We start from the raw sequence: 55,365 nt of genomic DNA, 5'->3' as shown, positions 1-55,365 counted from the left end.
GGCTTCGAGCGCTTGGCGGTCAGCGGGTAGAGCCGGCTCCCCTGGCCCCCGGCGAGGATCATCCCCAGTACGCGCAAACGTTTGGCAGGCGGCATAGGCGCTCCTTTGCGTTTTCCCCAGCATACCCGCAGCCACCGGGGCGTACGCCACAGCGGAGCATACAATGAACCCGTGCGGATCACGAGCGCGCGTAACCCGAAGGTCAAAGCCTGGTCGGAGCTCAAGACCCGGCGGGGCCGGCTCGAGCAGGACCGCTTCCTGGTGGAGGGCGCACGCGAGGCGGCACGGGCGCTGGCGGCGGGGATCCGGCCGTGCGCCTGGCTCGTCTGGCCCGAGCGGGCGGGCGCGGAGGAAGCGGCGCGGCTCGCCGGGGCGCCGGTCTACGAGCTCTCGGAAGCGGCGATGCGGCGCGTCAGCTACCGCGAGAACCCGCCGGCGCTGATCGGCGTCTTCGAGCGTCCCGCCCGGCGGCTGGCCGACCTGCCGCCGGACCCGCGGCGGGTGCTGGTGGCGGTGGAGATCGAAAAACCCGGCAACCTGGGGGCGATGCTGCGCAGCGCCGACGCCAGCGGCGCGGACGCGGTGCTCGTCGTGGGGGACGCGGTGGATCCGGAGAACCCCAACGTGATCCGGGCCAGCACCGGGGCGGTCTTCGCGCTGCCGCTGGCGGTGGTGGACCACGCGGCCGCGCGCGCCTGGCTGCAAGAGCGCGGCCTGCAGCTCGTCGCCGCCGCGCCTGCGGCCGGGCGGGTCTACTGGGAGGCCGATCTTTCGGGCCCCACGGCCTTCGCGGTGGGGGCCGAGGACCGGGGGCTGCCCCCCGACTGGCTCGAGGCCGCGGACCTCGCCGTGCGCATCCCCATGGAAGGCACGGTCGACAGCCTGAACGCCTCGGTCAGCGCGGCGCTGCTGCTCTACGAGGGGCTGCGCCAGCAGCGGCGGGCTTGACATACACCCGCTCAACTTGCTTGTAAGGGGTCGCGTGTACGGGGTTGACAGCCCCCGCCGCGCCCCCCATAATGTGCGGTGGATTGACACTCTGGACCCCTAAGTGTCAAAGGGGCGAAGGGAGGCAATCATGGCATCGGAGGTCAAGGTAATGATCAAACCCCTAGCAGACCGGGTCGTGGTTGAACCCATCGAGGAAGAAGTGACCACCAAGGGCGGGATCGTGCTGCCCGACACCGCCAAGGAGAAGCCCCAGCGGGGTAAGGTGATCGCCGTGGGCAGCGGCAAGCTGCTCGAGAACGGCGAGCGCGTCCCCCTCGAGGTCAAGGAGGGCGACATCGTCGTCTTCGCCAAGTACGGCGGCACCGAGATCGAGATCGACGGCAACGAGTACATCATCCTGTCCGAGCGCGACCTGCTCGCGGTCGTCGAGAAGTAAGGGAGGTAGACCATGGCAAAGATCCTGGTTTTTGACGAAGAGGCCCGTCGTGCCCTCGAGCGCGGCGTGAACGCGGTGGCCAACGCCGTGCGCGTGACCCTCGGCCCCCGGGGCCGCAACGTGGTGCTGGAGAAGAAGTTCGGCTCGCCGACGATCACCAAGGACGGCGTCAGCGTAGCCAAGGAGATCGAGATCGAGGACCACCTCGAGAACATCGGCGCCCAGCTGCTCAAGGAGGTGGCCTCCAAGACCAACGACGTCGCCGGTGACGGCACCACCACGGCCACCGTGCTGGCCCAGGCGATCGTGCGCGAGGGCCTGAAGAACGTGGCCGCCGGCGCCAACCCCCTGAGCCTCAAGCGCGGCATCGACAAGGCCGTGGAGGCCGCGGTCGAGCAGATCCACAAGATGGCCCAGCCGGTCGAGGACCGCAAGGCCATCGAGGAGGTGGCCACCATCTCGGCCAACGACCCCGAGGTGGGCCAGCTGATCGCCGACGCGATGGACAAGGTCGGCAAGGAAGGCATCATCACCGTCGAGGAGTCGAAGGGCCTGGAGACCGAGCTCGAGGTCGTCGAGGGCTACCAGTTCGACAAGGGCTACCTGAGCCCCTACTTCGTCAACAACCCCGAGGCGATGGAGGTGCAGCTCGAGGACCCCTACATCCTCATCGTCGAGAAGAAGGTCTCGAACATCCGCGAGCTGCTGCCCGTGCTCGAGCAGGTCGCCCAGACCGGCAAGCCGCTGATGATCATCGCCGAGGACGTCGAGGGCGAGGCCCTGGCCACCCTGGTGGTCAACAAGCTGCGCGGCACCCTCAACGTCGCCGCGGTCAAGGCGCCGGGCTTCGGTGACCGCCGCAAGGAGATGCTCAAGGACATCGCCGCGGTGACCGGCGGCCAGGTGATCAGCGAGGAGCTGGGCCTCAAGCTCGAGAACGTGACCCTCTCCATGCTGGGCCAGGCCGAGCTGGTGCGCATCACCAAGGACGAGACCACGATCATCGGCGGCAAGGGCAAGAAGGACGACATCGAGGCCCGCATCAACCAGATCAAGGCCGAGCTCGAGACCACCGACAGCGAGTACGCCCGCGAGAAGCTGCAGGAGCGCCTCGCCAAGCTCTCGGGCGGCGTCGCCGTGATCCGCGTGGGCGCGGCCACCGAGACCGAGCTCAAGGAGCGCAAGCACCGCTTCGAGGACGCCCTCTCGGCCACCCGCGCGGCCGTGGAGGAAGGCATCGTTCCCGGCGGCGGCGTGACCCTGCTGCGCATCACCGAGGCGGTGGACAAGGTGCTGGCTAAGCTCGAGGGCGACGAGGCCACCGGCGCCAAGATCGTGCGCCGCAGCCTGGAGGAGCCCACCCGCCAGATCGCCGAGAACGCCGGCTTCGAGGGCTCGGTGATCGTCAACGAGATCCTGCAGAAGAAGGACGTCAACTACGGCTTCAACGCCCAGAGCGGCGAGTTCGGCGACATGCTCAAGTTCGGCATCGTCGACCCCGCCAAGGTGACCCGCAGCGCCCTGCAGAACGCCGCTTCGATCGGCTCGCTGGTGCTGACCACCGAGGCCGTGGTGGCCGAGAAGCCCGAGAAGAAGGAAGCGGCCCCCGCGGGCGGCGGCGGCATGCCCGACATGGACTTCTAGACCCCCTGAGCACACGTCACGCGGCCCCCGCCGGGGGCCGCGTGACGGTTATTACAAGGACATCGTCAGGCGTGGTCTTTGGCCCAGGTTTCGACCGCCTGCAGCAGCGGCTCCAGGGCTTCGGCCGCCGGGGTGAGGCGGTACTCCACCCGCGGCGGGACCTCGGCGAACTGCTCGCGGATGACCCAACCCATGGCATCCATTTCCTTTAGTCGCAGCGACAGGGTGCGGGGCAGCAGCCGCGTGACGCTTTGCAGCTCGCCGAAGCGCATGGGGCCGCCGAGCAGCGCGCGCAACACCCGGTACGTGCCCTGCCGGCCCAGCAAAGCCAGCGCCGCTTCGATGGGTTCGCTCGTCGAGACGTTCACCCGTCCAGTATACCGCAACGTGGGACTGTGCCAGTTTCACCTATTGTTCCAATATATCCCGCGTCGTTACTTTTCTTATTCGCGGTGATACGCCGACCCCCGCTTAATCGTATAAGCCCTGTAGACCTGCTCCAGAGCAACCAGCAGGGCCAGCTCGTGCTGCAGGGTGAGCGGCGAGAGGCTCCAGGTCCAGTCGGCCGCGGCGCGCACCTCCGGCGCCAGCCCCTCCGCCCCGCCCACGATCAGGGCCACCCGGCGCACGCCCTCGTCCTCCCAGCGGGTGATGCGGTCCGCGAACGCGCGCGAGCGCAGCGCCTCACCGCGTTCGTCGAGGACGACGCGCAGCCAGCCCTCGCTCGCCTTCAGCAGCGCTTCCGCCTCGCGGGGGCCCGCCCTGACGGGCCGGAGCTCCACCGGCGCCAGCGGCCGCAACAGCCGCAGGTAGAACGCCACCCCCAGCCGGGCGTACTCCAGCCGGGGCTTGCCCACGCTAACGATGCGCCAACGCACATTCGGCCCCCATGCGGGGTAGTTTATAATGGAACGCAAAGGGGTAGGGATGCCAAACCGCGAAAACGCTCTCGCGCTAGTGATTATCGGTACGCCGTGGCGGACCGCCCCCGGCCGTGGCCGGGTTTTTTTACGCCCCTGACCCAAGGAGGACGCTATGATCAAGGACACCCAACGTTTCGAGCCGTTCACCCGCGACCCGATCGCGTTGGTGAACGAACACGGTGAGTGGGTGGGGCCGTTCGACCTCGACCTCGACGAGGAGCAGCTGCGCGCCCTCTACCGCGACATGGTCGCCGCCCGCCTGCTCGACGAGCGACTACTCCTGCTGCAGCGCTCGGGCAAGACCAGCTTCGCCATGGAGGCCGCGGGCCACGAGGGCATCCAGATCGCCATCGCCCACACGGTGAAGCGAGGCTTCGACTGGCTCTTCCCCTACTACCGCGACCACGGGATGCTGCTGGCGCTGGGGGTGCCCGCGGTGGAGATCTTCGGCGAGACCCTGGCCACCCGCGCCGACCCCGCCAAGGGGCGGCAGATGCCCAACCACCCGGGTTCCAAGCCGCTCAACGCCTTTACCGTCGCCTCGCCCATCGCCTCGCACATCCCACCGGCCACCGGCGCGGCCATCAGCGCCAAGATCCAAAACACCGGCCAGGTCGTCGTCACCACCTTCGGCGACGGCGCCACCAGCGAGGGCGACTGGCACGCCGGCGTGAACTTCGCCTCGGCCCAGGGCGCGCCCGTCGTCTTCGTCGTCGAGAACAACCGCTACGCCATCAGCGTCGACCTGCAGAAGCAGACGGGTTCGGAGAACCTGGCCGTCAAGGCCAAGGCCTACGGCATGCCCGGCTACTACCTCGACGGCATGGACGTGCTGGCCAGCTACTATGTGATGCAGGAGGTCATCGAGCGTACCCGCGCGGGCGCGGGGCCAGCGCTCGTCGAGGCCGTGGTCTACCGCTACGGCCCCCACTCCTCGGCCGACGACGACCGCCTCTACCGCCCCAAAGAAGAGGTGGAGCACTGGAAGCAGCGCGACCCGCTCGAGCGCTTCCGCCGTTTCCTGGAACGCCAGGAGCTGTGGACCCCCGAGTGGGAGGCCGAGCTGCGCGAGGCCGCCGAGGCCGAGCTGGCGCGCGCGCTCGAAGAAGCCGAGGCCGCGGGCCCGGTGCCCGAGGCCTGGATGTTCGACGACGTCTACGCCGAGCCCCTCTGGCCCCAGATCGAACAGCGCCGGCTCCTCGAAGAAGAGCTGGGCGCCTGAACCGGGAGGTCCGACATGGCCACGATGACCCTCGTGCAGGCGATTGCACGCACGCTCGACGAAGAAATGGCCCGCGACGACGCGGTGGTGGTGCTGGGTGAGGACGTCGGCAAGCGCGGCGGCGTCTTCCTGGCCACCGAAGGCCTGCAGCAGAAGTACGGCCCCGACCGGGTGATCGACACCCCGCTCTCGGAGGCGGCGATCATCGGCGCGGCTGTGGGCATGGCCGCCCACGGGCTGCGTCCGGTGGCCGAGATCCAGTTCGCCGACTACGTCTTCCCCGGCTTCGACCAGCTCGTCAGCCAGGCGGCGAAGCTGCGCTACCGCTCGGGCGCGCAGTTCACCGCCCCCATGGTGGTGCGCATGCCCTCGGGCGGCGGCGTCAAGGGCGGCCACCACCACTCCCAGAGCCCCGAGGCCCACTTCGTGCACACCGCCGGCCTCAAGGTGGTGGCCGTCAGCACCCCCTACGACGCCAGGGGGCTGCTCAAGACCGCGATCCGCGACGACGACCCGGTCGTCTTCCTCGAGCCCAAGCGGCTCTACCGCGCGGTCAAGGAAGAGGTCCCCGACGAGGACTACACCATCCCCTTGGGCGAGGCCGTCACCCGCCGCCAGGGCGGCGACCTCACGATCGTCTACTACGGCCCCGTGGCCCCCGAGGTGCTGCAGGCCTCAGACGAGCTGGAAAAGGTGGGCGTCCACCCCGAGGTCCTCGACCTGCGCAGCCTGATGCCCTGGGACAAGGAGGCGGTGCTCGAGGCGGTGAGCAAGACCGGCCGCGTCATGATCGTCTCCGACGCCCCCCGCCACGCCAGCTTCGCCAGCGAGGTCGCGGCCACGATCGCCGAGGAGGTGCTCGACCAGCTCGAGGCCCCGCCGGCGCGCGTCACCGGCTTCGACACCCCATACCCCTACGCCCAGGACAAGCTCTACATGCCCACGGTGACGCGGATCCTCAACACCGCCAAGAAGCTGCTCGACTACTAGCGCCCGGGAGGTGCCATGCCCAAGGAAGTGCTCTTGCCCGAACTCGCCGAATCCGTGGTCGAAGGCGAGATCCTCAAGTGGCTGGTCAACGAAGGCGACGTCGTCGCCAAGGACCAGCCGCTGGTGGAGGTGATGACCGACAAGGTCACCGTCGAACTGCCCAGCCCCTTCGCGGGCGTGCTCGTGAAGAAGCTGGTGAACGAGGGGGACGTGGTCCCCGTCGAAACGCCGATCGCCCTGATCGACGAGAGCGCCGGGGCCGCGGCCGCCCCCGAGGCCGCCGCGGCGGCCGCTCAGTCCGCACCGCCGGAGGAGGCGGAGGACCGCGGCGAGCGGCTTTCTTTGTTCAAGCCCGACAAGACCGAGGCCGAGGTCAAGAACCCCTTCGCCGGCGGCGCCAAGAAGCCCGCCGGCCCGGCGGTGGCCGAGCGGCCCCGGGCGGGGACCAACAAGTACGGCCGGGTGCTGGCCGTGCCCGCCGCACGCCAGCTGGCCCGCGAGCTGGGCGTCGACATCGCCCAGGTGCCGGGGTCGGGTCCGAACGGCCGGGTGCGCGTCGAGGACGTGCGCGCCTACGCCGAGCAGGCCCCGGCGGCCGCGGCCACCGCGGCACCCGCCGGCTTCCCGCCGCCCGTGGCCTACCGCACCCCCGCGGGCTACGAAGAGCTGGAGGAACGCGTGCCGCTGCGGGGCATGCGGCGCATCATCGCCCAGCAGATGATGGCCAGCCACCTCTACACGGTGCGCACCCTCGTCGTCGACGAGGCCGACGTCACCGAGCTGGTCGCGCTGCGACGCCGGCTCAAGGAGCGCGCCGAGGAGGCGGGGGTGAAGCTCAGCTACGTGCCCTTCATCTTCAAGGCCGCGGTGGAGGCGCTGAAGAAGTTCCCCGTGGTCAACAGCAGCCTCGACGACGCCCGCGGCGAGGTGGTGCTCAAGAAGTACTACCACCTCGGCCTCTCGGTGGCCACCGACGCGGGGCTGGTGGTGCCGGTGATCCGCGACGTGGACCGGAAGACGATCCTCGAGCTGGCCGCCGAGATCGGCGACAAGGTGGCGCGCGCCCGCGCGGGCAAGCTGACCCCCGACGAGGTCACGGGCTCCAGCTTCTCGGTGACCAGCGTGGGCAACCTGGGCGGGCTCTTCTCCTTCCCTATCATCAACGTGCCCGACGCCGCCATCCTGGGCGTGCACACCATCCAGAAGCGCCCGGTGGTCAAAGACGACGCGATCGTCGCCCGCGAGATGCTCTACCTCTCGCTCAGCTTCGACCACCGCCTGGTCGACGGCGCCGAGGCCACCCTCTTCCTGCGCGAGGTCGTCGCGCGCCTCGAAGACCCCTACTGGCTGCTGCTCCACGCCGTCTAAGGAGAAACCATGTACGACCTGATCGTCATCGGCACCGGACCCGGCGGCTACCACGCCGCGATCCGCGCCGCCCAGCTCGGCCTCAAGGTGGCCGCGGTCGAGGCGGGCGCGGTGGGCGGCGTCTGCCTGAACGTCGGCTGCATTCCCACCAAGGCGCTGCTGCACGCCGCCGAGACCCTGGAACACGCCGCGAAGGCGGCCGAGTTCGGGCTGGTCTTCGCCGAGCCCGAGCGCGACCTGGCCAAGATGGGTAAGTGGCGCGACAAGATCGTTAAGAAGCTTACCGGCGGCGTGGCCAGCCTGCTGAAGGGCAACGGGGTGGAGCTCGTCAAGGGGTTCGCGAAGTTCACCGGCCCCCGCGAGCTGGAGGTGGACGGGAAGAAGCTCGAGGCGCGGAAGGTCATCGTCGCCACCGGCTCCAAGCCGGCGCGGCTGGCGGGCTTCGAGCCCGACGGTGAACGCGTGCTCACCTCCACCGAGATGCTGCGCGTCGAAAACGGGGTGCCCCCGCGCCTGCTCGTCATCGGCGGCGGGGTGATCGGGCTCGAGTTCGCCTCGATCTACGCCCGCCTGGGCGCGCAGGTGACCGTCGTCGAGTACACCGACCAGATCCTCCCCGGCAGCGACCCCGAACTCGTCAAGCTGCTGGCGCGCAGCCTCAAGAAGCAGGGCATCGCCGTCAGGACGGCCACAAAGGCCGTGGGCTACGAGGAAACCAAGAACGGGCTGCGGGTCACCGTCGAACCCGTCACGGGCGGAAAACCGGAGACGCTGGACGCCGACAAGATCCTGCTGGCCGTCGGCCGGGTGCCGGTCACCGAAGGCCTGAACCTGGAAGCCGCGGGCGTGCGCACCGACGAGCGCGGCTTCGTTCCCACCAACGAACACATGGAGACGAACGTACCCGGCGCCTACGCCATCGGCGATGTCGCCCGTCCGCCGATGCTGGCCCACAAGGCCATGAAGGAAGGCCTCGTCGCCGCCGAGCACGCCGCCGGCCGCGCCGCGGCCTTCGATCAGCAGATCCCCAGCGTTGTCTACACCCAGCCGGAGTTCGCCAGCGTCGGCATGACCGAGGCCGAGGCCGAAAAGCGCGGCCTCAAGGTGCGGGTGGGGCGCTTCCCCTTCTCGGCGTCGGGCCGCGCCCTCACGCTGCAGCAGACCGAAGGGGTCATCAAAGTGCTCGCCGACGCCGAAAACGACCTGCTGCTGGGCGTGCACATCCTGGGTCCGGGCGCTTCCGACCTGATCGCCGAGGCCACCCTGGCACTGGAGATGGCGGCAACGGCCGGCGACCTGGCGCTGACCGTGCACCCGCACCCCACGCTGGCCGAGAACCTGATGGAGGCCGCCGAGAACCTGCACGGCCGGGCCATCCACATCCTCAATCGCTGAAGCCGGTCCTACCTTAATACAACCTGCGGCAGACCCGGTTACCCCCACATGGGGGTAACCCTCTCTTCGGCTGCGCCGTAGGATTTAAAAGGAGGGGCCTTGTCAAAGAAAACTGCATTTACTCCAAACGGCTTCACACTTATTGAACTGTTGATCGTACTCGCCGTGCTGGCTACCCTCATGAGCATCGTGGCCGTCTCGTTCGGCAGCGCGCGGCAGCGGCTCGACCTGGAGGGGGTCGCGCACCGCGTCGCCCAGGACCTGCAGTCGTGCCGTACGCTGGCGGTCTCCAAGAGCGGCTTCTGCCGGCTCAGCTTCAACAGCCGCGGCTACGACCTCGAATTCTCCGCGGACGGTACGAACTGGGCCACCCGCCGCAGCTACACCGTGCCCGCGCGGGTGACCCCGGGTTGGTCGGCGGGCGAGGCGATCGTCTTCGACTCCCGGGGCTTCGGCAGCTTCCCGGCCAGCCCCGATCCCTACCGGATTACGCTTTCCAACGGAAGCAGCCAGGTGGACGTCGTGCCCTCGATGACGGGGGCGGCACGGGTGGTGAAGCGATGAGAACACGCAGGGGCTTCAGCCTTATCGAGGTGCTGATCGCGCTGGTGGTGGTGACGGTGGTGAGCTTCGCGGCCGTGACCACGATGGTCTCGAGCATGCGCCACAACGCCGACAACCGCGTCCGCTCCCAGGCGGTGGCCGCGACCGAGGCCTGGATGGACCGCTTCCGCAGCCGCAGCCTGCCGTTCAACTACTTTTCGACCCCCCGCAGCTACGACTACGGCTACGACTACACCAACGACTCGGTCTTCACGGCCTCGGGCGACCCCAACCTCGCGGAGATCGCCCAGGAGTGGGGACGGTTCAAGTTCGAGGTCAAGACGGAACCCTTCTCCACCAACCCCGTCATCTGGAGGGTCCTGGTGACGGGTTACTACAAGAAGCGGGGAGGTGAGGGCCGTGTCGAGCTCGTCTCGCTCGTACGCCAGTAGGCGCATGCGGCGGGGTTTCACCCTGATCGAGGCGCTGCTGGCCATCGGAATCCTGATCGTGCTGATCGGCATCGTGGCCGTCGCCCTGACCCGCGGCCTGCAGACGAAGCACAGCCAGAGCGTCTACGTGGAGCTGCAGCAGAACCTGCGCACCGCCATGCAGCAGATCACCCAGGACCTGCGCTCGGCTTCGCGGCTGGGGCTGTGGAACGACCCCGCCTCGGGGTGCAGCGCCGCGGGCGACCCCTGCTCGTCGCGCGACCGCCTGGCCATCCTGGTTTCCAAGGGGTACTACACCGCCGTGGCCGAACCTCCGGGGAGCAGCTACAACAACTCGGTGGAGACCGGCGTATGCGACGCCTCCGGCTTCGACGACGGCGACCTGGTGCTGATCTCCGACGGCACCAACAGCGACCTGGTAGAGATCACGCAGCGACAGCTGCTCAGGGATCCCACCCAACCTTGCAGCTCGCCCACCACCGCCTCGGGGGGCACGCCGCCCAACCGCGACCTGATCCAGCACAACAACGACCGCATCAGCGGGACCTGGCAGCCGAACACCTACGCCTTCAAGGTGCAGCTCGTCACCTACGAGCTGCGGCCGGACCCCGAGGACGCCGCGCGGACGGTGCTCTACCGCCGGACCGGTCTGGGGGCCACCGCCGGCAACTACAGCGGCATCGTCGCCTTCGACGTCGACACGCTGCGCCTCAGCTACGGCATCCCCCTCGACCCCAGCGCCGCCAGCTCCTCCATCCAGCAGCTGCGCTTCTACGACTCCCTGAGCGCCGCGGCCAGCGCTCTGGGCACGGCCTATACGGACGACCCCAGGGGCAGCGGCATCTTCGTCGGCAGCCTGGTTCGCGCCGTGCGGGTCTACCTGGCGGGCACCACGCCCGCGCCGCTCACCGCCGGCGGCGGCCCCGGACGCTACGAGATCACCGAAACCGTGGACTTGCGGTTGAACTAGGAGGCACGGCATGAGGAAGAAACAAGGCATCGCCCTCGTCACCGCACTGGTCCTGATGATGGTGCTCGTCGCCGTGATCGCGATCCTGTCGGTAGACACGCTGAGCGAGATCCGCCAGAACAAGAACAACCTGGTCAACAGCCGCGCCCGCAACGTCGCCGAAGCCGGCGCCACCTACGCCGGGTACGTGCTGGACACGCAGCTCTTCTCGGAGCTCAAGCCCATCATCGACAGCTACGCGACCAGCTTCGTCGTCGGCGGCAACGACCCCACCACCGACTACGTGATCCCCCAGGACGCCTGGGACTCGGTGGCCCTGCAGATCAAGGACGCGCTCAACGCCAACTTCAGCGCGCTGCCGTCCAGCCAGCTGGCCGGCGTGGGCGACGCGAGCCTTAGCTACGACATCCGCAACTTCCGTATCGCCTCGATGCCGACGGCCGGCGGCGGCGGCCAGTTCCAGACCTACACCGCGGAGTACCGGGTGGTCGCGACCGGCACCTCGGGCAACAACCAACGGCGCATTCAGGAGGAGGGCTTCCTGACGATCAAGGTCGGCCGGGCGAGCCTCTCCCAGTGGCTCTTCCTGGTGGAGGACGCGGGCGGCGACCGCGGCTTCTTCCCCACCGGCTCGGTCTTCGACGGTCCGGTGCACGCGAACAGCAACTGGGGCTTCTGGGGCACGCCGGTCTTCAAGGGCCGCATCACCGCCTCCGACGGCGGCGCCTGGTTCTGGGACATCTTCAACAGCTGCCACGACGGCCTGGGCGTCAAGGAGTTCCTCAACGCGGGATCGCGGCCGCCCTGCACCGAGCCCGTCTTCGAAAAGGGCTACGACTGGAACGCGCCGCGGGTGGAACTGCCCACGAACGCACTCTCGCAGGAGCGCGCCGCGCTAGGCCTCGACCCCACCGAAGACAACAACGGCGACGGCGTCCCCGACCCGATCACCAACGCCGACCGCTGCGCCGTCCTGGGCATCAGCCCCTGCGCCGGCTCGAACCCCATCCCCGACGGCGTCTACCTGATCAACGACGGCAGCCGGGTCACCGGCGGGATCTACATCCAGGGCGACGTGGACGAGCTGTACATCGCCGCGGGCGGGGACGGCACGCAAACCTACCGCATCACCCAGGCCGGGCGCACCTGGACGATCGTCGTGGACTACAACACCGACACCACCCAGGTCACCGACCCCCTGGGCAACGTCACCAACCTCCTGGGCGTGCCCAACGGTCCCGCGCCGCTGGGGACCGGAGGCCCCACGGGGCAGATCTACGTCAACGGCAACGTCGACGCCCTGCGCGCCCCCAGCCGCACCGGCCCCGTGCCCACGGACTCGCCCGACCACCCCCCGCCGGCCACGATTCCGCCTGCGCTCTCGCTGGAGACCCAGCTCAACGTCACCGCCGTGGGAGGCATCGGCCTCTTCACCGACCTGGTCTACGAGTGCGACCCCACCCAGATGACCAACAGCAGCTACCTCGCCACCCACCCCCGCTGCGCCTCGGCCAGCGGACCGCTGCGGACGGTGCTGGGGGTCTTCTCGGAGACCGACGACATCACCATCCGGGTCGGGGCGGTGGACGACATCTACCTCTGGGGCTCCTACCTGTCGGCCGCCACCGGCAAGGGGCTGGCGGTCGAGAACTACAACACCCGCGGCCCCCAGGGCAAGATGCGCCTCTTCGGCGGCCTGATTCAGTGGGAGGACCAGCTGCGCGGCGTCATCGGCTCCGGCGGCAGCGTGGCCAGCGGCTACCTGGAAACCTTCGAGTACGACCGCCGCTTCGAGAACAGCCGGCTGACCCCGCCCAACTTCCCCACCACACGGGTCTTCCAGCTGGCCGACGTCGGGGTGACCCGGCTGACCTACAAGGAATACTGACCCGGCGCGCCATCCCGGCGCGCCGGGGTACCGGTTTTTTTAATCCCCCCGTTTGAGGGTACCCGGTGCGGATACCTCCCCCTACGCTAGAAGCATGGGGAAAGGATCTAGACAAAAGGGCATCGCCCTCATCACCACGATCTTCGCGATGGTCATTGCTTTTATGATCGTGATGATCTTTACGGCCAGCACGGTCAATCAGATACGCAGCGTCAAGACCGTGAAATCCCACAGCGCGCTGGTCCAGGCGGCGGACGGCGTGTCGGAGCAGGCCCGGTTGAAGCTGATCAGCGATTTCAAGAACAACAACTATTCGGTACGCAACTACCTGCGGACCCTCGACACCACCCAGGTGCACACCGTCAACGTCATGGGCGGCATCACCGGCAAGTGGCGGGTGCTGCGCGTCTCGCCACCCTCCGACCCCTACGGCTGGGTGGAGGTCGCCGCCACCGCGTCCCAGGGCGGGGACAAGCAGACGGTGGTCCGGCGGGTCAGCTTTGGTCAGAGCCAGATCTTCAAGCTGGCCATGCTCTCGGAGACGACGAACTGCATCTACTGCCACCTGCGCGTGCGCGGCGACGTGGGCTCGCTCGAGTTCATGCGGCCCGGCTGGGGCACCGAGGGACGCAGCGGCATCGGCAGCGGCGCTCACGAGGGCGGGTCCACCGTCTACGGCAGCGTCTATGCTGCGCGCGACATCACCCACGACGACCTGGACCTCACGGGCTCACCCAAACGGATCAACGGGGCCGAGGTAACCGGCAGCGTCACCACCAATTACTCGGGCGACATGCTTCCCAGCGACACCGACGGCGACGGCGTGCCCGACTTCCCGCCCATCAACCGCGAGATCGCGCGGCAGAACGCCATGGGCAGCCTGAGCGGCGGCATCATCTACGGCGTACCGATCGGCGGACGCATCACCTCGCTGCCGACGGGTTCCAACGTCAGCCGCGTCAACCGGGTCTACAACGGCAACCTGGTCCTTATCGGCACCCCCAGCAACCCGATCGTGATCGACGAGGACATCTTCGTCGAGGGCGACGTGATCATCAAGGGCGTGGTGACCGGCAAGGGCGCGATCTACGCGGGACGCAACCTCTACACCGCGGGCAACGTCCAGGTGGCCGACCCGCCCGACCCGCCGGGGCGCGGCGTCTGCTCGGGCATCAGCGACGCCGACGAGTGCGCCCGCGCCAACATCGCCGCGGGCAAGGACGAGCTGCGCCTGGCCGCCCGCGGCAACATCGTCATCGGCGACTACACCGAGCGCGACTCGAGCGGCAACCTCCTCCCCACCGCCGAGCGCCAATCGGCCGACTACTACCGCTCGCAGTTCGGCTTCTACAGCGGCACCCGCTGCTTCGACAAGCGCAACGGCGACGAGCTGACGCAAAAGGGCAGCGGCTACGTTAACGTGGACGGCGAAGCGGTGTCGTCGGGCAACGTGGTCTGCCGCCGCGCCAACCGTTCCGCCTCGGTAAGCCGCGACGCCTACAGCTACGCCTTCCGGCCGGGTACGATCCGCTCCAACGGCAACTTCAAGCCCTGGATGGACGACGCCCTCTACAAGCAGCTGCTGGGCACCGAACGCATGGCCTACAACAGCTGGCGCGGCGGCTACTACGGGATGTTGCGCAGCGAGATCCGCCAGGACCTGATCGATTCCGGCCTTCCCACCCGCCTGGCGCGGCGGCTGGCGCGGCGGCTCGACAACCGCAACAGCGGCTACGGCAACTTCAACGAAGGCGGCCTGCGCGGCTTCTGGCGCATCGACGGTAAGACGCTGCGCATCATCATCGACAACGAGCGCAACTACGAGACCCAGGTTTCCACCGTGGACGCCTTCCTCTACGCCAACCAGCGGATCGCCGGCAAGACGAGCATGAAGCCGCTCGCCATCTCCGGCGGCCTGATCGGTAAGGAGCTGGGCATCCTGGCCCCGGGGCGCTACCAGGCCTGGTGGATGAAACGTCGGTACGTGGGCAGCAACCGCTACAACTTCCTGGGCAACCCCCGCGCCTCCGCGAGCGACTGCGGGCAGCCGGGCGACCCCTACTACGTCCCCGGCACCGAAGACTGCGCTTTCACCATCAACTACGATTTCCGTCTGCGCAACGGCGGCTTCGGCTTCAACCTGGTCAAGGGCGCAGTCGGCCAGACGATGTCGTGGCGGGTCTCCGACCGTACCACGGAGCACGTGCAATGAACGGAAGGGCACTGAACCTCCTCATCGTGGCCCTGGCCCTGGTGCTGGTGGCCGGGCTGGCGCTCAAGCTGCGCACGCGCCCGCAGCCCGCGGCCGCCCCGGCCGCGTCCCCAGCGTCCGCCTCCGGCGCCGCAGCGACGGATGCGGGCCCGGGGCGTACCCTGATTACCGAGCAAGGAGCGACGGTCGTGCTGGAGGGCAGCCTGGCCTCCGAGGAGACGCAGGGCGCCCCGACGGCCGAGCCGGTCGCTCCCCTGAACACCCTGCCACCCTCGCAGCTGGCGCTCACCGACGTCAAGGAGTACGCCAGCGAGAACGGGCTCACCGTGCTGGTCCTGCGCGACGGCAGCAAGCTGCTGGTCAACGACTTCGTCTACGAGCAGCTGCCCGAGAGCATCCGCTTCCGCCTCGACTACCAGCGGGGGGAGGGCCGATGAAACGCCGCCGCGGTTTCTCGCTTCTCGAGCTGCTCCTCGTGCTCGCGCTGCTGGGCATCATCGGCGCCGTCACCGCCGCCAACCTGCAGAACTACCTCAAGGCCCTGCGCGCAAGCGAGAGCGCCCGCAGCTTCTCCAACTTCATCACCCAGGCGCGCAACCGCGCCCTCAAGCGCAGCGAGGCGATGAGCGTGACCCTCGCGGGCAACCGGGTCCAGATCTACGACGCCGCCGGAAACCTGGTGCGCGAGGGGCGGCTGCCCCACCGGGCCGCGGTGGCGCCGCCCACAACGCTGAACTTCAGCGGCCGGGGGCTGCCGGACCAGCAGTACGTGTTTACCGTGACCACCGGACCCAAGACCCGCAGGGTGGTCGTGCTGCCCACAGGGAAGGTGATCCTGCCGTGAAAAACACAAAAGGTCTGTCGTTGGTCGAGATCCTGATCTCGCTGGCGATCATCGGCGTGGTGATCGTCGCGGTCGCCGGAAGCATGGCCAGCAACCTGCGGGTGAGCTCGAGCACCAACGAACAAAGCCTGGCCATGGAGTACGTGAACGGCGCGCTCGAGCAGTACCGCATCTACTGGAAGAGCGCCGCGAACTACAACGCCGCCGCGACCCCGCCGCGGCTTTCCGACCTCAACCGCATGCTGCCCTCCGGCTTCACGGCCACGATCCGCGCCGACAACCTCAGCCTCAACGGCGGCGCCGCCACCACCAGCCCGCCCCCCATGCGCAAGATCACGATCACGGTCACCCGCAACGGGCGTACCCTGGCCCGCGGCGCCACCCTGATCGGCAACCCCAACTAAGGACGGGTGGCAGAGATGAGACGCAACGGCTTCACCCTGATCGAGCTGATGATCTCGATGGCGGTCTTCGGCGTCATCCTGATCCTCACCACCAACATGATCGTCAAGAACCAGGAGATCGCCAACCGCCAGATCGTGGCCCAGCAGGCCCGCGAGGACGCCCGCCTGGCGCTGCTGCGCGTCAGCGAGCTGTTCTCGGGCGCGGCCTACATCTACCCGGGCAGCCAGACGCTCACCCTGCCCGACGGCACCAGCGTCACCACCGGAGGCCAGACCCTGGCCATGCTGCTCCCCTGGGGCAGCCCCTACTGCAACGAAGGAGGAAGCAACCCCTACGACAGCACCAGCAGCCACCGCGACCTCTACTGCGCGGTGGTCTACACCCTGGGGAACCGCTCCGACTACGTCGGCGTCCTCGGCGAAAACCCCAAGGCGGGGAACCGGGTGCTCGTCGAACACCTGATCAAGTGGGTCAGCTGGCCGGTCAACACGCTCCCCACCCGCGACTTCTCGGGCCTGAGCTCCAGCGTCGGCGTGGTGGCGGACGCGGTGGTGCCGACGCAAACCGCCGTCGTCTATACGGCGAACTCGCTCTCGCAGGCCTCGCGAAAACCCATCGACTCGCTGCTGCTCTCAGCCGGCGACACCAGCGATCCCACGAACGCCCTGGCGCTGATCGACAACGTGGTGGTCAGCCTGGGCATCCGCTACCGCGGCCAGCCCCTGCAGCAGGAGCGGCGCAACCTCTTCGCCCGGGCCGTACCGCGCAGCGCACCGCCCGGCACCGGCAACTAAGAACCGCCCACCGGTACTCACGCCCCTTTCCCGGGGCGTGGTTCGACTTAAGATGAGCGGTATGGAACGTCCCGCACTGGACGACTTCACCTGGCGGGTGGGCGGTCCCCAGGGCGGCGGCATCGAGACCGCCGCCACCCTCTTCGCCCGGGCGCTGGCCCGGGGCGGCTGGTGGGTGAGCGCCCGCCGCGAGTACCACTCGAACATCATGGGGCGGCACAGCTACCTCGACGTGCGCGCGGCGCGAAGACCCACCCGGGCCTTCTTCGAGCGGGTGGACCTGCTGGCCGCGCTCGACGCCGAAACGCTGGTGCGGCACCTGGGCGAGGTGAAGCCCGGCGGCGTGCTCGTCTACGACCCGGACGCCGCGCGGCGGCCGCTATCCAAGCTGGCCATGCTCGACGGCGCGGCCTACGAGCGAATTTCGCGGGCGCTGGGCGGCGGCGACCCGCAGGTCGAGAAAGCGGTCGAACGCTTTCGCGAGGCCGGCGTGCGGCTGGTGCCGCTGGCGCTCGCGCCCCTGGCGCGCGAGGTGGGCGAGGCCGTGGGCGCCGACGCCCTCACCGCCAAGAAGACGCTCAACACCGTCGCCGTGGCCGCCTCGCTGGCGCTGCTCGGCTACCCGCTGGAGCTTTTGGACGCGGCGACGGCCGCCCAGTTCGCCGCCAAGCCCAAGGTGGCCGAGCTTAACCGCAAGGTGGCCGCCGAGGTCTACCGGCGGGTGGAGCCGCTCGCGGGCGCGGGGCTGAAACCCGTAGGCGCACCGGGAGAACGCCTCTACGTCAACGGCTCCCACGCCTCGGCGATGGGCAAGGTGGCGGCCGGGCTGGGCTTCATGAGCTACTACCCCATCACCCCGGCCACCGACGAGCCCTTCTACCTGGAAGCCCACCCCGAGGCGGGCGTGGTCGTCGTCCAGGTGGAAGACGAGCTGGCGGCGGTCAACATGGCCATCGGCGCCTCGATGGCGGGCGCACGGGCAGCGCTGACCACCAGCGGCCCCGGCTTCGCGCTGATGGCCGAGGCCCTGGGTTTCGCCGGCATCACCGAGACGCCGCTGGTCGTCAGCCTCTACCAGCGCGGCGGGCCCAGCACCGGCCTGCCGACGCGGACCGAGCAGGGCGACCTGCGCTTCGCCCTGGGCGCCGGCCACGGCGACTACCCGCGGGCGGTGCTGGCGAGCGCGAGCGTGGAGGACGCCTTCGCGGACGCGGCGCTGGCCATGAACCTGGCCGCCCGCTTCCAGCTGCCGGTGGTGCACCTGATGGACAAGTACCTGGCCTCGACCACACGCACGGTCGAGCCCTTCGACGTCGGCGCGGTGGAGGTCGACCCCGGCCTCGCACCCCCGCAGGCCGAGGGCGTCTTCCCGCGCTTTTCGCTCGCGGCCGAGGGGGGCGTCTCGCCGCGCATCCCGGTGGGCACGGAGGGCGCGGGCTACTGGATCACCTCCGACGAGCACGACGAGGTGGGCCACATCACCGAAGACCCCGAGCTGCGCGAGGCGATGATGGAAAAACGCGCCGCCAAGCTGGCCGCGCTCGCAAAGTGGCTGGGACCGGGGGCCATGTACCGGACCCACAACCCCGAGGCCGAAACCCTGGTGCTCGGCTGGGGGTCGACCGAAGGGGTGGCGCTGGAGGCGATGGAAGGGCTGGACCTGGGCTACGTACAGGTGCGCTTCCTGCTCCCCTTCCCCGACCTGGACGAGCTGCTTGCGGGCAGGCGGCTGGTGGTGCTCGAGTACAACCAGTCGGGGCAGTTCGCCCGCCTGCTGGCGCAGGAAACGGGCCGCAGACCCGACCACCTGATCGTCAAGTACAACGGCCGGCCGATGACCCTCGAAGAAGTGCGCGCCGCCTTCGAGACGGTGCTGTCCGGAAACGCCGGGGAGCGGCTGGTGCTCCGCGGCGGCATCTAGGAGGAAGCATGGAGCTCAAACTCGCGGACTACAAGTCGGACCTGGCCCCGGACTGGTGCCCGGGCTGCGGCGACTACGGCATCCTCAGCGCCCTGCAGACGGCGCTTTACAAGCTGGGCATCGAGCCCAGCCGCGCGGTGATGGTGAGCGGCATCGGCTGCTCGGCTAAGACGGTGCACTACGCCGCCAGCTACGGCATCCACACCCTGCACGGCCGGCCGCTGCCGGTGGCCCAGGGGGTCAAGCTGGCCCACCCCGAGCTGACGGTGATTGCCATGGCCGGCGACGGCGACGGCATGGGCATCGGCGCCGGCCACTTCGTGGGGGCCGGCCGGCGCAACCCCGACCTGCTCTACCTGATCTTCAACAACGAGGTCTACGGGATGACCAAGGGGCAGGCCTCGCCGACGCTCGAGCTGGGGGCCCAGCCCAAGAGCCTGGCCCGGCCCAACATCCAGAGCAAGGTCAACCCGCTGATGCTGGCCTTCGCCGCGGGCTTCACCTTCATCGCCCGCGGCTACGCCTACGACGTGAAGAACCTGGCGCGGCTGATCCAGCGGGGCCTCGAACACCGGGGGCTGGCGATGATCGACGTCCTGCAGCCCTGCCCCACCTACAACAACCTGCACACCCGCGAGTGGTTCGCGCCGCGCGTCTACGACGTCAACGCCGAGGGCTACGACCCGCGCGTCCCCCGGCAGATGAGCGACGAGGAGCGCTCGGAGCGCATGGCCCGTTTCACCCTGAAGGCGACCGAATGGGGCGAGCGCATCCCCACCGGGGTCTTCTGGCAGGCCGAGCTGCCCAGCTTCGAAGAGCGCCTGGGCGGCTTCCTGCCCGGTTACCCAAGGACCGCGCCGGCCACCCGGGGCCCGGGGGGCGAGGCCGAACGCGCGCGCGCCTTGATGCGCGGCCACCGCGTGGCAGAATAAGAGGCCATGAGCGAGGCCGACCTGGAAGCCCGCAGCCCCTGGAGCGCCTACACCGGCGTGGCCGCGGTGCGGCTCGCGCCGCCGGCGGGACCGGTGCGCGCCGAACTGGCCGTACCCGGCTCCAAGAGCGTGACCAACCGGGCTATCGTGCTGGCGGGCCTGGCCGAGGGCGTTTCCGAGCTCTCGGGCATCCTGAAGAGCGACGACGCCTGGTGGGCGCTGGCGGCGCTGCGCACGTTGGGGCTCGAGGTGGAGGTGGCGGGCGAGACCGCCCGCATCCGCGGCGGCGGCGGCCGCTGGCCCGTACGCGAGGCCGAGGTCTACGTGGGCGCGGCCGGAACCCTGGGCCGCTTCCTGCCGCCGGCGCTGGCCGTCGCGCCCGAGGGGCGCTGGCGGGTGCGCGCCAGCCGACGGATGAGCCAGCGCCCCATCGCCCCGCTGGTTGACGCCCTGCGCGCCCTGGGCGGCCAGGTGGACTACGCCGGCGAGGAGGGGCGCTTTCCGCTCGTCGTCCACGGCTCCGGGCTTGCCGGCGGCGAGGTGACGATTCCCGGCCACGTCTCCAGCCAGTTCACCAGCGGGGTGCTGCTGGCCGCGCCCTACGCCCGCGGGCCGGTGACCGTGCGGGTGGCCGGCGGGATGGTGCAACCGGCCTACGTGCAGATCACCCTGGCGATGATGCGGGCCTTCGGCGCCGAGGCGGAGGCCGACGCCGGCCTGAGCGCGATCCACGTCCGGCCCGGCCGCTACCGGGGGCAGGCCCTGGAGCTGGAGGCCGACGCCTCGAGCGCCGCCTACTTCTTCGCCCTGGCCGCAGCCAGCGGCGGTGAGGTGACGGTGACCAACATCGGCTCGGCCACCCTGCAGCCCGACCTGGGCTTCGTGTACGTGCTCGAGCGCATGGGGGCGCGGGTCGAGGTCGCGCCCACCCGCACCACCGTGTGCGGGCCCCAAAAGCTGCGCGGCGGCTTCGAGGTGAGCCTGAAGGCGATGAGCGACCAGACCCCCACCCTGGCCGCGCTCGCGGTTCTGGCCGACGCCCCGGTGACGATCACCGAGGTGGCCCACGTGCGCCACCACGAGTCCGACCGCATCGCTGTGATGGCGCGCGAGCTGGGGCGCCTGGGTCTCCGCACCGAAGAACGCGAGGACGGCCTCACCGTCTGGCCCGGCCGCCCACGCCCGGCCCGGCTCGACCCCCACGACGACCACCGCATCGCCATGGCACTCTCGCTGCTGGCGCTCGCCGCCCCCGGCCTCGAGATCGCCAACCCCGGCACCACCTCCAAGACCTTTCCCCGCTACTGGGACTACCTGGAACGCCTCGGTTTTCACGTGGAAGCGTTGTAAGCTGGAAGGTCATGGAGACCATCAACAACCAACCCGAACCCCATTACTGGGAGAAGATGCGCCTGGTGGCCGACGTGCTGCGCGCCACCGACGCCACCGTCGTGATCATCGCCCACGAGGACCCCGACGGCGACGCCGTGGGCAGCACCCTGGGCCTGGCTCGAGCCCTGCGGCAGCTGGGCAAGGAGGTCTGGTGGATCGTCGAGCCGCCGCGGTTTTTGCGCTTCCTACCCCACGAGGACGAATACCACGAACCGGTCGACGAGCTGCCCGAAGACGCCGTCCTGGTCGTCCTCGACTCCGGCGACCGCCACAGGGCCGTGGGCGCCCCGGTCGAGGGCTTCGTGATCAACATCGACCACCACGGCTCCAACAGCCGCTTCGGCCAGATCCACATCGTGGACCCCACCAAGGCCGCTGCGGCCCAGATGGTCAAGGACCTGATCGACGCCCTCGAGGTCGAGTGGACCGAGGAAATCGCCACGCCGGTGCTCACCGGACTGATCACCGACACCGGCAACTTCCGCTTCGGCAACACCACGCCGGAGGTGCTCGAAACCGCCGCCGAGCTGGTGGGCCACGGCGTCAAGCTGGCCGAGCTGACCGACCGGCTGCAGTGGCGGCCGCCGCAGTACTTCAAGCTGATGGGCATGGTCCTCTCGACGGTGCAGTTCCACTTCGACGGCCTGGCCGTCAGCGCCCACGTCACCCGCAAGATGACCGAAGAGGCCGGCAGCACCGAGGAGGACTCCGACGACTTCGTGGGCGTGATCCGCTACGCCGAGGGCAGCTACGTGGCCGTCTTCCTCAAGGAGCGCGAAGGGGCCACCAAGGTCTCGATCCGCAGCCGCGCCGGCGTGAGCGCCCAGAACATCGCCGTCGAGCTGGGGGGCGGCGGCCACGTGCCCGCCGCGGGCGCGACCCTGGAGGGGGTTTCGCTCGAGGAGGCCTACCCGCGGGTGCTGGCGGCGGTGGAAAAAGAGCTGAAACGCGCAGGGTTCCTGGGCTAGCTGTGCGGCCTCTCAAGACGTGGTTTACCGAAGCCGCTGCGGGTCGGTGCGTGATGGGAGTACGTGGTGCGTAGTACGTAGTGCATGGTGGATAGCTTCCGGGGCGTGGGAGGCGGGAACGGCGTAAGGCGGCTACCCGCAACGAGGCAACCACCAACCCCGAGCCACAAACCGTGAGAGGATTTCCAAAAACCCTCGAACCCACCCCCGGCCCTTCCCCACCTCCGCGCCCGGAACAGCGCCCCCGTCCCGGTCCTTGACCCCAGCTTACGGAGGGTGACGCGGGAGGTACGCGGTAACGGGGTCGCGTGGACCGTGTGGCGAGACGACGCAGCTAACGCCGGGGTGCGTGCAGCGCGAAACCCACACCCTGGGGGTCGACGCCGACGGCCGCGAACCCTCCGCCCGGTACCTGATGAGGCCCCGTGACGATTGCGGCGCCGCGTTCTCGCACGGCCGCCAGCGCGGGCTCGAGGCGCCCGACGTGCAGATAGTAGCGCCAGCCTGTCGCCTCCCCCTCGCCGCGGCGAACGATGGCGAGGCGGCCCGTGCGCTCGGAACCGTAGCCGAGGAGGAGGCAGGGGCCTGCGGGCAGCTCCAGCCGCCCGACCTCGCGCCAGTCGAAGAGCGCGCCGTAGAACGCCAGCGCCGCCTCGGGGTCGTCCACGGCCAGCTTCTGCCAGCCGACGCCGGGGTTGGGGTCGCCGATCGCCGCGTTCGCAGACGGCTGGATGACGCCCAACCCGGCCCCCTGGGGATCGATCAGGAAGCTGAACCGCCCCCAGCCCTCGGCCGCCATGGGGGCGTCGAAGACGATGCGCGCTCCCAGGGCGGACGCCCGTTCGAGGACGGCGTCGAGGTCGGGTACAGCCACGTAGCCGTCCCACCAGGAAGGCAAGCCCGGCCCGGGCGGCTGCATCACCCCCAGCACCGGCCGGCGCTCCTGGATCAGCAGGAGGAACGGCCCTCCGCCGGGCGTCTCCAGGGGCGCCCGGGCCACGGTGCCGCCGCACACCCCGGCGAGGAACGCGACGGCCGCTTCCGGCTGCGGCGCGAACAGCTCGTGCCAGGTAAACCCGACTTGCATACCGGCCACCTCCAGGGCCCGCGTCGCGGGGTTAAGCGCCAACGACGAGGACGCGCAGGTCGTTGAGGTTGTTGTGGGTGGGGCCGGTGACGACGAGGTCGCCCAGGGCGTCGAAGAAGCCGTGGCTGTCATCGCGGCTGAGGTGGGCGCGCAGGTCGAGGTCGAGCTCCGCGGCCCGGGCGAGGGTGTCGGGGCGCAGCACCGCGCCGGCGGCGTTGCTGTTCCCGTCGATGCCGTCGCTGTCGGCGGCCAGCGCCCAGGCGCCTTCCGGTCCCAGGAAGTGGGCCAGCCAAGCCAGAAAGGCCTGGTTGCGGCCTCCCCGGCCGGTTCCGCGCACGGTCACCGATGCCTCGCCGCCGCTCGCGAGCACGAAGGGGGGGCGGTCGGGAAAGCCGTGCGCCCGGGCCGACCCGACGAGGGCCGCGTGGAAACGCGCCAGCTCGCGCGCCTCCCCTTCGAAGCGGTCGGAGAGGACGTGCACCCGCCAGCCCTCCCCCGTCCAGAAGTCGGCCACGGCGCGCAGCAGGTCGGCGTTCGCGAGCAGGATGCGGTTGGTCACGCGGGCGAAGAGGGGGTCGCCGGGCTTGGGGGTCTCGAGCAGCTCGCCGGCGGCGCCGCGCTCCAGGTGGGCGCGGGCGGCGGGGGCTTCGATGCGGTAGCGCTCGAGCACCGCCAGGGCATCTGCGAAGGTCGTGGGGTCGGGCGCCGTGGGCCCCGAGGCGATGGTGCTGACGTCGTCGCCGGGGACGTCGGAGACGAGCCAGGCGGTTACCCGGGAGCGGGTGGCCTGGGCCAGCCGTCCGCCCTTGATGCGCGAGAGGTGCTTGCGCACGGCGTTGATCTCCGCGATGGTCGCCCCCGAGGCCAGGAGGGCGCGGTTCAGCCGTTGCAGCTCCTCGAGTTCGAGCCCCCAGGGGGCGCACCACAGCGCGCTGCCCCCTCCGGAGACGAGGACGAGCAGGTGGTCATCGGGATCCAGCGACCGCGCCAGCTCCAGCGCTCGCTCGGCGGCCCGCACGCTCGCGTCGTCGGGTACGGGATGCCCCGCCTCCAGCAGCTCGTAGTGCTCGAGCGGCACCCCGTGGCCGTAGCGGGTGACGCCGAAGCCGGGCAGGCGCAACCCGGCGCGCTCGAGCCCCGCGAGCATCGGACCGGCCGCCTTGCCCACGGCCAGCACCGCGGTGGGCGGCGGGTCGAGCCGGCCCGCCTCCGCGGCCACCCGGCGCGCCGGATCGGTGGCCTCGAGGGCCGTACGAAACGAGGTTTCCAACAGGTTGCGCATCGATCCTCCGGTATACCCTTGACAAGCCGCATGCAGGGCGACTAGCTTAAGTATAGACGTGTAAACGCTTACATCAACGGCAGCCTTGTTCTTACGCTGTGCTTATGTAACCGCTTACATTGCGATGAGGAAGGAGAAAACGCTTTGCGGAGAAGGGTGACGATCTACGAGGTGGCGGACGCGGCCGGGGTCTCCGTGGCCACGGTTTCGCGGGCCCTCAACGGCGGTCGCGTCGCCCCCTCCACCCGCGAGCGGGTGCTGCAGGTCGCGGGCCGCCTGGGCTTCTCCCCCAGCCCCGCGGCGCGGGTGCTGGCGACCGGCAAGAGCCGCGCCATCGGCGTGGTCATTCCCGACGCCACCGGCCCGCTCTACGGCCGCATGCTCCGCGGCATCGGGCTCGAGCTCACCCAGGCGGGCTACACCTACCTGGTCGAGAGCTCGGAGCGCGACCCCGGCCGCGAAGGGCAGGTGCTGCGCGACCTCTCCGCCCGCGACGTCGAAGCGCTCGTCCTCATCGGCTCGGGCCTGGGGCCCCAGGCGCTGGCGGCGATGCAGGGCGAGCTGCCCGCGCTGGTGCTCGTCGAGCGCGAGGGCGCGGAGCTGGCCGCGCCCATGGTCACGATCGACAACGAGTCGGCCGCCGAGCGGGCGACGCGCTACCTGATCGAGCACGGCCACGAACGCATCGCCCACATCTCCGGCCCCCGCCGCGCCGGCCGCGAACGCCTCGCCGGCTGGCGACGGGCGCTGGCGGCCCACGGCCTCGCCCCCGGTCCGGTGGAGGACGGCGGCTTCACCGAGGCCGGCGGTTACCGCGCCGCGAAGGCGCTGATCGGGCAGGGCGGCTTCTCGGCCGTCTTCGTCGCCAGCGACCGCATGGCGCTGGGCGCCTACCGCGCCTTCCGCGAAGCGGGGCTGCGGGTGGGCGCCGACGTGAGCGTCGTCGGCTTCGACGGGCTCGAGTTCGGCGCCTACCTGGATCCGCCGCTTTCGACGCTGCGCCAGCCGGCGCAGCAGCTGGGCCAGGCCGCCGCGCGCGCGGCGCTGGCCGTCACCCGGGGCGAGCGCCCCGAAAACGTGGTGCTGTCGTGCGAGCTGGTACCTCGCGCGTCGGTAATGGAATACGGAGGTGGGCTATGAGAAAAGTCTGGATGGTGCTGTTCGCATTGGCGCTGGGAAGCTTTGGCCTCGCGCAGAGCTTGGTCTGGTGGACGACGGAGAACCAGCCCAAGCGCATGGAGGTGCAGCGGCAGATCGCCGCCGAATTCACCGCCAAGACCGGGATCAAGGTCGAGGTCGTGCCCGTCGAGGAAAACCAGCTATCCGAGCGCATTACCGCAGCCTTCGCCGCCGGGCAGCTGCCCGACGTGATCTTCCACCCGCTCGACTACACCGTGGGCTGGGCCGCCCAGGGCATCCTCGACACCGAGGCGGCCACCGAGGTGATCCGCGAGCTCGGTGAGAACACCTTCGCCAAGGGGGCGCTCGAGCTGGCCAGTTACGAGGGCAGCTACACCGCGGTGCCGACCGACGGCTGGACCCAGCTGATCGTCTACCGCAAGGACCTCTTCAAGCAGAAGAGCCTCTACCCGCCCAAGACCTTCGCGGCGGTGCTGGGCGGTATCGAAGCCTTCCACAACCCGCCCGAGATGTACGGCTTCGTGGTCGCCACCGACCCCAGCCAGACCTACTTCCAGCAGGTCTTCGAGCACATCGCCCTGGCCAACGGGGTGCGCCTGGTGGACGCGAACGGGAACATCACCCTGAACACCCCGGCGATGGTGCACACCCTGCAGTTCTACAAGAAGCTCGCCGAGGCCTCGCCCCCGGGCAACCTCTACTGGAAGCAGTCGCGTGAGCTCTACCTGGCAGGCAAGGCGCTGCAGATTGTCTGGTCGCCCTTCATCCTCGACGAGCTGGCGGGCCTGCGCGACTCGGTCCCGGTGACGGCCTTCGGCAACCCGACCTCGGACGAGCTGGCCAAGCGCACCGGCTTCCTGGCCAAGCTGGCCGGCCCCGACAACCCCAGCGGCGCCAGCTACGCCCAGATCAGCTACATGGGCATCACCGTGGACGCCGACACCGCCAACGCCAAGAAGTTCGTCAAGTTCCTGCTCACCGACGGCTACCTCGAGTGGCTCTCGGTCGCGCCGGAAGGCAAGTTCCCGGTGCGCCGCGGCACCCCGGACGACCCGCAGAAGTTCGTGAACGGCTGGGCCAAGCTGCCCGTGGGCGTGGACCGCAAGCGCCCGCTGGGTGACATCTACCCGCCCGAGGTCATCAAGACGATCCTCGAAGGCCTCGACGTCGCCGACCGCTGGGGCTTCCGTGCCGGTTACGGCGAGCTGGTCAGCAAGCTCTACGGCGAGAAGACGATCCCCAAGATCGTGCGCCGCTACCTGGACGGCGAGCTGACCGCCGAACAGGCGGCCGCGGAGATGCAGAAAGCCGTCGAAGCACTCAAGTAGCCGCTCACCCTGGGGCCGGGGCCTTCGCCCCGGCCCCGGCCTACTCCGGGAGGCGCCATGCAACGAGGTCTCAAGGCGCGGGAAGCCCGGCTGGCGTTTTGGATGCTGCTGCCGACGTTCAGCATCGTCATCGCCATCGTCATCCTGCCGGTCATCGCCAACTTCTGGATCGCCTTCAAGCCCATCCAGCTGGGCGACCTGCGGCCCCCGCGGCCTGCGGTGCGCGAGTCGGTGCGGAGCCGGCCACAAGCGCCCGGCGAGGCGCTGGTGGTGCGCTACCGCGTTCAGAACCGCACCGACAATCCCATCACCTGGGCGCGCATCGAGGACGCGCTGCCCCCGGGCCTCACCCCCACCGAGCTGCCCCAGGCCTGCCGCTTGCAGACCGCGAAGATCGTTTGCGAGCTGCCCCAGGGGCTCGAGCCCAAGCAGACCGTCAACCTGACGCTCCGCTTCACCGCCGGCCCCGCCTACTTCGCAGCCGGCGCACCCTACCCCCGCGACACCCGTCCCGTGGTGGAGAGCAAGGCGCCCAACCCCATCCTGGCACGACCCTTCACCCTCGAAAACTTCCGCGTCGTCCTCACCGACCCCGACTTCTGGCCGATGCTGAAGGTGACGCTGGCCTACACGATCTTCGGCACCCTGCTCTCGATCCTGCTGGGCCTCTTCGCCGCCCAGCTGCTCTCGCCGCCCTTCGCGGGCCGCCAGGTGCTGCGCGGCCTCTTCCTTTTCCCCTATGTGGCTCCGGTGATCGCCGTGGCCTTCACCTGGGTCTTCCTGCTCGACCCCTTCGCCGGCACCATCAACGCCCTCTTATTAAAGTACGGGTTCGTACACGACCCGATCCCCTTCCTATCGCAAAGGTACTGGCCGGTGCAGTTCTTCGGCCTGACGGTGCAGCTGCCGCTGGCGCTCACCATGGTCATCCTCTTCGAGGGGTGGCGCTACTTCCCCTTCGCCTTCCTCTTCATCCTGGCCAGGCTGCAGGCCATCCCCGGCGAACTCTACGAGGCGGCGCGGGTGGACGGCGCGGGCATCTGGGCCAGCTTCCGCTTCGTCACCCTGCCGCAGGTGGTGGGCATCCTCGCCACCCTCTTCCTGCTGCGCTTCATCTGGACGTTCAACAAGTTCGACGACATCTTCCTGCTCACCGGCGGCGCGGCGGGTACCGAAACGATCACCATCAAGGTCTACGACTTCGCCTTCGCCCGGGCCAACCTGGGGCAGGGCGCCGCCCAGGCGGTGATCCTCTTCGCCATCCTGGCGCTCTTCCTGGTCGTCTACTTCCGCTATGCGCCCAAGGGGGAGGTGTGACGTGGCGCTCGTGCTGACCCTCCTCGTCGGGCTGGCCTCGGCGCTCGCCAGCCTGGGCAGCGTCTCGCTGCTGCTCGTCCTCTGGGGCGGGCTCAAGACGGTCCTGCCGCTGGACGCCGCCCTCGCCGGCGGCCTGCTGCTGGGGGCGCTGGCCTGGGCGCTGGCGCGCCGCGAGCGGCTGCGGCCGCCGCCCATGGTCCTCGCCGGCCTTGGGCTGGGCCTCGTCTGGGCGCTGGCCGCGGGCGGCGACCCCTACCGGCTGGGTCTGGCGCCCTTCTGGAACCTGCTCGCCCCGCTGGTCGCCGGCGGTTTCGCCGGACTGGCCACGGGCTACGGGCTGCGCGAGGTGCGGCTCGAGCGACCCGACAGCGAGGCCTGGGAGCTGGTCGGCTTGCGCCTGCTCCGCGGCGCGGCCTTCCTGGTCTTCGTCTTCATGGTCGTCTTCCCCTTCTGGGCGATGGTCGCGGCCTCGCTCAAGCCCCGCGCCGAGTTCCTGGCCGACCCCGCCAACCTGGGGCTGCCGCTGCACGTCTTCTCGGAGGGCTTCTGGCCCGGCCTGAAGAAGATGCTCGTGGGCTACCGCGAGGTGCTCGTCACCTTCAAGTTCCTGCGCTACATCGGCAACACCGCCTTCGTCTCGGTCAGCACGATGTTCATCACCCTGGCGCTGGCGGTGCTGGGGGCCTACGCGGTGGCGCGGCTCGAGTTTCGCGGGCGCGCGGTCATGGAGCGGGCCATCCTGCTCACCTACATGTTCCCCGCGATCGTGCTCGCCATCCCGCTCTACACGATCTTCACCCAGCTGGGCCTGCGCGACAACCTCATCGGGTTGATCATCGTCTACCTGGCGCAGACGCTGCCCGTGGCCCTCTACATGCTGCGCAGCTACTTCGAGACCATCCCCGCGAGCCTCGAGGAGGCGGGGCTGATCGACGGCTGCAGCCGCTTCGAGGTGATCTGGCGCATCACCCTGCCGCTGGCGCTGCCGGCGCTGGCCTCGGTGGGGCTCTACGTCTTCATGATCGCCTGGAACGAGTTCCTCTTCGCCTTCATGTTCCTCGACACCCCCGAGCTCTTCACCCTCTCGCGCGGCATGGTGGGGCTCAACAGCCAGGAGGTGCCGCGGCAGTTCTTGATGGCGGGCGCGGTGATTGTTACCGTACCCATCATGATCCTCTTCTTCTGGTTCGAGAAGTACCTGGTGGGCGGCCTGACCGCGGGAGGGGTGAAGGGCTAAGGTGCGCGTCGTCATGGCGTCCACCCGTCTGGCGGGGACCGACGGGGTGAGCCTGGAGGCGGCCAAGATGCGCGAGGTGCTGCGGGCGGCGGGGCATGAAGTCTGGTACCTGGCGGGGGAGCTGGACCCTGACGAAGAACAAGGGGTGCTCGTGCCCGAGATGCACTTCGCCCGCCCGGAGGTACGCGCCTTCACCGAGCGCGCCTTCGCCGGTGAGGGGCACGACCCGCAGCTGACCCGCGAGATCGAGGAGGCCGGGGTGCGCCTCGCGGCGCGGCTCGAGCCGGTCTTCGAGGAGTTGCGCCCCGAGCTGCTGGTGGTGCAGAACGCCTGGGCCATCCCCATGCACCTGCCGCTGGCGCTGGCGCTGTGGCGGCTGGTGCAGCGCCGGCGCCTGTCGGCGGTGAGCCACAACCACGACTACCCCTGGGAACGCCCCCGCTTCGCCCGCACCCACGTGCGCCCGCTGCTGGACCGCTACTTCCCCCCCGACCACGCCGTCGTCCAGCTCTCCATCAACTCGATCGCGCAGCGGGAGCTCGAAGAGCGCCGCGGCCTCGACTCGCTGCTGCTGCCCAACGTGATGGACTACGACCGTTCGCCGCCGGGCTTCGACGCCTTCAACGCCGACTTCCGCGAGACCCTGGGCATCCGCCCAGAGCAGCTGCTCTTGCTGCAGCCGACGCGGGTGATCCCGCGCAAGCGCATCGAGCTGGCCGTGGACCTGGCCGCGGAGCTGGCGGCCCGGGACCCGGTGCTGCTCGTCAGCCACGCCGCCGGCGACGAGGGGCAGGACTACCGCCGCGGCCTCGAGACCTACGCCGCGGAACGCCGGGTGGACCTGCGCTTCGCGAGCGAGTACGTGGCCCCGCGCCGGCGCTTTGCCGGCCAGCACAAGGTCTACAGCCTCTGGGACGCCTACCTGCACGCCGACTTCGTGACCTATCCGAGCCGCTACGAGGGGTTCGGCAACGCCATGCTCGAGGCCGTCTGGATGAACAAGCCGCTGCTCATCGGGCGCTACCCCGTCTACCTGGCCGACATTCGCCCGAAGGGGTTCCGCTTCGTGGAGGTGGAGGACCGCATCACCCCCGAGGTGGTCGCCGGGGTGACGCGGCTGCTCGACGACGCCGAACTGCGCCAGAGCGTAGTGGAGCACAACCGCGCGCTGGCCCGCCGCCACTTCGGCTACGACGCCCTGCGCAAGGTGACGCGCACCGCGCTGGAGCAGGCGCAGGCGCGCGCGAAGGAGGTCCGGTGGCCCGCCTAACCGAACACCTCGCCTTTCTCTACGGACCGGCGGCCGCGGAGCGCTGGGCGCCCGTCTTCGCGGAGCGCATCGAACGTTTCGCCCGTGCCCACCCGGCGCTCGCCCGCGGGCCGCGGGCGCTCGCCACCTCGCCCGCCGAGGCCTGGCTCATCACTTACGGCGACCAGGTCACCCGCGAGGGCGAGGCCCCCCTGGCCACGCTGGCGCGCTTCATGGATCGCTGGCTCGCGCCCGAGTTTAGCGGCGTGCACCTGCTGCCCATCTACCCCTACTCGTCCGACGACGGCTTCTCGGTCATCGACTACCGCGCGGTGGACCCGCGCCTGGGCGGCTGGGACCACGTGCGGGCGCTGGCGGAGCGCTACGCGCTGATGCTCGACGCGGTGATCAACCACGCCTCGGCGGAAAGCGCCTGGTTCCAGGGCTTTTTGCGCTGCGAAGAGCCCTACCACCGCTACTTCCTCGTGCCCCCGGAGGACTGGGACCTGAGCCGGGTGGTGCGCCCGCGCACCACCCGGCTGCTCACCACGTTCGCTACCGCCTGCGGCCGCAAGAAGGTCTGGACCACCTTCTCGGCCGACCAGGTGGACCTCAACTACCGCGAGCCCGAGGTGCTGCTCGAAGTGCTCGACCTGCTGCTCTTCTACGCCGCCCACGGCGCGCGGCGGCTGCGCCTCGACGCGGTGGGCTTCGTCTGGAAGGAGCCGGGAACGACCTGCCTGAACCTGCCCCAGACCCACGAGGTGGTGAAGCTCTTCCGCACCGCGCTCGACGCCGCGGCGCCCGAGGTGGCCCTCGTCACCGAGACCAACGTGCCCCACGCCGAGAACGTGGCCTACTTCGGAAACGGCGAGGACGAGGCCCAGCTGGTCTACAACTTCGCGCTGCCGCCGCTGGTGCTCCACACCTTCGCCCGCGGCGACGCCCGGGTGCTGGCGCGCTGGGCCGCGGGGCTCGAGCTCCCCGGCCCCAAGGCGGCCTTCCTCAACTTCCTGGCCAGCCACGACGGCGTAGGCCTGCGGCCGGTGGAGGGGATTTTGCCGCCCGAGGAGGTGGCCTTCCTGGTCGAGCGCACCCTCGCCCACGGGGGCGAAGTCAGCTACCGCGACACCCCCGCGGGCCCCGCCCCCTACGAGCTCAACACCACCTGGTACGACGCCCTCAACCCTCCCGGCACCCCCGAGGCGCTGGGGGTGCGGCGGCTGCTCGCCAGCCACGCGATCATGCTGGCGCTCGCGGGCCTGCCCGCGGTCTACGTGCACGCCCTCTTCGGCACCCCCAACTGGCGCGAAGGCTACGAGAAGAGCGGCGAGAAGCGCAAGCTCAACCGCCGCAAGTTCCGCGAGGCCGAGGTGGAGGCCTGGCTCGCCGACCCCGGCTCGCGCGCGCGCCGCATCCTGGATGGGTTGAAGGCGCGGCTGGCCCTGCGCGCCGAACGGCCCGCCTTCCACCCCGCCGCCCCGCAGCGGGTGCGCGACCTGGGCGCCGGCGTCTTCGCGGTGGAGCGCGGCACGGACGAGGAACGGGTGCTGGTGGCGGTCAACGTCACCGGCGCGCCCCAGCCGCTGGCGCTGGAAGAGGGTTGGCGCGACGCCCGCACGAGTGCGCCCGCAGCATCCACCCTCGTGCTCGAGCCCTACGCCGACCTCTGGCTCACGCGCGGCGATACCTGACCGCTCGCGGCCCCGCAACGGGCCCGCAGACTTAAAAAGGCGGCCCGCAGGCCGCCTTACCGTTCCGGGTCGCGCTCATCCGCGCAGGAGCATGAGGAACTCTTCGAGCGTACGCTCGCTGCCCAGCCCCCGCTTGATGCGGGTGTCAAGGCCCGCCCCCCAGGAAACCAGGTCCACGCCGTGCTTGACCATGATCTCGTCGTAGAACGCCTTTAGCTCTTCGAGCGAAGCGAACAGGTGGTGCAGGTGCCCCAGCGCCAGGATCTGGGCCTCCCCGTTTTCCAGGCGTTTCAGCAGCTCTTTCTTGACGGGGCGCGCCTCCAGGTCGGTCTCGACCATCCACTCGACGGTCTTGCGCTTGCTGCCGCCCAGGTTGTCGAGCGTTTGGTGAAGTTCCATGTTGGGGCCGTTGGGGCCCGGGTCCTTGTGGATGGTGTAGGCAAAGACCTTCATAGTGGCTTTCCTCCGCACCCATTCTACCGCCACGGGTGAGAAGCCGTGGGGACATCACGACCGCGGCCCGTCGTGGCTTCGTGCGGTCCGGCCTTCCGTGCTGGGCGGAGTTGTGCTACGGTGAAACAAAATGGACCGAATCCTAAGGACATTGCTGGGGTGCGCGGTGCTCGCATGGCTCGCCGCGTGCAATCCGGTGGCGGGAGGCGCTTCCTGGGAGCGCGTCAACCCCGGGGGCGGCGGCGCCTTTCACGCCATCGCGGCGGGTCCCGGCGGCCTCGTGCTGGCGGGCAGCGACCTCTCGGGGGCCTACCTCTCACGCGACGGGGGCGCGAGCTGGCGACCGATCGGCTCCGCGCAAGGCCTCGCGACGACCCACGTGAGCGGGGTGGGCTTCGACACGCACGATCCCGTCGTTCTCTACCTGGGCACCGAAGACGGGCTCTACCGCAGCGCCGACGGCGGGGCCACGTTCGTGCGCGTGCTCGCCGACGGTTACGTTACCGACGTACGCTTTGCTCCCTCCGCTCCCAACGTGGGCTACCTCACCCACCATCCGGCCTACGACGTGGCCGAGGGAACCGTTTACCGCAGCGACGACCGGGGACGGAGCTGGCGGCCGGTGACCGCGACCGGCCTGCCCGCGGGACTCCATCTGCTCGAGCTCGCGGTCGACCCCCGCGACTCCGAGCGGGTCTTCGTGCTGGCCGGAGAAGGGCGCTTCGCCTGTGGGGAGACGGCCCTCTTCGCGAGCGCCGACGGCGGCGTGAGCTGGACACGGGTGGGTGCCGAACTGGGGCAGATCGCCGACTTTGCCCTCGACCCCGACGACCCCGACGTCCTCTACCTCACCACCTATGGCGACGTCTGGGACCCGGGTTACGCCTGCGTGGCGGACGACCCGAACGGCGGCCACCTCTACCGCGCCACCGCGGACGCCGCCGGCTGGAGGTTTACCCGCGTTTCGGACGCCCTCGGCTCCAGGAACCTGCTGGTGTTGCCGGGCGGGGGGCGCGTACGCGTTTTCGACCTCGACACCAAGGAATTCTTCGCCACCTCCAACGATGGGGCAAGCTGGGTGCGCCTCGGCGGACCCGACGACTGGGACCCCGGCTGGAGCGGACCTGGATTGGCCCACGGCACCAGCCCCGGCGGCGACGCCAAGACGCTTTTCCAGGATCCTGCCGATCCCGACCGCATCTACTGGGCCGACGGACAGTTCGTCTGGGGCGGCCGCGACGGCGGGGCCACCGTCCGGCCCCTCCACACCGAGGCCGCGGGCTCGGGCTGGCGCTCGCGGGGAGTGGACAACATCGTGCCGTTCGAGCTTGCCTTCGACGCCGACGGGCGCCACGTCTACTTCGGCCTCGCCGACCTGGGCTGCTTCGCGAGCGACGACCACGGGGCGAGCTTCCGCTCCTGCAACGACCCCGCCCATACCGGTAGCTGGATGGGCCATGGCGGCAACAGCCTGGCGCTCGCCGCCGACCCCGAGCGCGCGGGGGTGGTCTGGATCGGCCAGGCCCAGGAGCTGGACACGCGGCACACCCTCCTGGTAAGCCGCGACTACGGCAGGAGCTGGTCGCCCGCCGACGCCGGTCTGCCGGGGTCCATCCTCTCGGGCCTGAGCGTCGATCCCGAGAGCCCGGCCGACCGGCGCACCCTCTTCGTGACCGCGGGCGGAGACGTCTACCGCAGCCGCGACGACGGGGCGGGCTGGACACGGGTCCTCGCCTGTGGCGGCTGCCGTTATACCGCCGTGCGCGGGGAACAGGTATTGGCCGGGGGCGAGGCGGGGCTCTGGCGCTCGACCCGCGGAGGCGAGGCCGGGAGCAGGGAGCGGGTAGGGCCGCCCGAGTTCGCGGGCGACGGCGCGGAGGTCTTTACCGACAACGGTTGGCGCGGAGTCGCGGCGATCCGGTTCGATCCGAACGCGGTGGGCCGGGTCTACGTCGCGGTTTTCGGGCCGGGGCGCGGGCTCTACCGCAGCAATGACGGCGGGGCGAGCTGGACCCGGATACTGCCAGGCGACTTCCTCTGGGACGTGGCCATCGATCCGCGCGACGCGGGCGTGCTCTACGCTGCGAGCTCGAGCGCCTTCTACTCCGGAGGCTACGATCCGGCTTCGCGCGGCGTGCTGCGCAGCACCGACGCCGGCCGCACCTGGCAGGCGTTCAACGAGGGGCTGGCCTGGCCCTTCGCACGCCGGCTGGCCTTCGACCGCGCCGGCACCGAGCTGTGGGTGGCGAGCCCCGGTCTGGGTTACGCGCGCCGCGGGCTGCGCTGACCGCGGTGCTCAGGCGATCTCCACTCCGGCCCAGCGCTCGATCAGCTTGAGGGCCTCGGCGTGGTCGGCGTCGGGACCGATCTCGCGCTTGGCCATCTGGTAGACCTCGTAGGTCAGGCGGAGTAGCGGCGCCGGCAGGTCGGCCCCGTCGAGCACCTTCATGCCGATCCCCACGTCCTTGGTGAGGAGACCGAGCTTGAAGGTGTTGGGCCAGGCGCGGGTGACGACGCGTTCGGGGATCAGGTTCTCGGTGGCGTTGGAACGGCCGCTCGAGGCGTTGATGACCGCGAGCGCCACGTTCGGGTCCACCCCCTGCTTGACGAGCGCCGCCAGCCCCTCGCCCGCGGCCCAGAGGTTGACGGCCAGCAACGTGTTGTTGACCGCTTTGAGGGCGTGGCCGGCGCCCACCGGCCCCACGTGCACGATCTTGCGGCCCACGGCCTCGAGCACCGGGCGCACGCGCTCGAAGGTCTCCTCGGATCCGCCCACCATCACCGTGAGCGTGCCCTCCTCGGCCCCGGTGGTGCCCCCGGAAACGGGGGCGTCCAGAAAAGCGACGCCCAGCTCGCCGAGTTCGCGCGCGATGCGCCGGCTCGCCTCCGGATCGCCCGAGGTGCAGTCCACCCAGACGCTGCCCGAGTGCAGGTGCGGGCGCATCCGCGCCACCAGCTCGGCCACCTCGGCGGAGGTGGGCAGGCAGCTGAAGATCACGTCGGCCATCGCCGCCGCCTCGAGGCTCGCGGCGGTCGTACCGCAGGCCTTCGCGTGGGCCTCGGCCTTGCTGGCCGTACGGTTCCAGACCAGCGTGGGAAAACCGGCGCGTTGCAGATTGCAGGCCATGGGGTAGCCCATGGCCCCGAGCCCCAGGAACGCCACTTTGGGTTTCATGCCCTCAGTATAGCTAGGCGAGGCGCCGCCCCAGCGCCATGAACGGTAGCGTAAAGGCCATGGCGACGAGCAGGAAGGGCAGCAGCTCCGGGGTGGGCAGCGACCCCTTGAGCAGCGACCGCAGCACGACGCCGAGCGGCAACGCCAGCACCCAGACGATGAAGAGGTTCGCAAGCGGGCCCTCGTAAGGGTCGCGCCAGCGGGCGGTCAGCACCCAGGCCAGCCACAGCGGCACGGCGGTCTCGAGCACGCCCGGGAGCGTCACCCCGCGGCTGTGGCTGAGCGCCCCCACCACGGCGAAGAGGACGAAGACGCCCGCCTCCCAGACGCGCTTAGCCACCCTGGGCCTCCTTGAAGACCCGCTCGGCGCGGTAGCTGCTGCGTACCAGCGGACCCGAAAAGACCTCGACGAAGCCTTTTTCGAGGCCCAACCGGCGGTAGGCTTCGAACTCTTCGGGCGTCACGTAGCGCTCCACCGGCAGGTGGTGGCGGGTGGGCCGCAGGTACTGCCCGATCGTGAGGAGGCTCACCCCCGCGGCGCGCAGGTCGTCCATCGCTTCAGCGATCTCTTCGTCGGTCTCGCCGAGGCCGACCATCAGGCTCGACTTGGTAAGCACCTCGAGCCCGCGCTCGCGGAGGTAGCGACCGGCGTAGTCAAGCACGGCCAGGCTCTGGTCGTAACCAGCCCGGGGGTCGCGCACCCGCGGCGTGAGCCGGCGCACCGTCTCCAGGTTGTGGGCGAAGACGTCGAGGCCGCTTTCCAGCACGGTACGCACCGCCGCGGTGTCCCCCTGGAAGTCGGGGGTCAGCGCCTCGACGCGCACGCCGGGGCTCCGTTCCTTGATGGCGCGGATCACCGCGGCGAACTGCCCCGCACCCCCGTCGGGCAGGTCGTCGCGATCCACGCTGGTGAGCACCACGTACCCCAGGCCCAGCTCGGCCACCGCGCGGGCGACGTGCCCGGGCTCGCGGGAGTCCACCCAACCCGCAGGGTTGCCCGTGGAGACCGCACAGAACTTGCAGGCGCGGGTGCAGACCTTACCCAGGATCATGATCGTCGCGGTGCCGTGCACCCAGCACTCGCCCACGTTGGGGCAGCGCGCCTCCTGGCAGACGGTGTGCAGCTCCAGCTCCTGCACCAACCCCTTCAGCCGCGCGTAGGTGCCCCCCGTGGGCAACGGGGCCTTGAGCCAGTTGGGTCGCTGCCGGTCCACCGGCTCGGGACGGTCGACTCGAACGCCGCCCTCCACGACCGGCACCTCCCGGGTCTCGCCGGTCACGGGGTCGGTGAGGGTGATCTTCTTCATCGCACCCAGCTTAACCCGGCCCCGAAAGGCCCAGCGTAGGCGCGCTCACGTCGGCGAAGCGCGCCCGGAAGGCGGCCGTGAGGCGGGTCTTCACCTCGTCCATGTCGAGCTCGCGGCCCAAGAGCCGCTGCAGGCTGGTGACGCCCTTGTCCCGGATGCCGCAGGGGACGATGACCTGAAAGTCCTCGAGGTTCGTGTTCACGTTGAGCGCCAGCCCGTGCAGCGCCACCCCCTGCTTGACGGCGACGCCGAAGGCGGCCAGCTTCTCCTCGCCCACCCAGACGCCGGCGTAGCCGGGGGTGGCGTAGGCCTCCAAGCCGTAGCTTTCGGCCACGTCCACGACGACGGCTTCGAGCAACCGCAGAAAGTCGCGCACCCGCCGGGCCACCGGGAAGATGGAGTAGGCGACGAGCTGCCCGGGGCCGTGGTAGGTCACGTCGCCGCCGCGCTCGACCCAGAAGAGTTCGAACCCCTGCCGGCGGTACCAGGACTCGGCGAAGAGCAGGTTCTCGCCGCTGGCCGCCCGCCCCAGGGTGACGGTGCGGGGGTGTTCGGTGAGCACCAGCGTGGGCGGCCGCTCCCCGCGCACCACCCGGGCGTGCAGCGCCTTCTGCCGCGCCCAGGCCTCGCCGTAGGGGACGCGTCCCCAGTCCTCGACCACGAAGTCCACGCCTTCAGTTTACGGCGCGTTGACAAAACCGGCGCGCGCTCGGTTAAGGTGGGAGGCGGTGGAGAACGAACCCCCCCTGATCATCACCATCGACGGTCCCGGGGCCTCGGGCAAGTCGAGCGTCGCCCGGCGTATCGCCCAGGCGCTCGAGGTGCCCTACGTTTCCAGCGGGCTGCTCTACCGCGGCGTCGCCTACCAGGTGCTGCGCCACGGGGTGGACCCCGACGACGAAACGGCCATCCTGAGGCTGCTCGAGGCGCACCCGGTCCGGCTGGTGCCCAACACCCACGGCAACCGGGTGCTGGCCGGCGGTGAAGACCTGACCCCGCACCTGCACACCGCCGAGGTGGACGCGGTGGTCAGCGCCGTGGCCCGCCACCCGCGCGTGCGTGCCTACGTGAACGAGCGGCTGCGCGAAGTGCCCCCGCCCTTCGTGGTCGAGGGACGCGACATGGGTACGGCCGTCTTCCCTCACGCGCCTTACAAGTTCTACCTGACGGCCAGCCCCGCGGTGCGGGCCCGCCGCCGCGCTCGCGAGCGCGCCGACGACGTGGCGGCGATCGAGAAGATGCTGCGGCTGCGCGACGAACGCGACGCCAAACAGTCGAAGCCGGCCGAGGACGCCCAGGTGATCGACACCAGCGAGCTGACCCTCGACCAGGTGGTGGGGGCGATCATGCGCTTCCTCCCCGCCGGGCTGGACGCCTGAGCTTCTTGCAAACAGCTACTGTTTCTATTTCCATAAATCCCTACCGGGTTACTTGACATTCCCGCGCCGGCACGGCTAACCTGAGGCCAAGGAGGCCACCGTGCTGCGCAACCTTCGCACCCGCACCGTCGCCAAGCTGGTTCTGCGCCTGCAAGGCAAGCGCATCCAGGTCAGCGAAGCGCCGTTGCAGCTGGCGCACCCGCCCCGGCGCTGGCGCTGGTTCGCCGGCCGCAAGTAGCCGCCGCACCCGAGACGAACGCTAGCCGGGGAAGCCCGGTTTTTTCTTGGCTGACTCCTTGCCCACACCCTCTGGCGAAAACGCAAGCCCCCACCAAGGGGCGGGGGCTTGACAGCGCCGGGCTGACTGAATAATATTGCAAACCATGAAGTACCGGGAGGCCAAAAAACTGTATGCCGGAGGAGCGGGCTAGTCTAGCGCGCGCCACGCCTCCGGCCTGCACACGCTTGCAGGCCGGTTCTTTTTTTGGCCGGGAGGTGACGGGATGATCGAGCAGGAACGAAAGTGGGCCATCATCGACTCCACGCTGCGCGAAGGGGAGCAGTTCGAGCGGGCGCATTTCAGCACCGACGACAAGGTGGAGATCGCCAAAGCGCTCGACGCCTTCGGCATCGAATACCTGGAGGTAACCACCCCGGTGGCCTCGCCCCAGTCGGCCCGCGACGCCCGGGCGGTGGCCGGCCTGGGGCTCGGCGCGAAGGTCATCACCCACATCCAGACCCGCAAGGACGCCGCCGAAGCGGCGCTCGAGACCGGCGTCCAGGGCATCGACCTGCTCTTCGGCACCAGCAAGTACCTGCGCGCCGCCCACGGCCGCGACGTGCCACGGATCATCGAGGAGGCGCTCGAGGTCATCACCTTCATCCGCGAACAGGCCCCCGGGGTGGAGGTGCGCTTCTCCGCCGAGGACACCTTCCGCTCTGACGAACACGACCTGCTGGAGATCTACCGCGCGGTCGCGCCCTACGTGGACCGGGTAGGACTCGCCGACACCGTGGGCGTGGCCACCCCGCGCCAGGTCTACACCCTGGTGCGCGAGGTTCGGCGCGCCGTGGGCCCAGGGGTCGACATCGAGTTCCACGGCCACAACGACACCGGGGGCGCCATCGCCAACGCCTTCGAGGCGCTCGAGGCCGGGGCCACCCACGTGGACACGACGGTCCTGGGCATCGGCGAGCGCAACGGCATCACCCCGCTGGGCGGCTTCCTGGCGCGGATGTACACCGTCCAGCCCGACTACGTGCGCGGCAAGTACCGCCTGGAGCTGCTGCCCGAGCTCGACCGCATGATCGCCCGCATGGTGGGGGTGGAGATCCCCTTCAACAACTACATCACCGGGGCCACGGCCTTCAGCCACAAGGCGGGCATGCACCTGAAGGCCATCTACCTCAACCCCGAGTCCTACGAGGCCTACAACCCCGAGGTCTTCGGGGTGAGCCGCAAGCTGATCGTGGCCAGCCGCCTCACCGGCCGCGCGGCCATCAAGAAGCGGGCCGAGGAGCTGGGGCTCAGTTTCGGCGAGGAGGAGCTGCACCGGCTCACCCACCGCATCAAGGAGCTGGCCGACCGCGGGCAGCTTACGCTGGAGGAGCTGGACGGGATTCTGAGAGAGTGGGTGATGGCATGAGCGACGCAAAGCGACGCGGAAGTGGGACGTGGGACGTGGGTGGTGGGTACGCCGGCCCGGGTTTCCCACCCCCCACCCCCTACCCCCCACCCCCTACTTCCTACTTCCCACGCCCCGGCCGGAGGCCGCTATGACCCTCGCCCAGGCCATCCTTTCCCACAAGGCCGGGCGGCCGGTGCAGCCCGGGGAGCTGGTGGTGGTGGAGGTGGACCACGCGATGACGATCGACTCGATCGTGCCCACCGTCATCGACCGGCTCGAGGAGCTGGGCGCCGAGCCGCGCCACCCCGAGCGGGTCTCGCTGGTCTACGACCACGTGGCCCCGGCGGCCAACGTCAACGTGGCCGAAGCGCAGCGGCGCGGACGCGAGTGGGCGCGCCGCACCGGCGTCAACTTCTACGAGGTCGGTCGCGGCGTCTGCCACCAGGTGCTGATCGAGGAGGGCGTGGCCCAGCCGGGGACGCTGATCGTGGGCTCCGACTCGCACTCGACCAGCTACGGCGCGGTGGGGGCCTTCGGAACCGGCATGGGCGCGACGGACATCGCCCTGGCTATCGCCAGCGGCCGGACCTGGCTGCGGGTGCCCGAGTCGGTGAAGGTCACCTTCCGCGGCCGTCCGCGGCCGGGGGTGAGCGCCAAGGACGCGGCGCTCGAAATGGTGGGCCGGCTGGGTGCCGACGGGGCGACTTACATGGCCGTCGAAATTCATTTGGAAGACGGGGCCGAACGCGCCTTCGGCCGCAGCGAGCGCATCACCCTGGCCAACCTGGCCATGGAAGCCGGGGCCAAGGCCGGGATCGTAGTGCCGTCGGGCGAGATTCTGGAGCACTACGACGTGCCGGGCTGGCTGCGGGTCGGGGAGGACGCGGCCTACGCGCGCGAGCTGGAGATCGACCTGGGCACGCTCGCGCCGCGGCTGGCCGCGCCCTTCTACGTGGACAACGTCCACGGCCTGGACGACCAGGCCGGTGCGGAGGTGGACTTCGTCTTCGTCGGCACCTGCACCAACGGTCGCATCGAAGACCTGCGGGCGGCGGCGGAGGTGCTGCGGGGGCGGAGGGTGGCCCCGGGCACCCGCATGCTGGTGGTGCCCGCTTCGAGCCAGGTGCTCAAGCAGGCGATGGAAGAGGGCGTGCTGCAAACGCTCGTCGAGGCCGGCGCGACGATCGGCACCCCCGGCTGCGGGCCTTGCATGGGCCGGCACATGGGGGTGGCCGCGAGCGGCGAGCGGGTGGTCTCGACGGCCAACCGCAACTTCAAGGGTCGGATGGGCGCGGCCGACGCCGAGGTCTTCCTGGCGAGCCCGCGCACGGCGGCGCTGGCGGCGGTTTTGGGCCGCATCCCGGGCGAGGAGGAGGTAGCCCCGTGACCACGCACCACGCACCACGCACGCACCGGGTTTGGAAGTTCGGCGACGACGTCAACACCGACGACGTGCTCCCCGGTAAGTACGCCCCCTTCATGGTGGGGGAGGACGTCTTCCAGAACTACGCCTTCGCCCACCTGCGCCCCGAGTTCGCCGGCGCGTACCGGCCGGGCGACCTGATCGTGGCCGGGCGCAACCTGGGGTTGGGCTCGAGCCGCGAGTACGCGCCCGAGGCGCTTAAGAAGCTGGGGGTGCGCGCCATCGTGGCGCGCAGCTACGCGCGCATCTTCTACCGCAACCTGGTCAACCTGGGCATCGTGCCCTTCATCTCGGAGGAGGTGGTGAACGCAGCAGAAGACGGCGACGAGGTACGTTACGACATCCGCACCGGCACCCTGGAGCTCAGGGGGCGCACCTACCGGCTCGAACCCCCGCCGGCCTTCCTGCTGGCGGCGCTCGAGGAGGGCTCCGTGCTCGAATACTTCAAGAAGCACGGCGACTTCCCGGGGGTAGAGTGAGGCATGGAAGCCCTGAGCGTGGAATGCCCGGTGTGCAGCGAACCCCTCTTGCTCGAAGCAGAGGTACTGGACCGGCTCGACGAGGGAAGCCTGCTCGAGTGCGAGGTCTGCGGCGCGGTGGTCGAGGTGGCCCTGCTGGAACCGCTGACCCTGCGCGTGGTGCAGGCGGGCGAGGGCTTTTTCGTGGACTGCCCCCGCTGCGAGACCCCGATCGAGGTGGAAGGCGAAGGACCCCTGACCTGCCCCGAGTGCGGCTTTACCTTCAAGCCCGACTGGGGCGACGTGGAGGAAGAAGAACTATGAACGTGACCTGCCCTGAATGCGGTGCCACCCTGACGCTAGAAAACCCGGAACTCGGCGAACTGCTGATCTGCGACGACTGCGGCGCGGAGCTCGAAGTGGTCTCCGTAGAACCCCTAAAGGTGGAGCCGGCCCCCGAAGAGGCGGAGGATTGGGGCGAATAAGGAGGTAGGAGGTGGGGTGTAGGAAGTAGGTTTTTCCCACATCCCACCCCCCAAGCCCCACCCCCCTACAGCCATGCTAGCCATCCTCTACGACCGCATCCGCGGCGACGAAAAACTGCTCTTCGAGGCCGCCGACCGCCTGGGCCTGGCCTGGAAGAAGGTCTACCTGCCCCAGCTGCGCATGGACCTGGAGGAGCCCCCTGCCGAGCTGGAGGGCGTTTCGGCGGCGCTCGAGCGCGCCGTCAGCCAGTCGCGCGGGCTGGCTGCAAGCCGCTACCTGACCGCGCTGGGCGTGCCCACGGTGAACCGACCCGAGGTCATCGAGACCGCCGGCGACAAGTGGGCCACCTCGGCCGCCCTGGCCGCCGCCGGGGTGCCGCAGCCGCGCACCGCCCTGGCCCTGGACCCGGATACCGCCCTGAGGATGGCCGAAGAATGGGGCTACCCGCTGGTGGTCAAACCGGTGGTCGGCTCCTGGGGGCGGATGGTGGCCCGCGTGAACGACCGCGACGCCCTGGAGGCGCTGCTCGAGCACAAGCAGTTCATGGGCTACCAGCACCAGCTCTACTACCTGCAGGAGTTCGTGGAAAAGCCGGGGCGCGACATCCGCGTCTTCGTGGTGGGCGATCAGGCCATCGCCGCCATCTTCCGCGCGAGCGAGCACTGGATCACCAACACCGCCCGCGGCGCGGTGGCCGAAAACTGCCCGGTCACGGACGAGCTCGCCGAAGTCAGCCTGGCCGCCGCCCGGGCCCTCGGCGGCGGGGTGCTGGCCGTGGACGTCTTCGAGTCGGCGCGCGGCCTGCTGGTCAACGAGGTCAACCACACCATGGAGTTCAAGAACTCGGTGACCACCACCGGGGTGGACATCCCGGGAAAGATCCTGGCCTACGCCGCCTCGCAGGGCTAACCGGCGGGGCCTTCCCGCTCCGCCTCCGGTATCCTGGAGGCGGAATGCTCTACACGCTGGGCCACGCCAACCTGCCGCTGGAGCGTTTTCTCGAGCTCTTGCGCGAAAATGGGGTGGAGGTCGTGGTGGACGTGCGCGCCCGACCCTTTTCGCGGCACAACCCCCAGTACAACCACCGCCCCTTCGCCCAGGCCCTCGCGGAAGCCGGCTTCGGCTACGTATGGATGGGCGACCGGCTCGGCGGCGTGCCTCGCGGAAGCCGACAAAAACTCGACGTGGAAGCGCGGCTGCGCGACCCGGGTTTCCAAAAGGGGCTCGAGGCGCTGGTGGAGCTCGCCAGCCGCCACGTCGTGGCCCTGGTCTGCGCCGAAGAAGACCCACGTCGCTGCCACCGCCGCTTCCTGGTGGTGCGCGGCCTGGTCCAGTTCGGCGCGCTGGAACCGGACGAGGTGATCCACATCCGCGCCGACGGCCGCACCGTCACCGAGGCCGAGCTGCGCGGGGAGGAAGCGCCGCTGTTTAGCGGCGAGCTGTCCTAGCCGCGAACGAACCGGGGCTAGCGCGAGGCCACGGGGGCCCCGCAACATACTACGCCTCGCTGCTCAGAACTCAGACGAACGACGCCCTGGTGGCCCTGTTCCGTGCGGTCCGTTCGTTCGGCGGAGGGTTCGTCGCCGTCCGGCCTAGGAGGATCCGACTCCAAAACGGTCGTACGCCAGCCTGCGTCCAAGCGCGAAGGCCTCGTCCACGGAGAGCACGACCGCGTCCGGGCGCGAGCGCAACCAGTCGGCCGCCGCGGCGGCCGAGCGGAAGAAGTGCACGAAGCCGCAGAAACTCCCCCTGAGGTTCTCGAAGGTGTCGGGTACCCGAAGGGAAACCACGGCCTCGGGCGGATCCAGCTCCTCCAGCCCCGCGGGCGAGACCCGCGCCCGAACCGGCGCTCCCGTGCCGGGGCAGGGCGACCGCACCCGAACGGTCTTGCCCAGGATGACGGGGAAAAGCAACGCGTCGAACGCGCACCAGGTGTAGAGGCTGCGCCCTTCCACCTCGAAGCGGTGCGGGGTGGGGCGCAGGGTCAGCCCCATGCCGACGAGGTTGCCCGCGTCGTCCATCTCTACGCCCGGCAGCTGCTGCAGCAGCCTCCCCACCTCGGCCGCGGTGCGGCCGGTCGCCGCGGCCAACTCCACGGGCGTCACGGGGCGCCCTGCAGCCAGCCGTACGACCGCGTGGGGGAGCAGGCGGGAAAACACCTCCGCCTGCGGACCGTCGCTGAATAGGCGCGACAGTTTGGAGAAAAGCACGTCGAGGTCGGCGGTTCTCACGGCCACGCCTCCGTGCCGTGCGGCCGCGCCCCGCAAGGCCCCGGCGGCCCCGTCGCACGGCAGCAGGCGGCGGGGTGGGGCAACTGCGCCGCTCCCACGACCTTCACGAGGCGCGCACGCCAACGACCGCAGCGGCTCATGTGGGCATCTTACCCTCCCGGCGCCGCCGAATCGGACCGCAAAGGAAGGGGGCGCAAACCGCTGCCCCGACCGCAAGCGGCGCTAAGGTGCGTCGCCGTCTCCCGTGGGTACGGGCGGTTCCTCGGGGCTCTGTTCCTGCAGGTAGGCGAACGTACGGGGCAGGTGGGCCTTGAACAGCGTCTCGGCCTCCTCGGGGCTCATCGCCGCCGGGGTGACCTCCGTCGCCCCGGTCGTCATAGCCAGCGCCATCAGCTTGTGTTCCAGGAACGACCAGGCCACCATTGTGGCCTCCGCGCCTTTCTCGGTGAGCTTCTCGGGATCAGGCAAAATCCCAAGCATCATGGGTTGGAGCGCGCCTTTCTCGCCCATCGCCGTAAGGCTTACCGCCACGCCTTCCCGGTCCTCGAGCTCACCCGATAGGTTTACGCTCGTCATGGCCTTTCCCGCGACGTTCACGTCCAGCACGATCGCCTGATCCCAGAAGAAAGCGACCCCGTCGGACTCGAGCACCCGAAACAACGGCGCCTGCTCCTCGCGGAGCTGCTCGAGCGGCCCGGCCGCAAGCGCGAAGGCCAGCAGCAGGGCCGCGCTCATGATCAAGATTTTCTTTACGGTCACCGGAACCTCCTTTTCTATAACCATTGTAACGATTTACCCCGGGGGCTGCGGCCGCCCGGCCGCGTGGTCTTCCAGGCGCGGCGTGCTGTTACCATGTAACCAGCATGGAACCCCTGAGAACCGTCATCGTTGGAGGCTCGGGCTACGCCGGGGGCGAGTTTCTGCGCCTGGCGCTGGGCCACCCCTACCTGGACATCGTGCAGGTGACGAGCCGCCGCTACCTGCGTCAGCCCGTCAGCTTCGTACACCCCAACCTGCGAGGGCAGACGAACCTCAAGTTCAGCGACCCCGAGAAGCTGGAGGAGGCCGACCTGCTCGTGCTGGGGCTGCCCCACGGGGTGGCGTCCCAGAACTTCGACCACTACAAGGAGAAGGCGCCCTACATCATCGACCTCTCGGCCGACTTCCGGCTGAAGACGCTGGAGCTCTACGAGCGTTTCTACGGCGCCCACCCACGCCCCGAGCTGCTGGAGCAGTTCGCCTACGCCAACCCCGAGATCAACGCCGAGGCCATTCAGAACGCGAACTGGCTCGCCGGTGCCGGTTGCACCGCCACGGCCACGCTGCTGGGCCTTTACCCGCTCTACGCCCAAGGCCTGGTGGCGCGGCACGCCGTCTTCGTGACCGTGATGGTCGGCTCCTCGGCCGCCGGGGCCGAACCCAGCCCCGCCGGTCATCACCCCGAGCGCAGCGGGGCCCTGCGGGTCTACAAGCCCACCGGCCACCGCCACACCGCCGAGGTGATCGACTACCTGCCCGGCACCCCCGAGGTGCACATGACCGCGGTGGCCAGCGAGCGCATCCGCGGCATCCTCATGACCGCCCAGGTCTTCATCCCCGACGGCTTCTCCGAACAGGATGTCTGGCAGGCCTACCGCGAGTTCTACGCGGACAAGCCCTTCGTGCGCCTGGTCAAGCAGCGCCGGGGCATCCACCGCTACCCCGACCCCAAGGTGGTGACGGGGTCCAACTACGCCGACGTGGGCTTCGAGCTCGAGCCCGACACCGGCCGCCTGGTGGTGATTTCGGCGATCGACAACCTCGTCAAGGGCACCGCGGGGCACGCGATCCAGGCCCTCAACCTGCGCATGGGCTGGGACGAGCGGACGGGGCTCGAGTTCCCGGGGCTGCACCCTTAAGGCGCGTTCCGGGCCCTTTGCGCTGGACCTCCCGCCAGAGAAAAGCGCTGCATTGCGTTATACCGTGGCGGGCTACGCCGCGGTAGGGGTTTGGTGTCGTTTCGCACGCGCCGCGGCCGCCCTCGGCCCTACGACGCGCCCCTGCCCGTCGCCCACCACGTACCACGCACTACGCACCATGTACCGCTGTTATCCGTCGTTCCGGACGAGGGGGCCATGCGACCCCGAGGTCCGGAATCTCGTTGCGCGCGGACGAGGAGTCATTGGTTCAAAGTACGTGCGGTGACGACGGTGCGCCGGATTACGCGTATCTCGCAGCAACCCATAAGATCCCCGATCTCGGCGTTTCGCGCCTCGTCGGGGATGACGGAGGGGGGGGTGGGTGTAGGGAGTGGGACGCGGGTGACGAAGGGGGGACGTGAAAGCACCGGCTCTTCGTGTACTTGGGATTGCAAAAGAAGGCTGGCGGGCTTCCGGCTTCACCCGCTACGGCCGGTTCCTCCCCTCATACTCCTACCACGTACCACGCACCGCCGTTATCCGTCGTTCCAGACGAGGAAGCCATGCGACCCCCGAGATCCCGGATCAAGTCCGGGATAGCCCCCTAACCTCGCCGTATGCGCCATAAACAACCGTCATTCCGGACGAGCGGGCCGCCCGGCCCGCGAGAGCCGGAATCTTAGTAGGCGTAGCTGAGGATCCTGTTGCACAAATCGCAGATACCGCCGACGGTACTGGTTTCGCCCGCTCTTTGCAGTAACGCGAAGATCCCCGATCTCGCCGCTTCGCGCCTCGTCGGGGATGGCGGAATAAGACGGCCCGCCATCTTTTCTCTCTACTAAATGTATGATAAAATGTGAGTGTAGGCATATTAAGCCGCTACCCCTATCAAATGGAACCCTCCGCCGCCGTATCCCCAAGGCTGCACGAGTGTGCGCTCTACCGCCCGCTGCCCAAGGGCTGGGTCCAGTGCACCGCCTGCCACCACTGGTGCGGCGTCGCCCCGGGCGAGGCGGGCAAGTGCGGGGTGCGGCGAAACTACGGCGGCAGGCTCTACCTGGTCACCTACGGCAAAGCTGCCGCGGTCCACGTGGACCCGGTGGAGAAAAAGCCCCTCTACCACTTCCTCCCCGGCGAGCCCATCCTCAGCCTGGGCACCGTCGGTTGCAACCTCTTTTGTAAGTTCTGCCAGAACTGGCAGATCAGCCAGTTCCGCGAGTTCAGGGTGAACCCCGAAACCGGCGAGCCCGACCGCTGGATCGGTGAGGACTGGCCGCCCGAGCGGGTGGTCGAGGCGGCCGAACAGGTCGGCGCGCGCCTGATCGCCTACACCTACAACGAGCCGGTCGTCTGGGTGGAGTACGCCCACGACATCGCCAAACTGGCGACCGAACGGGGCATGCGCAACGTCTTCGTCTCCAGCGGCTTCGAAACCAAGCAGGCCTGGAACTACGTCGAGCCCTACCTGCACGCGGTCAACCTGGACCTGAAGGGCTTTTCCGAAGCGTTCTACCGCGAGATCACCGGAGCGCGGCTGAAGCCGGTGCTCGAGAACATCGAGTACCTGGGCAGCGAAAAGTGGGGGAAGGTCTGGGTGGAGGTCACCACCCTGCTCATCCCCGGCCACAACGACAGCCCCGAGGAGATCCGCGGCATTGCGCGGTTCCTGGCGGGGGTCAACAAGAACATCCCCTGGCACCTCTCGGCCGCCCACCCCGACTACCAGATGCTCGACATCCCCTACACCCCGCACGAAAAACTGATCGAGGCCTACGAGATCGGCAAGGAGGAGGGGCTCAACTTCGTCTACCTGGGGAACGTGCGCGACCTCGAGCGCTCCACCACCTACTGCCCCAGCTGCGGCGCACCACTGATCGCGCGCGACGGCTACCGGGTGCACGAACTCTGGGAAGAGCGCGGCGTCTGCCCCAAGTGCGGGGCCCGAATCCCCGGGGTGTGGGCCTAGAAAGGAGAAGGCGATGGTACGCAAACCCGCGGTGGCCGGCAGTTTCTACCCGGCCGAACCCATGCAGCTGGCCCGGATGGTCGACGAACTTCTGGCGATGGCCCAAACGCCGCCCACCCACGCCCCCAAGGCGGTGGTGGCGCCGCACGCCGGCTACGTCTACTCGGGGCCGGTGGCCGCGTACAGTTTCCGGGCGCTCGAGCCGCTGGCCGGAAAGACCCCCACGGTCTTTCTGATGGGCCCCGCGCACTACCTCGCCTTCGAGGGGGTGTCCACGGGCAACTTCACCTACTGGGAGACGCCGCTGGGGCAGGTGCCGGTGGACACCGAGCGCGTGGGCGAACTGCTGGAGCGGTCGGCGCTCTTCACCAGCGCCGACGAACCGCACACCCCCGAACACAGCCTCGAGGTGGAACTGCCCTTCCTGCAGGCCGTTCTGGGCGAGTTCAAGCTGGTGCCGCTGCTCTTCGGACTGGTCGACCCGCTGGCCGTCGCCGGACACCTGGAGGCGGTGCTGCGCCCCGGAGATCTGGTGGTGGTGAGCACCGACCTTTCGCACTACCACCCCGACGCCGAGGCGCGCAAGCTCGACGCCGCCACCCTGGAGGCGGCGCTGGCGCTGGACGCACAGGAACTGCTGCAGCGGGAGGCCTGCGGCCGCCACCCCTGGGCCGCCCTCACCGCGCTGGCCGACCGGCGCTCCTGGCGGCCCGAGCTGCTGGCCTACGCCACCAGCGGCGACACCTCCGGCGACCGTTCGCGGGTCGTGGGCTACGCGGCGCTGCGCTACGACTGAAGCTATCAAGCCATGAAGGAAGACCTGCTCAACCACGAGGAAAAACGTGCCCTGCTCGACGTGGCCGAGTCGGCCATCGAGAACGCCCTGAACGGCGGACCGCTGGCTCCGCCGCCGCTCGCGGACCTGCCCCGACGGCTTGCGCAGCCGGGGGCCAGCTTCGTCACCCTTACCCAGGGCGGGCGCCTGCGCGGCTGCATCGGCAGCCTCGAGCCGCAACGGCCGCTGGCCGAGGACACCCACCACAACGCCCTGGCCGCCGCCTTCCGCGACCCGCGCTTTCCGCCGCTCTCCCCGTCGGAGTGGCCCGGGACCGAGGTGGAGGTAAGCGTGCTCTCGCCCCCCAAGCCGCTTCTGTACGAGAACCTGGACGACCTGCTCCGAAAGCTCGCGCCCGGGATGGGGCTGGTGCTCGAGCACCCGCGGGGCCGGGCCACCTACCTGCCCCAGGTCTGGGAGCAGCTGCCCGACCCCGAGCTCTTCCTGACCTCGCTGGCCCGGAAGGCCGGGCTCTCCCCTGCGGTCTACACCGACCCCGCCACCCGCCTCCTGCACTACACCGTGGACAAGTTCACCCACGACGACCTCACCTAGTCCGGTAGGCTGGGGCATGGACTTCCCGCGGCCCCAGGGCGGTTCGCTCCTCGCCCGCCACCTGACCCCCGGGGTCCGGCGGCGGCTGAAGGACCGCGTGACCCGCTACGGCGTGCGGCTCGATCACGTCATCGCCTCGGGCCTCGCCAACCCCGACAGCGCCGTAGGCGTCTACGCCGGCGACGCGGAGAGCTACGAGCTCTTCGCCCCCCTCTTCGACCCCATCATCGCTGACTATCACGGCTTCGGGCCCGAAAAGCGGCACCAAAGCGACCTCGACCCCGCCCATCTGGACGCCCCCAACCCCGACCCCGAGGGCCGCTACGTCGTGTCTACCCGCATCCGCGTGGCCCGCAACCTCTGCTGCTTCCCCTTCGGCTCCATACTCAGCCGGCGTGAACGCCGCATCGTCGAAGCAACGGTCGTGCATGCGCTCGAAGGGCTATCGGGCGAGCTGGCCGGCCGCTACTACCCCCTTTCGGCGATGGACCCGGAGACCCAGGCGCGCCTCGTCGCCGACCACTTCCTCTTCAAGGAAGGCGACCGCTTCCTCGAGGCCGCCGGCCTGAACCGCGACTGGCCCGACGCCCGCGGCCTCTTCCACAACGAGGACAAGACCTTTCTGGTCTGGGTCAACGAGGAAGACCAGCTGCGCATCATCAGCATGCAGCCGGGGGCCGACCTGCAGGCGGTCTTCGCGCGGCTGGCGCGGGCGCTGGGCGAGCTGGAGCGCCGCCTCACCTTCGCCCGTTCCGAGCGCCTGGGCTACCTCACCAGCTGCCCCACCAACCTGGGCACGGCCATGCGCGCCAGCGTCCACGTCCGGCTGCCCGGGCTTACCGGAGAGGAAATCCAGGCCATCGCCCGGGATCACGGCCTCCAGGTCCGCGGCACCCACGGCGAGCATTCCGACGCTGAAGGGGGCGTGTACGACGTTTCCAACAAGCGGCGGTTGGGGATCACCGAGGTGGAGGCCGTCAGACGGCTCGCCGCCGGTACGGCAGCGCTAATCTCGGCGGAAGCGCGCGCCTTTTAAGCCGATGTGAAGGCTCGGGCGGGGATTTGAAGCCCTCCCAAACACCCTGCACCTTGCAGCTTTATGCAAGACCTGAGAAGATACGGAACGTATGGAAGACGGGCTGATCGTCGTCAAGGTGGGGGGTTCCGAAGGCATCGACTACGCGGCGGTGGCGCGCGACGCCGCGGCGCTGTGGAAGCAGGGACGAAGGCTGATCCTCGTCCACGGCGGCAGCGCCGAGACCAACCGCATCGCCGAGGCCCTGGGCCACCCACCGGTTTTCCTGGAACACCCCGGCGGCCTCACCAGCCGGCTGACCGACCGCAAGACGCTGGAGATCTTCGAGATGGTCTACGCCGGCAAGATGAACAAGCTCATCGTCGAGCTCCTGCAGCGCGAGGGCGTGAACGCGGTGGGGCTTTCGGGCCTCGACGGCCGCGTCTTCGAGGGGCGGCGCAAGAAGGCCGTGAAGTACCTTGAGAACGGCAAGCTCAAGGTGCGCCGCGACAACCTGACCGGCAGCGTGGAAAAGGTCAACACCGGGCTTTTGAACCTGCTCCTGGGCGCGGGTTACCTCCCGGTGCTCACCCCGCCCGCGATCAGCTACGAAGGCGAGGCGATGAACACCGACGGCGACACCGCGGCCGCCCAGGTGGCCGTGCAAATGAAGGCCGAGGCGCTGCTGCTGCTCTCGAACGTTCCCGGGCTGCTCGCGAACTTTCCCGACGAGTCAAGCCTGATCGCCGAGATTCCCGCAGACCGGGTGGAAGACTCCATGGCGTTCGCCCAGGGGCGGATGAAGAAGAAGGTGCTGGGCGCGGCCGACGCGGTTAAGGGTGGCGTGGGCCGGGTCGTCTTCGGCGACGCACGGGTGGAGGCACCCATCACCCGCGCACTCGCCGGTGTCGGCACTGTAGTCCGCTAGATGCTCATGCATCTCATGCAATGTTTCGTTTATTTCGTTTAATATGAGCCTTGAGGGGTAATTCAACAAATCCCTTCACCGCGCAGCTGAGGAGAAACGATGCCCACCCAGAAGTACATGCCTACCGCAAGCGATGTTGAAGCTACCAAAAGCGTCCTGAGCGCCTTGCAGGCCGGTAACGCTGTCGCTTTTGGCGACCTTCCCGAAACGCTCAGGCGCTTGCTTCTCGAGCTCCTCGCGCAGATCGCGCGCAACGAACCCGTGGCCATCATGCCGCTGGAGGCCCAGCTCACCACCAAGGAAGCCGCCGACCTGTTGGGGGTTTCGCGCCCGCATCTGGTCAAACTTCTGGAGCGAGGGGAAATCCCATTTACACGCGTCGGCAAGCACCGCCGGGTTTTGCTCAAGGATGTGTTGGAGTACCAGGAGCGCATTCGGGAAGAAGCGCTCGACGAGCTCCAGCGCCAGGCCCAAGAGCTTGGGCTCGACTACTACTAGCCGATTCCGTCACGCCAAAGGATCGCGGAAAAGGTATCTTTAGGTGTGCCCGTTGCGTTTCTCGACGCCTGCGTACTCTACCCCGCTGATTACCGCGATCTGCTGTTGCGCTTGGCCAAAGAAGGGGCCTTTCGCCCGCTCTGGAGCCCCGACGTGCAGGCGGAGTGGACTCGGAATCTGCTCAAGCAGCGCAACGACCTCACCAAAGAACAGCTAGAACATACGCGGCTGCAAATGAGCCGGGCGTTTCCAGGTGCGTGTGTCCAGGACTATGACCGGTTAATCGAGGAAGTGCAAGGGCTGCCCGATCCGGACGACCGCCACGTCGTCGCAGCCGCCTTCGCAGGCGGTGCAGAGTACATCGTGACCGAAAACGTGCACGACTTCCCTGAAGAAGTGTTGGAAGTATTCGAGCTGGAAGCCCTCGAGCTTGACGCTTTTCTGATGCTCCTCGTAGAGCTCGATCTTCGGATCAACGGCGTACCCAAGACCGTCACTCAGGGGTTGAGGCAGCTGCGGCGTGGATTGCGCAACCCCAGCAAGACGCATAAGGAACTGGTGGCGCATTGGCGCCGCCGGGGCCTGCGCGACTTTGCCAAGTTTGCATGGTCCCACCGATACCAATGGTAAGCGGTTGACGTTTACGGTACGTGGCGTTAGGCTCGGGGGGATGAAGGTCTGGAAACCGCGCAAACCGGAGGTCCGGGGGAAGCCGTAGCCGCCCGTTGGCATACCGGTTCCCTCGGCTCGCGCTTTGCGGGCCGAGTTGCGTTTAAGGGGGAATAAACATGCAGAACTGGCTGGAGATCGAAAAGCGGCACGACTCGGGGGTCTACAACAAGCACGAGCTGGTCATCGTCCGCGGCAAGGGCGCGCGCGTCTGGGACGTCGAGGGCCGCGAGTACATCGACTGCGTAGGCGGCTACGGGGTGGCCAACGTGGGGCACGCGAACCCCGCGGTGGTGCAGGCCATCCAGGAGCAGGCCGAGACCCTGATGATCCTGCCGCAGACACTGCCCTCGGCCAAGCGCGCCGAGTTTTACCAGACGCTGACGCGCCTCACACCCGAGGGGCTGGTGCGCGTCTTCCCCACCAACTCCGGGACCGAGAGCGTGGAGGGGGCGCTCAAGTTCGCCCGCGCCGCCACCGGCCGCAAGAAGTTCATCAGCACCATGCGCGCCTTCCACGGCCGCACCTTCGGCTCGGTAAGCCTGACCTGGGAAAAGAAGTACCGCCAGCCCTTCGAGCCGGTGGTGGGGCCGGTGGAGTTCGTGCCCTACAACGACGTGGAGGCGCTAAAGGCCGCGGTGGACGAGGAGACCGCCGCGGTCATCCTCGAGCCGGTCCAGGGCGAGGGCGGGGTGCGCCCGGCCAACCCCGAGTTCTTGCAGGCGGCCCGCGAGGTGACCCGCGCGAGGGGGGCGCTCCTCATCCTCGACGAGATCCAGACCGGCTTTGGCCGCACCGGCAAGCTGTTCGCCCTCGAGCACTACGGCGTGGTGCCCGACATCCTCACCCTGGCCAAGGGCATCGGCGGCGGCATGCCGATGGGGGCGATCGTGATGACCGACGCGGTGGCCGACGGCATGCCCAAGGGGGGGCACGGTACCACCTTCGGCGGCAACCCGCTGGCGATGGCCGCCGGGGTGGCGGCGATGAAGTACATCGAGGAAAACCGGCTCTGGGAACGCGCCGCCGAGCTGGGCGACTGGTTCATGGAAGCGCTGCGCCAGATCGACTCCCCCAAAGTGCGCGAGGTGCGCGGCAAAGGGCTGATGATCGGGATGGAGCTGAAGGAGAAGTCGGCCCCCTACATCACCCGGCTGGAGCGCGAACACCAGGTGCTCACCCTCGCGGCCGGGCCGACGGTGATCCGCTTCCTGCCGCCGCTCGTCATCGACAAGGCCGACCTGGAGCGGGTGGTGGAGGCGGTGCGCGAGGTGCTCGCGTGACCCTGCCGCCCCTCGAGTACTCGCCCCTGGCCGACCCGGTGCGCTTTCTCGCCGGAGCGCTGGAGATCCCCAGCCCCTCGGGCCAGGAACGTCTGGTGGCCCAGTACCTGGTGCGGGGGATGAAGGCGCTGGGGATGGAGGCCTGGGTGGACGAAGCCGACAACGCCCGCGGCGTCTGGGGGCGCGGGCCCCTGCACGTCGCGCTGCTGGGCCACATCGACACCGTTCCCGGCGAGGTGCCGGTGCGGGTGGAAAGCGGCAAGCTCTTCGGCCGCGGCGCGGTGGACGCCAAAGGGCCGTTCGTGACCTTCGTGCTCGCCGCCGCCGGTCTGCCGCGGGAACTCGAGGAGGTCTTCACCCTGCACCTGGTGGGCGCGACCGAAGAAGAGGCCCCGAGCTCGAAGGGGGCCCGCTTCGTGGCCGACAAGATCCGGCCCAGCTTCGCCATCATTGGCGAGCCTTCGGGCTGGGAGGGCATCACCCTGGGCTACAAGGGGCGGCTCCTGGTGCGGGTGCGGCGCGAGAAGGACAACTTCCACTCCGCCCATCACGAGCCCAACGCCGCCGAGGAGTTGATCGACTACTTCAACTCGA

58 protein-coding genes (2 of these 58 cut by a window edge) are annotated in these 55,365 nt (G+C 69.4%); 46 read left to right on the top strand and 12 right to left on the bottom strand.

What is annotated here, in order from left to right; all coding sequences use genetic code 11:
- Positions 1–95: the start of a glucose-1-phosphate adenylyltransferase gene (glgC, locus tag HNQ05_RS07685; protein ID WP_147144854.1), read on the bottom strand. The gene continues 1,165 nt to the left of window position 1, outside the view; 95 of the gene's 1,260 nt are visible here — the first part of the coding sequence; the start codon lies at positions 93–95; its stop codon lies beyond the left edge, outside the window.
- A gap of 76 nt (positions 96–171) precedes the next feature.
- On the opposite strand from glgC, the gene HNQ05_RS07680 reads away from it, so the two are divergent.
- The 3 genes from HNQ05_RS07680 (at position 172) to groL (ending at position 3,031) form a co-directional block, all read left to right on the top strand.
- Positions 172–948, top strand: coding sequence for a TrmH family RNA methyltransferase (locus HNQ05_RS07680; protein ID WP_147144853.1), 777 nt, complete (start codon positions 172–174; stop codon positions 946–948).
- A 130-nt stretch (positions 949–1,078) separates the two neighbouring features.
- A complete protein-coding gene (gene groES, locus HNQ05_RS07675; RefSeq protein ID WP_147144852.1) occupies positions 1,079–1,387 on the top strand; it encodes a co-chaperone GroES in 309 nt (102 codons plus the stop codon).
- Positions 1,388–1,399: 12 nt separating this feature from the next.
- The gene (gene groL, locus HNQ05_RS07670) at positions 1,400–3,031 is read left to right on the top strand and encodes a chaperonin GroEL (RefSeq protein ID WP_147144851.1); all 1,632 of its coding nucleotides are present in this window, start codon (positions 1,400–1,402) and stop codon (positions 3,029–3,031) included.
- Between the two features lie 65 nt (positions 3,032–3,096).
- Here the strand turns inward: groL and HNQ05_RS07665 are convergent, their stop codons facing one another.
- Both HNQ05_RS07665 and HNQ05_RS07660 read right to left on the bottom strand, forming a co-directional pair.
- Positions 3,097–3,399 (bottom strand): winged helix-turn-helix transcriptional regulator, encoded by a 303-nt coding sequence (locus HNQ05_RS07665; protein ID WP_147144850.1) that lies wholly within the window; start codon positions 3,397–3,399, stop codon positions 3,097–3,099.
- A gap of 75 nt (positions 3,400–3,474) precedes the next feature.
- Positions 3,475–3,909, bottom strand: a complete 435-nt coding sequence (locus tag HNQ05_RS07660) for a 23S rRNA (pseudouridine(1915)-N(3))-methyltransferase RlmH (RefSeq protein ID WP_147144849.1) — start codon at positions 3,907–3,909, stop codon at positions 3,475–3,477.
- Between the two features lie 157 nt (positions 3,910–4,066).
- On the opposite strand from HNQ05_RS07660, the gene HNQ05_RS07655 reads away from it, so the two are divergent.
- The 17 genes from HNQ05_RS07655 to HNQ05_RS07575 all read left to right on the top strand — a co-directional run bounded on the left by HNQ05_RS07655 (position 4,067) and on the right by HNQ05_RS07575 (position 22,250).
- Positions 4,067–5,176, top strand: a complete 1,110-nt coding sequence (locus tag HNQ05_RS07655; RefSeq protein ID WP_147144848.1) for a thiamine pyrophosphate-dependent dehydrogenase E1 component subunit alpha — start codon at positions 4,067–4,069, stop codon at positions 5,174–5,176.
- A 15-nt stretch (positions 5,177–5,191) separates the two neighbouring features.
- On the top strand, positions 5,192–6,166 hold the full coding sequence (locus HNQ05_RS07650) for an alpha-ketoacid dehydrogenase subunit beta (RefSeq protein WP_147144847.1): 975 nt from the start codon (positions 5,192–5,194) through the stop codon (positions 6,164–6,166).
- A gap of 15 nt (positions 6,167–6,181) precedes the next feature.
- A complete protein-coding gene (locus HNQ05_RS07645) occupies positions 6,182–7,534 on the top strand; it encodes a dihydrolipoamide acetyltransferase family protein (protein WP_147144846.1) in 1,353 nt (450 codons plus the stop codon).
- A 9-nt stretch (positions 7,535–7,543) separates the two neighbouring features.
- Positions 7,544–8,929 (top strand): dihydrolipoyl dehydrogenase, encoded by a 1,386-nt coding sequence (gene lpdA / locus HNQ05_RS07640; protein WP_147144845.1) that lies wholly within the window; start codon positions 7,544–7,546, stop codon positions 8,927–8,929.
- Positions 8,930–9,028: 99 nt separating this feature from the next.
- Positions 9,029–9,493, top strand: a complete 465-nt coding sequence (locus HNQ05_RS07635) for a GspH/FimT family pseudopilin (RefSeq protein WP_147144844.1) — start codon at positions 9,029–9,031, stop codon at positions 9,491–9,493.
- Positions 9,490–9,924, top strand: coding sequence for a type IV pilus modification PilV family protein (locus HNQ05_RS07630; protein WP_147144843.1), 435 nt, complete (start codon positions 9,490–9,492; stop codon positions 9,922–9,924). Before HNQ05_RS07635 ends, HNQ05_RS07630 begins: the two co-directional genes overlap by 4 nt.
- Before the next feature lie 4 nt (positions 9,925–9,928).
- On the top strand, positions 9,929–10,894 hold the full coding sequence (locus tag HNQ05_RS07625) for a PilW family protein (RefSeq protein WP_147144842.1): 966 nt from the start codon (positions 9,929–9,931) through the stop codon (positions 10,892–10,894).
- 10 nt (positions 10,895–10,904) lie between these two features.
- The gene (locus tag HNQ05_RS07620) at positions 10,905–12,782 is read left to right on the top strand and encodes a DUF4900 domain-containing protein (protein ID WP_147144841.1); all 1,878 of its coding nucleotides are present in this window, start codon (positions 10,905–10,907) and stop codon (positions 12,780–12,782) included.
- Between the two features lie 94 nt (positions 12,783–12,876).
- Positions 12,877–14,994, top strand: a complete 2,118-nt coding sequence (locus tag HNQ05_RS07615; RefSeq protein WP_147144840.1) for a hypothetical protein — start codon at positions 12,877–12,879, stop codon at positions 14,992–14,994.
- The gene (locus HNQ05_RS07610; RefSeq protein WP_147144839.1) at positions 14,991–15,431 is read left to right on the top strand and encodes a hypothetical protein; all 441 of its coding nucleotides are present in this window, start codon (positions 14,991–14,993) and stop codon (positions 15,429–15,431) included. Before HNQ05_RS07615 ends, HNQ05_RS07610 begins: the two co-directional genes overlap by 4 nt.
- On the top strand, positions 15,428–15,838 hold the full coding sequence (locus HNQ05_RS07605) for a GspH/FimT family protein (protein ID WP_147144838.1): 411 nt from the start codon (positions 15,428–15,430) through the stop codon (positions 15,836–15,838). Before HNQ05_RS07610 ends, HNQ05_RS07605 begins: the two co-directional genes overlap by 4 nt.
- Entirely contained in the window at positions 15,835–16,242 is a 408-nt protein-coding gene (locus HNQ05_RS07600; RefSeq protein WP_147144837.1) for a type IV pilus modification PilV family protein, read from the top strand. Before HNQ05_RS07605 ends, HNQ05_RS07600 begins: the two co-directional genes overlap by 4 nt.
- Positions 16,243–16,257: 15 nt before the next feature.
- Entirely contained in the window at positions 16,258–17,037 is a 780-nt protein-coding gene (locus tag HNQ05_RS07595) for a PilW family protein (protein ID WP_147144836.1), read from the top strand.
- Positions 17,038–17,089: 52 nt separating this feature from the next.
- On the top strand, positions 17,090–18,958 hold the full coding sequence (locus HNQ05_RS07590) for a 2-oxoacid:acceptor oxidoreductase subunit alpha (protein WP_147144835.1): 1,869 nt from the start codon (positions 17,090–17,092) through the stop codon (positions 18,956–18,958).
- An 8-nt stretch (positions 18,959–18,966) separates the two neighbouring features.
- Positions 18,967–19,890 carry a thiamine pyrophosphate-dependent enzyme gene (locus tag HNQ05_RS07585; RefSeq protein ID WP_147144834.1) on the top strand — a complete coding sequence of 308 codons (924 nt, stop codon included), beginning with the start codon at positions 18,967–18,969 and terminating at the stop codon, positions 19,888–19,890.
- Between the two features lie 6 nt (positions 19,891–19,896).
- The gene (gene aroA, locus HNQ05_RS07580; protein WP_147144833.1) at positions 19,897–21,240 is read left to right on the top strand and encodes a 3-phosphoshikimate 1-carboxyvinyltransferase; all 1,344 of its coding nucleotides are present in this window, start codon (positions 19,897–19,899) and stop codon (positions 21,238–21,240) included.
- 11 nt (positions 21,241–21,251) lie between these two features.
- Entirely contained in the window at positions 21,252–22,250 is a 999-nt protein-coding gene (locus HNQ05_RS07575) for a bifunctional oligoribonuclease/PAP phosphatase NrnA (RefSeq protein ID WP_147144832.1), read from the top strand.
- A gap of 334 nt (positions 22,251–22,584) precedes the next feature.
- Here HNQ05_RS07575 and HNQ05_RS07570 read toward each other — a convergent pair whose 3' ends face one another.
- A complete protein-coding gene (locus HNQ05_RS07570; protein ID WP_147144831.1) occupies positions 22,585–23,337 on the bottom strand; it encodes a VOC family protein in 753 nt (250 codons plus the stop codon).
- A 31-nt stretch (positions 23,338–23,368) separates the two neighbouring features.
- On the bottom strand, positions 23,369–24,619 hold the full coding sequence (locus HNQ05_RS07565) for a glycerate kinase type-2 family protein (protein WP_147144830.1): 1,251 nt from the start codon (positions 24,617–24,619) through the stop codon (positions 23,369–23,371).
- A 156-nt stretch (positions 24,620–24,775) separates the two neighbouring features.
- Here HNQ05_RS07565 and HNQ05_RS07560 point away from each other — a divergent pair, with 156 nt between their 5' ends.
- Genes HNQ05_RS07560 through HNQ05_RS07535 form a run of 6 tightly spaced genes read left to right on the top strand, consistent with a single transcriptional unit; the run spans position 24,776 to position 32,584 of the window.
- The gene (locus HNQ05_RS07560) at positions 24,776–25,759 is read left to right on the top strand and encodes a LacI family DNA-binding transcriptional regulator (protein ID WP_246104059.1); all 984 of its coding nucleotides are present in this window, start codon (positions 24,776–24,778) and stop codon (positions 25,757–25,759) included.
- Positions 25,756–27,087, top strand: a complete 1,332-nt coding sequence (locus HNQ05_RS07555) for an ABC transporter substrate-binding protein (RefSeq protein WP_147144828.1) — start codon at positions 25,756–25,758, stop codon at positions 27,085–27,087. Before HNQ05_RS07560 ends, HNQ05_RS07555 begins: the two co-directional genes overlap by 4 nt.
- A gap of 57 nt (positions 27,088–27,144) precedes the next feature.
- Positions 27,145–28,404 (top strand): carbohydrate ABC transporter permease, encoded by a 1,260-nt coding sequence (locus HNQ05_RS07550; protein ID WP_147144827.1) that lies wholly within the window; start codon positions 27,145–27,147, stop codon positions 28,402–28,404.
- A gap of 1 nt (position 28,405) precedes the next feature.
- Complete coding sequence (locus tag HNQ05_RS07545; protein WP_147144826.1) at positions 28,406–29,641, top strand: carbohydrate ABC transporter permease; 1,236 nt, start codon at positions 28,406–28,408, stop codon at positions 29,639–29,641.
- Between the two features lies 1 nt (position 29,642).
- The gene (locus tag HNQ05_RS07540; RefSeq protein WP_246104058.1) at positions 29,643–30,911 is read left to right on the top strand and encodes a glycosyltransferase family 4 protein; all 1,269 of its coding nucleotides are present in this window, start codon (positions 29,643–29,645) and stop codon (positions 30,909–30,911) included.
- Positions 30,899–32,584 carry a sugar phosphorylase gene (locus tag HNQ05_RS07535; RefSeq protein WP_147144825.1) on the top strand — a complete coding sequence of 562 codons (1,686 nt, stop codon included), beginning with the start codon at positions 30,899–30,901 and terminating at the stop codon, positions 32,582–32,584. The genes HNQ05_RS07540 and HNQ05_RS07535 overlap by 13 nt, the downstream gene beginning before the upstream one ends.
- A 75-nt stretch (positions 32,585–32,659) precedes the next feature.
- Here the strand turns inward: HNQ05_RS07535 and HNQ05_RS07530 are convergent, their stop codons facing one another.
- The gene (locus HNQ05_RS07530; RefSeq protein ID WP_013458395.1) at positions 32,660–33,037 is read right to left on the bottom strand and encodes a hypothetical protein; all 378 of its coding nucleotides are present in this window, start codon (positions 33,035–33,037) and stop codon (positions 32,660–32,662) included.
- Between the two features lie 166 nt (positions 33,038–33,203).
- Here HNQ05_RS07530 and HNQ05_RS07525 point away from each other — a divergent pair, with 166 nt between their 5' ends.
- The gene (locus HNQ05_RS07525) at positions 33,204–35,324 is read left to right on the top strand and encodes a WD40/YVTN/BNR-like repeat-containing protein (RefSeq protein WP_183677727.1); all 2,121 of its coding nucleotides are present in this window, start codon (positions 33,204–33,206) and stop codon (positions 35,322–35,324) included.
- Positions 35,325–35,333: 9 nt separating this feature from the next.
- Here HNQ05_RS07525 and HNQ05_RS07520 read toward each other — a convergent pair whose 3' ends face one another.
- Genes HNQ05_RS07520 through lipB form a run of 4 tightly spaced genes read right to left on the bottom strand, consistent with a single transcriptional unit; the run spans position 35,334 to position 38,189 of the window.
- Positions 35,334–36,212, bottom strand: a complete 879-nt coding sequence (locus HNQ05_RS07520; protein WP_147144823.1) for an NAD(P)-dependent oxidoreductase — start codon at positions 36,210–36,212, stop codon at positions 35,334–35,336.
- A gap of 13 nt (positions 36,213–36,225) precedes the next feature.
- Positions 36,226–36,552 (bottom strand): DUF3054 domain-containing protein, encoded by a 327-nt coding sequence (locus HNQ05_RS07515; protein ID WP_147144822.1) that lies wholly within the window; start codon positions 36,550–36,552, stop codon positions 36,226–36,228.
- Positions 36,545–37,519, bottom strand: a complete 975-nt coding sequence (gene lipA, locus HNQ05_RS07510; protein ID WP_147144821.1) for a lipoyl synthase — start codon at positions 37,517–37,519, stop codon at positions 36,545–36,547. Before lipA ends, HNQ05_RS07515 begins: the two co-directional genes overlap by 8 nt.
- Positions 37,520–37,529: 10 nt before the next feature.
- Entirely contained in the window at positions 37,530–38,189 is a 660-nt protein-coding gene (gene lipB, locus HNQ05_RS07505) for a lipoyl(octanoyl) transferase LipB (protein WP_147144820.1), read from the bottom strand.
- Between the two features lie 58 nt (positions 38,190–38,247).
- Here lipB and cmk point away from each other — a divergent pair, with 58 nt between their 5' ends.
- From cmk to HNQ05_RS07460, 9 genes are all read left to right on the top strand, one after another.
- Positions 38,248–38,898, top strand: a complete 651-nt coding sequence (cmk, locus tag HNQ05_RS07500) for a (d)CMP kinase (protein ID WP_147144819.1) — start codon at positions 38,248–38,250, stop codon at positions 38,896–38,898.
- 100 nt (positions 38,899–38,998) lie between these two features.
- The gene (locus HNQ05_RS07495; RefSeq protein WP_013458401.1) at positions 38,999–39,136 is read left to right on the top strand and encodes a hypothetical protein; all 138 of its coding nucleotides are present in this window, start codon (positions 38,999–39,001) and stop codon (positions 39,134–39,136) included.
- Between the two features lie 265 nt (positions 39,137–39,401).
- On the top strand, positions 39,402–40,544 hold the full coding sequence (gene lysS / locus HNQ05_RS07490) for a homocitrate synthase (protein WP_147144818.1): 1,143 nt from the start codon (positions 39,402–39,404) through the stop codon (positions 40,542–40,544).
- 130 nt (positions 40,545–40,674) lie between these two features.
- Positions 40,675–41,913, top strand: coding sequence for a 3-isopropylmalate dehydratase large subunit (locus HNQ05_RS07485; RefSeq protein ID WP_147144817.1), 1,239 nt, complete (start codon positions 40,675–40,677; stop codon positions 41,911–41,913).
- Positions 41,910–42,428, top strand: coding sequence for a LeuD/DmdB family oxidoreductase small subunit (locus tag HNQ05_RS07480; protein ID WP_147144816.1), 519 nt, complete (start codon positions 41,910–41,912; stop codon positions 42,426–42,428). The genes HNQ05_RS07485 and HNQ05_RS07480 overlap by 4 nt, the downstream gene beginning before the upstream one ends.
- Before the next feature lie 3 nt (positions 42,429–42,431).
- Entirely contained in the window at positions 42,432–42,731 is a 300-nt protein-coding gene (locus tag HNQ05_RS07475; RefSeq protein WP_147144815.1) for a paraquat-inducible protein A, read from the top strand.
- Entirely contained in the window at positions 42,728–42,892 is a 165-nt protein-coding gene (gene lysW, locus HNQ05_RS07470; protein WP_147144814.1) for a lysine biosynthesis protein LysW, read from the top strand. Before HNQ05_RS07475 ends, lysW begins: the two co-directional genes overlap by 4 nt.
- A 73-nt stretch (positions 42,893–42,965) precedes the next feature.
- Positions 42,966–43,802 (top strand): lysine biosynthesis protein LysX, encoded by an 837-nt coding sequence (lysX, locus tag HNQ05_RS07465; protein WP_147144813.1) that lies wholly within the window; start codon positions 42,966–42,968, stop codon positions 43,800–43,802.
- A 44-nt stretch (positions 43,803–43,846) separates the two neighbouring features.
- Positions 43,847–44,341 (top strand): DUF488 domain-containing protein, encoded by a 495-nt coding sequence (locus HNQ05_RS07460; RefSeq protein ID WP_147144812.1) that lies wholly within the window; start codon positions 43,847–43,849, stop codon positions 44,339–44,341.
- A gap of 144 nt (positions 44,342–44,485) precedes the next feature.
- On the opposite strand, the gene merB is transcribed toward HNQ05_RS07460, so the two are convergent.
- Both merB and HNQ05_RS07450 read right to left on the bottom strand, forming a co-directional pair.
- Entirely contained in the window at positions 44,486–45,124 is a 639-nt protein-coding gene (gene merB, locus HNQ05_RS07455) for an organomercurial lyase MerB (RefSeq protein WP_183677725.1), read from the bottom strand.
- A gap of 222 nt (positions 45,125–45,346) precedes the next feature.
- Positions 45,347–45,883, bottom strand: a complete 537-nt coding sequence (locus HNQ05_RS07450) for a hypothetical protein (protein WP_147144810.1) — start codon at positions 45,881–45,883, stop codon at positions 45,347–45,349.
- A gap of 104 nt (positions 45,884–45,987) precedes the next feature.
- On the opposite strand from HNQ05_RS07450, the gene argC reads away from it, so the two are divergent.
- The 10 genes from argC to HNQ05_RS07400 all read left to right on the top strand — a co-directional run.
- On the top strand, positions 45,988–47,022 hold the full coding sequence (gene argC, locus HNQ05_RS07445; RefSeq protein WP_147144809.1) for an N-acetyl-gamma-glutamyl-phosphate reductase: 1,035 nt from the start codon (positions 45,988–45,990) through the stop codon (positions 47,020–47,022).
- 892 nt (positions 47,023–47,914) lie between these two features.
- Positions 47,915–48,988, top strand: coding sequence for an AmmeMemoRadiSam system radical SAM enzyme (gene amrS / locus HNQ05_RS07440; protein ID WP_147144808.1), 1,074 nt, complete (start codon positions 47,915–47,917; stop codon positions 48,986–48,988).
- Positions 48,989–49,001: 13 nt separating this feature from the next.
- The gene (gene amrB, locus HNQ05_RS07435) at positions 49,002–49,784 is read left to right on the top strand and encodes an AmmeMemoRadiSam system protein B (protein ID WP_147144807.1); all 783 of its coding nucleotides are present in this window, start codon (positions 49,002–49,004) and stop codon (positions 49,782–49,784) included.
- 12 nt (positions 49,785–49,796) lie between these two features.
- Complete coding sequence (gene amrA, locus HNQ05_RS07430; protein WP_147144806.1) at positions 49,797–50,378, top strand: AmmeMemoRadiSam system protein A; 582 nt, start codon at positions 49,797–49,799, stop codon at positions 50,376–50,378.
- 16 nt (positions 50,379–50,394) lie between these two features.
- Positions 50,395–51,414: a phosphagen kinase gene (locus HNQ05_RS07425; RefSeq protein ID WP_147144805.1), complete on the top strand. Its 1,020-nt coding sequence runs from the start codon at positions 50,395–50,397 to the stop codon at positions 51,412–51,414.
- A 103-nt stretch (positions 51,415–51,517) separates the two neighbouring features.
- The gene (locus tag HNQ05_RS07420; RefSeq protein WP_147144974.1) at positions 51,518–52,321 is read left to right on the top strand and encodes a [LysW]-aminoadipate kinase; all 804 of its coding nucleotides are present in this window, start codon (positions 51,518–51,520) and stop codon (positions 52,319–52,321) included.
- Between the two features lie 99 nt (positions 52,322–52,420).
- Positions 52,421–52,819, top strand: a complete 399-nt coding sequence (locus HNQ05_RS07415) for a helix-turn-helix domain-containing protein (RefSeq protein ID WP_147144804.1) — start codon at positions 52,421–52,423, stop codon at positions 52,817–52,819.
- A gap of 45 nt (positions 52,820–52,864) precedes the next feature.
- Complete coding sequence (locus HNQ05_RS07410) at positions 52,865–53,449, top strand: PIN domain-containing protein (RefSeq protein WP_183677723.1); 585 nt, start codon at positions 52,865–52,867, stop codon at positions 53,447–53,449.
- A gap of 158 nt (positions 53,450–53,607) precedes the next feature.
- Positions 53,608–54,771 carry a [LysW]-aminoadipate semialdehyde transaminase LysJ gene (gene lysJ, locus HNQ05_RS07405; RefSeq protein ID WP_147144802.1) on the top strand — a complete coding sequence of 388 codons (1,164 nt, stop codon included), beginning with the start codon at positions 53,608–53,610 and terminating at the stop codon, positions 54,769–54,771.
- A protein-coding gene (locus tag HNQ05_RS07400) for a [LysW]-lysine hydrolase (protein ID WP_183677721.1) crosses the window boundary here: on the top strand, positions 54,768–55,365 show its 5' portion. The gene runs 500 nt beyond the window's last position; the window shows 598 of its 1,098 coding nt (coding positions 1–598); the start codon lies at positions 54,768–54,770; its stop codon lies off the right edge, out of view. The genes lysJ and HNQ05_RS07400 overlap by 4 nt, the downstream gene beginning before the upstream one ends.

Origin of the sequence: Oceanithermus desulfurans (assembly GCF_014201675.1) — a bacterium.
GTDB classification, from domain to species: Bacteria; Deinococcota; Deinococci; order Deinococcales; family Marinithermaceae; genus Oceanithermus; species Oceanithermus desulfurans.
The sequence above is the reverse complement of the archived record's forward strand: the minus strand, read 5'-3'. Positions and strand labels throughout refer to the sequence as shown.

Excerpts from the sequence above, each read along its gene's own strand:
- groES (WP_147144852.1), top strand. The coding sequence starts at position 1,079 with ATGGCATCGGAGGTCAAGGTAATGATCAAACCCCTAGCAGACCGGGTC.
- groL (WP_147144851.1), top strand. The coding sequence starts at position 1,400 with ATGGCAAAGATCCTGGTTTTTGACGAAGAGGCCCGTCGTGCCCTCGAG.
- HNQ05_RS07655 (WP_147144848.1), top strand. The coding sequence starts at position 4,067 with ATGATCAAGGACACCCAACGTTTCGAGCCGTTCACCCGCGACCCGATC.
- HNQ05_RS07650 (WP_147144847.1), top strand. The coding sequence starts at position 5,192 with ATGGCCACGATGACCCTCGTGCAGGCGATTGCACGCACGCTCGACGAA.
- HNQ05_RS07645 (WP_147144846.1), top strand. The coding sequence starts at position 6,182 with ATGCCCAAGGAAGTGCTCTTGCCCGAACTCGCCGAATCCGTGGTCGAA.
- lpdA (WP_147144845.1), top strand. The coding sequence starts at position 7,544 with ATGTACGACCTGATCGTCATCGGCACCGGACCCGGCGGCTACCACGCC.
- HNQ05_RS07630 (WP_147144843.1), top strand. The coding sequence starts at position 9,490 with ATGAGAACACGCAGGGGCTTCAGCCTTATCGAGGTGCTGATCGCGCTG.
- HNQ05_RS07625 (WP_147144842.1), top strand. The coding sequence starts at position 9,929 with ATGCGGCGGGGTTTCACCCTGATCGAGGCGCTGCTGGCCATCGGAATC.
- HNQ05_RS07620 (WP_147144841.1), top strand. The coding sequence starts at position 10,905 with ATGAGGAAGAAACAAGGCATCGCCCTCGTCACCGCACTGGTCCTGATG.
- HNQ05_RS07615 (WP_147144840.1), top strand. The coding sequence starts at position 12,877 with ATGGGGAAAGGATCTAGACAAAAGGGCATCGCCCTCATCACCACGATC.
- HNQ05_RS07610 (WP_147144839.1), top strand. The coding sequence starts at position 14,991 with ATGAACGGAAGGGCACTGAACCTCCTCATCGTGGCCCTGGCCCTGGTG.
- HNQ05_RS07605 (WP_147144838.1), top strand. The coding sequence starts at position 15,428 with ATGAAACGCCGCCGCGGTTTCTCGCTTCTCGAGCTGCTCCTCGTGCTC.
- HNQ05_RS07595 (WP_147144836.1), top strand. The coding sequence starts at position 16,258 with ATGAGACGCAACGGCTTCACCCTGATCGAGCTGATGATCTCGATGGCG.
- HNQ05_RS07590 (WP_147144835.1), top strand. The coding sequence starts at position 17,090 with ATGAGCGGTATGGAACGTCCCGCACTGGACGACTTCACCTGGCGGGTG.
- HNQ05_RS07585 (WP_147144834.1), top strand. The coding sequence starts at position 18,967 with ATGGAGCTCAAACTCGCGGACTACAAGTCGGACCTGGCCCCGGACTGG.
- aroA (WP_147144833.1), top strand. The coding sequence starts at position 19,897 with ATGAGCGAGGCCGACCTGGAAGCCCGCAGCCCCTGGAGCGCCTACACC.
- HNQ05_RS07575 (WP_147144832.1), top strand. The coding sequence starts at position 21,252 with ATGGAGACCATCAACAACCAACCCGAACCCCATTACTGGGAGAAGATG.
- HNQ05_RS07570 (WP_147144831.1), bottom strand. The coding sequence starts at position 23,337 with ATGCAAGTCGGGTTTACCTGGCACGAGCTGTTCGCGCCGCAGCCGGAA.
- HNQ05_RS07565 (WP_147144830.1), bottom strand. The coding sequence starts at position 24,619 with ATGCGCAACCTGTTGGAAACCTCGTTTCGTACGGCCCTCGAGGCCACC.
- HNQ05_RS07555 (WP_147144828.1), top strand. The coding sequence starts at position 25,756 with ATGAGAAAAGTCTGGATGGTGCTGTTCGCATTGGCGCTGGGAAGCTTT.
- HNQ05_RS07550 (WP_147144827.1), top strand. The coding sequence starts at position 27,145 with ATGCAACGAGGTCTCAAGGCGCGGGAAGCCCGGCTGGCGTTTTGGATG.
- HNQ05_RS07530 (WP_013458395.1), bottom strand. The coding sequence starts at position 33,037 with ATGAAGGTCTTTGCCTACACCATCCACAAGGACCCGGGCCCCAACGGC.
- HNQ05_RS07520 (WP_147144823.1), bottom strand. The coding sequence starts at position 36,212 with ATGAAACCCAAAGTGGCGTTCCTGGGGCTCGGGGCCATGGGCTACCCC.
- lipA (WP_147144821.1), bottom strand. The coding sequence starts at position 37,519 with ATGAAGAAGATCACCCTCACCGACCCCGTGACCGGCGAGACCCGGGAG.
- lysS (WP_147144818.1), top strand. The coding sequence starts at position 39,402 with ATGATCGAGCAGGAACGAAAGTGGGCCATCATCGACTCCACGCTGCGC.
- HNQ05_RS07485 (WP_147144817.1), top strand. The coding sequence starts at position 40,675 with ATGACCCTCGCCCAGGCCATCCTTTCCCACAAGGCCGGGCGGCCGGTG.
- HNQ05_RS07475 (WP_147144815.1), top strand. The coding sequence starts at position 42,432 with ATGGAAGCCCTGAGCGTGGAATGCCCGGTGTGCAGCGAACCCCTCTTG.
- lysW (WP_147144814.1), top strand. The coding sequence starts at position 42,728 with ATGAACGTGACCTGCCCTGAATGCGGTGCCACCCTGACGCTAGAAAAC.
- lysX (WP_147144813.1), top strand. The coding sequence starts at position 42,966 with ATGCTAGCCATCCTCTACGACCGCATCCGCGGCGACGAAAAACTGCTC.
- HNQ05_RS07460 (WP_147144812.1), top strand. The coding sequence starts at position 43,847 with ATGCTCTACACGCTGGGCCACGCCAACCTGCCGCTGGAGCGTTTTCTC.
- argC (WP_147144809.1), top strand. The coding sequence starts at position 45,988 with ATGGAACCCCTGAGAACCGTCATCGTTGGAGGCTCGGGCTACGCCGGG.
- amrS (WP_147144808.1), top strand. The coding sequence starts at position 47,915 with ATGGAACCCTCCGCCGCCGTATCCCCAAGGCTGCACGAGTGTGCGCTC.
- amrB (WP_147144807.1), top strand. The coding sequence starts at position 49,002 with ATGGTACGCAAACCCGCGGTGGCCGGCAGTTTCTACCCGGCCGAACCC.
- amrA (WP_147144806.1), top strand. The coding sequence starts at position 49,797 with ATGAAGGAAGACCTGCTCAACCACGAGGAAAAACGTGCCCTGCTCGAC.
- HNQ05_RS07425 (WP_147144805.1), top strand. The coding sequence starts at position 50,395 with ATGGACTTCCCGCGGCCCCAGGGCGGTTCGCTCCTCGCCCGCCACCTG.
- HNQ05_RS07415 (WP_147144804.1), top strand. The coding sequence starts at position 52,421 with ATGCCCACCCAGAAGTACATGCCTACCGCAAGCGATGTTGAAGCTACC.
- lysJ (WP_147144802.1), top strand. The coding sequence starts at position 53,608 with ATGCAGAACTGGCTGGAGATCGAAAAGCGGCACGACTCGGGGGTCTAC.